The organism is Gemmobacter aquarius, assembly GCF_003060865.1.
In the GTDB taxonomy this organism is placed as follows: Bacteria; Pseudomonadota; Alphaproteobacteria; order Rhodobacterales; family Rhodobacteraceae; genus Paragemmobacter; species Paragemmobacter aquarius.
The window spans coordinates 408,130-461,987 of the sequence record NZ_CP028918.1; the positions used below are offsets into that span (position 1 = coordinate 408,130).

66 protein-coding genes, 1 tRNA gene and 1 pseudogene (2 of these 68 only partly in view) are annotated in these 53,858 nt (G+C 62.8%); 52 read left to right on the top strand and 16 right to left on the bottom strand.

The annotated features are described in order from the left end of the window. From HYN69_RS01915 to HYN69_RS02125, 43 genes are all read left to right on the top strand, one after another. Positions 1–392, top strand: the 3' portion of a protein-coding gene (locus HYN69_RS01915) for a phosphatase PAP2 family protein (protein ID WP_159082327.1). The gene continues 301 nt to the left of window position 1, outside the view; the window shows 392 of its 693 coding nt (coding positions 302–693); its start codon lies off the left edge, out of view; it ends in the stop codon at positions 390–392. A gap of 285 nt (positions 393–677) precedes the next feature. Further along, positions 678–1,049 carry a 30S ribosomal protein S12 gene (rpsL, locus tag HYN69_RS01920; protein WP_108434257.1) on the top strand — a complete coding sequence of 124 codons (372 nt, stop codon included), beginning with the start codon at positions 678–680 and terminating at the stop codon, positions 1,047–1,049. 11 nt (positions 1,050–1,060) lie between these two features. Beyond that, entirely contained in the window at positions 1,061–1,531 is a 471-nt protein-coding gene (gene rpsG / locus HYN69_RS01925) for a 30S ribosomal protein S7 (RefSeq protein ID WP_108434258.1), read from the top strand. A gap of 9 nt (positions 1,532–1,540) precedes the next feature. Next, on the top strand, positions 1,541–3,664 hold the full coding sequence (gene fusA / locus HYN69_RS01930; RefSeq protein ID WP_108434259.1) for an elongation factor G: 2,124 nt from the start codon (positions 1,541–1,543) through the stop codon (positions 3,662–3,664). Positions 3,665–3,748: 84 nt separating this feature from the next. Further along, positions 3,749–4,924 carry an elongation factor Tu gene (gene tuf / locus HYN69_RS01935; protein WP_108434260.1) on the top strand — a complete coding sequence of 392 codons (1,176 nt, stop codon included), beginning with the start codon at positions 3,749–3,751 and terminating at the stop codon, positions 4,922–4,924. Between the two features lie 184 nt (positions 4,925–5,108). Then, positions 5,109–5,417 (top strand): 30S ribosomal protein S10, encoded by a 309-nt coding sequence (gene rpsJ / locus HYN69_RS01940; protein ID WP_023666234.1) that lies wholly within the window; start codon positions 5,109–5,111, stop codon positions 5,415–5,417. A gap of 13 nt (positions 5,418–5,430) precedes the next feature. Then, positions 5,431–6,156, top strand: coding sequence for a 50S ribosomal protein L3 (gene rplC / locus HYN69_RS01945; protein WP_108436982.1), 726 nt, complete (start codon positions 5,431–5,433; stop codon positions 6,154–6,156). After that, a complete protein-coding gene (rplD, locus tag HYN69_RS01950) occupies positions 6,153–6,773 on the top strand; it encodes a 50S ribosomal protein L4 (protein ID WP_108434261.1) in 621 nt (206 codons plus the stop codon). The genes rplC and rplD overlap by 4 nt, the downstream gene beginning before the upstream one ends. Further along, the gene (locus tag HYN69_RS01955) at positions 6,770–7,066 is read left to right on the top strand and encodes a 50S ribosomal protein L23 (protein WP_108434262.1); all 297 of its coding nucleotides are present in this window, start codon (positions 6,770–6,772) and stop codon (positions 7,064–7,066) included. Before rplD ends, HYN69_RS01955 begins: the two co-directional genes overlap by 4 nt. A 170-nt stretch (positions 7,067–7,236) precedes the next feature. Then, a complete protein-coding gene (gene rplB, locus HYN69_RS01960; RefSeq protein WP_108434263.1) occupies positions 7,237–8,076 on the top strand; it encodes a 50S ribosomal protein L2 in 840 nt (279 codons plus the stop codon). Between the two features lie 3 nt (positions 8,077–8,079). Then, entirely contained in the window at positions 8,080–8,358 is a 279-nt protein-coding gene (rpsS, locus tag HYN69_RS01965; protein ID WP_108434264.1) for a 30S ribosomal protein S19, read from the top strand. Between the two features lie 3 nt (positions 8,359–8,361). Then, positions 8,362–8,742 carry a 50S ribosomal protein L22 gene (rplV, locus tag HYN69_RS01970; protein WP_108434265.1) on the top strand — a complete coding sequence of 127 codons (381 nt, stop codon included), beginning with the start codon at positions 8,362–8,364 and terminating at the stop codon, positions 8,740–8,742. Then, positions 8,742–9,458 carry a 30S ribosomal protein S3 gene (rpsC, locus tag HYN69_RS01975; RefSeq protein ID WP_108434266.1) on the top strand — a complete coding sequence of 239 codons (717 nt, stop codon included), beginning with the start codon at positions 8,742–8,744 and terminating at the stop codon, positions 9,456–9,458. Before rplV ends, rpsC begins: the two co-directional genes overlap by 1 nt. Before the next feature lie 12 nt (positions 9,459–9,470). Beyond that, positions 9,471–9,884, top strand: coding sequence for a 50S ribosomal protein L16 (gene rplP, locus HYN69_RS01980; protein WP_108434267.1), 414 nt, complete (start codon positions 9,471–9,473; stop codon positions 9,882–9,884). A gap of 274 nt (positions 9,885–10,158) precedes the next feature. Beyond that, positions 10,159–10,365, top strand: coding sequence for a 50S ribosomal protein L29 (gene rpmC, locus HYN69_RS01985; protein ID WP_108434268.1), 207 nt, complete (start codon positions 10,159–10,161; stop codon positions 10,363–10,365). 11 nt (positions 10,366–10,376) lie between these two features. Continuing rightward, positions 10,377–10,610, top strand: coding sequence for a 30S ribosomal protein S17 (gene rpsQ / locus HYN69_RS01990; protein ID WP_108434269.1), 234 nt, complete (start codon positions 10,377–10,379; stop codon positions 10,608–10,610). 81 nt (positions 10,611–10,691) lie between these two features. Then, a complete protein-coding gene (rplN, locus tag HYN69_RS01995) occupies positions 10,692–11,060 on the top strand; it encodes a 50S ribosomal protein L14 (RefSeq protein ID WP_091302592.1) in 369 nt (122 codons plus the stop codon). Next, a complete protein-coding gene (gene rplX, locus HYN69_RS02000; RefSeq protein ID WP_108434270.1) occupies positions 11,060–11,365 on the top strand; it encodes a 50S ribosomal protein L24 in 306 nt (101 codons plus the stop codon). The genes rplN and rplX overlap by 1 nt, the downstream gene beginning before the upstream one ends. Further along, positions 11,365–11,925: a 50S ribosomal protein L5 gene (rplE, locus tag HYN69_RS02005; RefSeq protein WP_108434271.1), complete on the top strand. Its 561-nt coding sequence runs from the start codon at positions 11,365–11,367 to the stop codon at positions 11,923–11,925. The genes rplX and rplE overlap by 1 nt, the downstream gene beginning before the upstream one ends. An 18-nt stretch (positions 11,926–11,943) precedes the next feature. Beyond that, positions 11,944–12,249 (top strand): 30S ribosomal protein S14, encoded by a 306-nt coding sequence (rpsN, locus tag HYN69_RS02010; RefSeq protein WP_108434272.1) that lies wholly within the window; start codon positions 11,944–11,946, stop codon positions 12,247–12,249. A 15-nt stretch (positions 12,250–12,264) separates the two neighbouring features. After that, positions 12,265–12,663 carry a 30S ribosomal protein S8 gene (gene rpsH, locus HYN69_RS02015; protein ID WP_108434273.1) on the top strand — a complete coding sequence of 133 codons (399 nt, stop codon included), beginning with the start codon at positions 12,265–12,267 and terminating at the stop codon, positions 12,661–12,663. Between the two features lie 13 nt (positions 12,664–12,676). After that, positions 12,677–13,210, top strand: coding sequence for a 50S ribosomal protein L6 (rplF, locus tag HYN69_RS02020; RefSeq protein ID WP_108436983.1), 534 nt, complete (start codon positions 12,677–12,679; stop codon positions 13,208–13,210). An 11-nt stretch (positions 13,211–13,221) separates the two neighbouring features. Continuing rightward, positions 13,222–13,581, top strand: a complete 360-nt coding sequence (rplR, locus tag HYN69_RS02025; RefSeq protein WP_108434274.1) for a 50S ribosomal protein L18 — start codon at positions 13,222–13,224, stop codon at positions 13,579–13,581. Between the two features lie 122 nt (positions 13,582–13,703). Further along, on the top strand, positions 13,704–14,279 hold the full coding sequence (gene rpsE / locus HYN69_RS02030; protein ID WP_108434275.1) for a 30S ribosomal protein S5: 576 nt from the start codon (positions 13,704–13,706) through the stop codon (positions 14,277–14,279). 2 nt (positions 14,280–14,281) lie between these two features. After that, positions 14,282–14,476, top strand: coding sequence for a 50S ribosomal protein L30 (gene rpmD / locus HYN69_RS02035; protein WP_108434276.1), 195 nt, complete (start codon positions 14,282–14,284; stop codon positions 14,474–14,476). A gap of 421 nt (positions 14,477–14,897) precedes the next feature. Then, on the top strand, positions 14,898–15,374 hold the full coding sequence (gene rplO / locus HYN69_RS02040) for a 50S ribosomal protein L15 (RefSeq protein WP_108434277.1): 477 nt from the start codon (positions 14,898–14,900) through the stop codon (positions 15,372–15,374). 105 nt (positions 15,375–15,479) lie between these two features. Next, positions 15,480–16,838, top strand: a complete 1,359-nt coding sequence (secY, locus tag HYN69_RS02045; protein ID WP_108434278.1) for a preprotein translocase subunit SecY — start codon at positions 15,480–15,482, stop codon at positions 16,836–16,838. A 9-nt stretch (positions 16,839–16,847) separates the two neighbouring features. Further along, positions 16,848–17,498, top strand: a complete 651-nt coding sequence (locus HYN69_RS02050) for an adenylate kinase (RefSeq protein ID WP_108434279.1) — start codon at positions 16,848–16,850, stop codon at positions 17,496–17,498. A 189-nt stretch (positions 17,499–17,687) separates the two neighbouring features. Continuing rightward, entirely contained in the window at positions 17,688–18,056 is a 369-nt protein-coding gene (rpsM, locus tag HYN69_RS02055) for a 30S ribosomal protein S13 (protein ID WP_108434280.1), read from the top strand. A gap of 14 nt (positions 18,057–18,070) precedes the next feature. Further along, positions 18,071–18,469 (top strand): 30S ribosomal protein S11, encoded by a 399-nt coding sequence (gene rpsK / locus HYN69_RS02060; protein WP_108434281.1) that lies wholly within the window; start codon positions 18,071–18,073, stop codon positions 18,467–18,469. Between the two features lie 115 nt (positions 18,470–18,584). Beyond that, on the top strand, positions 18,585–19,601 hold the full coding sequence (locus HYN69_RS02065) for a DNA-directed RNA polymerase subunit alpha (protein WP_108434282.1): 1,017 nt from the start codon (positions 18,585–18,587) through the stop codon (positions 19,599–19,601). A 136-nt stretch (positions 19,602–19,737) separates the two neighbouring features. After that, on the top strand, positions 19,738–20,157 hold the full coding sequence (gene rplQ, locus HYN69_RS02070) for a 50S ribosomal protein L17 (RefSeq protein WP_108434283.1): 420 nt from the start codon (positions 19,738–19,740) through the stop codon (positions 20,155–20,157). A 186-nt stretch (positions 20,158–20,343) separates the two neighbouring features. Continuing rightward, positions 20,344–20,958 (top strand): helix-turn-helix transcriptional regulator, encoded by a 615-nt coding sequence (locus HYN69_RS02075; protein ID WP_108434284.1) that lies wholly within the window; start codon positions 20,344–20,346, stop codon positions 20,956–20,958. Between the two features lie 47 nt (positions 20,959–21,005). Next, entirely contained in the window at positions 21,006–21,593 is a 588-nt protein-coding gene (locus HYN69_RS02080) for an acyl-homoserine-lactone synthase (RefSeq protein ID WP_108434285.1), read from the top strand. Positions 21,594–21,684: 91 nt separating this feature from the next. Next, a complete protein-coding gene (locus tag HYN69_RS02085; RefSeq protein ID WP_108434286.1) occupies positions 21,685–23,067 on the top strand; it encodes a Do family serine endopeptidase in 1,383 nt (460 codons plus the stop codon). A 38-nt stretch (positions 23,068–23,105) separates the two neighbouring features. Further along, on the top strand, positions 23,106–24,413 hold the full coding sequence (locus tag HYN69_RS02090; protein ID WP_108434287.1) for a replication-associated recombination protein A: 1,308 nt from the start codon (positions 23,106–23,108) through the stop codon (positions 24,411–24,413). 131 nt (positions 24,414–24,544) lie between these two features. After that, the gene (gene crcB / locus HYN69_RS02095) at positions 24,545–24,907 is read left to right on the top strand and encodes a fluoride efflux transporter CrcB (RefSeq protein ID WP_108434288.1); all 363 of its coding nucleotides are present in this window, start codon (positions 24,545–24,547) and stop codon (positions 24,905–24,907) included. Further along, entirely contained in the window at positions 24,904–25,950 is a 1,047-nt protein-coding gene (locus tag HYN69_RS02100) for an RluA family pseudouridine synthase (RefSeq protein ID WP_108434289.1), read from the top strand. Before crcB ends, HYN69_RS02100 begins: the two co-directional genes overlap by 4 nt. Further along, complete coding sequence (locus tag HYN69_RS02105; protein WP_108434290.1) at positions 25,947–26,654, top strand: ATP12 family chaperone protein; 708 nt, start codon at positions 25,947–25,949, stop codon at positions 26,652–26,654. Before HYN69_RS02100 ends, HYN69_RS02105 begins: the two co-directional genes overlap by 4 nt. 233 nt (positions 26,655–26,887) lie before the next feature. Next, the gene (locus tag HYN69_RS02110; RefSeq protein WP_108434291.1) at positions 26,888–27,904 is read left to right on the top strand and encodes an amino acid ABC transporter substrate-binding protein; all 1,017 of its coding nucleotides are present in this window, start codon (positions 26,888–26,890) and stop codon (positions 27,902–27,904) included. 134 nt (positions 27,905–28,038) lie between these two features. Then, positions 28,039–29,340, top strand: coding sequence for an amino acid ABC transporter permease (locus HYN69_RS02115; protein ID WP_108434292.1), 1,302 nt, complete (start codon positions 28,039–28,041; stop codon positions 29,338–29,340). A gap of 2 nt (positions 29,341–29,342) precedes the next feature. Then, on the top strand, positions 29,343–30,776 hold the full coding sequence (locus HYN69_RS02120) for an amino acid ABC transporter permease (RefSeq protein WP_108434293.1): 1,434 nt from the start codon (positions 29,343–29,345) through the stop codon (positions 30,774–30,776). Between the two features lie 13 nt (positions 30,777–30,789). Then, the gene (locus HYN69_RS02125) at positions 30,790–31,560 is read left to right on the top strand and encodes an amino acid ABC transporter ATP-binding protein (protein ID WP_108434294.1); all 771 of its coding nucleotides are present in this window, start codon (positions 30,790–30,792) and stop codon (positions 31,558–31,560) included. Positions 31,561–31,602: 42 nt separating this feature from the next. Here HYN69_RS02125 and HYN69_RS02130 read toward each other — a convergent pair whose 3' ends face one another. From HYN69_RS02130 to argB, 3 genes are read right to left on the bottom strand one after another with little or no spacing between them, the layout of a single operon-like run. After that, a complete protein-coding gene (locus tag HYN69_RS02130; RefSeq protein WP_108434295.1) occupies positions 31,603–32,106 on the bottom strand; it encodes a SixA phosphatase family protein in 504 nt (167 codons plus the stop codon). A 30-nt stretch (positions 32,107–32,136) separates the two neighbouring features. Further along, positions 32,137–32,784, bottom strand: a complete 648-nt coding sequence (locus tag HYN69_RS02135) for a ferredoxin (RefSeq protein ID WP_108434296.1) — start codon at positions 32,782–32,784, stop codon at positions 32,137–32,139. Next, positions 32,781–33,659 carry an acetylglutamate kinase gene (gene argB, locus HYN69_RS02140; protein WP_108436984.1) on the bottom strand — a complete coding sequence of 293 codons (879 nt, stop codon included), beginning with the start codon at positions 33,657–33,659 and terminating at the stop codon, positions 32,781–32,783. Before argB ends, HYN69_RS02135 begins: the two co-directional genes overlap by 4 nt. 150 nt (positions 33,660–33,809) lie before the next feature. Here argB and HYN69_RS02145 point away from each other — a divergent pair, with 150 nt between their 5' ends. Then, positions 33,810–34,541, top strand: a complete 732-nt coding sequence (locus HYN69_RS02145) for an SDR family oxidoreductase (RefSeq protein ID WP_108434297.1) — start codon at positions 33,810–33,812, stop codon at positions 34,539–34,541. Positions 34,542–34,821: 280 nt separating this feature from the next. Here the strand turns inward: HYN69_RS02145 and yihA are convergent, their stop codons facing one another. The 4 genes from yihA to ttcA form a co-directional block, all read right to left on the bottom strand. Further along, positions 34,822–35,496 carry a ribosome biogenesis GTP-binding protein YihA/YsxC gene (yihA, locus tag HYN69_RS02150; protein ID WP_108434298.1) on the bottom strand — a complete coding sequence of 225 codons (675 nt, stop codon included), beginning with the start codon at positions 35,494–35,496 and terminating at the stop codon, positions 34,822–34,824. After that, complete coding sequence (locus HYN69_RS02155) at positions 35,493–36,251, bottom strand: MOSC domain-containing protein (RefSeq protein WP_108434299.1); 759 nt, start codon at positions 36,249–36,251, stop codon at positions 35,493–35,495. Before HYN69_RS02155 ends, yihA begins: the two co-directional genes overlap by 4 nt. Then, on the bottom strand, positions 36,248–38,080 hold the full coding sequence (gene yidC / locus HYN69_RS02160; protein WP_108436985.1) for a membrane protein insertase YidC: 1,833 nt from the start codon (positions 38,078–38,080) through the stop codon (positions 36,248–36,250). Before yidC ends, HYN69_RS02155 begins: the two co-directional genes overlap by 4 nt. 193 nt (positions 38,081–38,273) lie before the next feature. Then, entirely contained in the window at positions 38,274–39,188 is a 915-nt protein-coding gene (gene ttcA, locus HYN69_RS02165; RefSeq protein WP_108434300.1) for a tRNA 2-thiocytidine(32) synthetase TtcA, read from the bottom strand. 104 nt (positions 39,189–39,292) lie between these two features. Here ttcA and HYN69_RS02170 point away from each other — a divergent pair, with 104 nt between their 5' ends. Next, a complete protein-coding gene (locus tag HYN69_RS02170; protein WP_407925252.1) occupies positions 39,293–39,856 on the top strand; it encodes a DUF3833 family protein in 564 nt (187 codons plus the stop codon). Positions 39,857–40,093: 237 nt separating this feature from the next. Here HYN69_RS02170 and yidD read toward each other — a convergent pair. From yidD to rpmH, 3 genes and pseudogenes are all read right to left on the bottom strand, one after another. Beyond that, positions 40,094–40,362, bottom strand: a pseudogene (yidD, locus tag HYN69_RS02175) (membrane protein insertion efficiency factor YidD). Continuing rightward, positions 40,359–40,862: a ribonuclease P protein component gene (gene rnpA, locus HYN69_RS02180; protein WP_108434302.1), complete on the bottom strand. Its 504-nt coding sequence runs from the start codon at positions 40,860–40,862 to the stop codon at positions 40,359–40,361. Before rnpA ends, yidD begins: the two are co-directional and overlap by 4 nt. 50 nt (positions 40,863–40,912) lie before the next feature. Beyond that, positions 40,913–41,047 carry a 50S ribosomal protein L34 gene (rpmH, locus tag HYN69_RS02185; protein WP_108434303.1) on the bottom strand — a complete coding sequence of 45 codons (135 nt, stop codon included), beginning with the start codon at positions 41,045–41,047 and terminating at the stop codon, positions 40,913–40,915. A 216-nt stretch (positions 41,048–41,263) separates the two neighbouring features. Between rpmH and HYN69_RS02190 the strand changes: the two genes are divergently transcribed. From HYN69_RS02190 to HYN69_RS02205, 4 genes are all read left to right on the top strand, one after another. Next, positions 41,264–42,007, top strand: a complete 744-nt coding sequence (locus HYN69_RS02190; RefSeq protein WP_108436986.1) for a TVP38/TMEM64 family protein — start codon at positions 41,264–41,266, stop codon at positions 42,005–42,007. Positions 42,008–42,010: 3 nt separating this feature from the next. Further along, complete coding sequence (locus HYN69_RS02195; RefSeq protein WP_108434304.1) at positions 42,011–43,426, top strand: dihydrolipoyl dehydrogenase family protein; 1,416 nt, start codon at positions 42,011–42,013, stop codon at positions 43,424–43,426. Positions 43,427–43,659: 233 nt separating this feature from the next. Further along, complete coding sequence (locus HYN69_RS02200) at positions 43,660–45,039, top strand: sensor histidine kinase (RefSeq protein ID WP_108436987.1); 1,380 nt, start codon at positions 43,660–43,662, stop codon at positions 45,037–45,039. Between the two features lie 51 nt (positions 45,040–45,090). Further along, positions 45,091–45,167, top strand: a tRNA-Arg gene (locus HYN69_RS02205). Positions 45,168–45,384: 217 nt separating this feature from the next. Here the strand turns inward: HYN69_RS02205 and HYN69_RS02210 are convergent. Then, the gene (locus tag HYN69_RS02210; RefSeq protein WP_159082328.1) at positions 45,385–45,822 is read right to left on the bottom strand and encodes a porin; all 438 of its coding nucleotides are present in this window, start codon (positions 45,820–45,822) and stop codon (positions 45,385–45,387) included. A gap of 226 nt (positions 45,823–46,048) precedes the next feature. Between HYN69_RS02210 and HYN69_RS02215 the strand changes: the two genes are divergently transcribed. Then, the gene (locus HYN69_RS02215; RefSeq protein ID WP_108434306.1) at positions 46,049–47,119 is read left to right on the top strand and encodes an acyltransferase family protein; all 1,071 of its coding nucleotides are present in this window, start codon (positions 46,049–46,051) and stop codon (positions 47,117–47,119) included. A gap of 49 nt (positions 47,120–47,168) precedes the next feature. On the opposite strand, the gene HYN69_RS02220 is transcribed toward HYN69_RS02215, so the two are convergent. From HYN69_RS02220 to HYN69_RS02235, 4 genes are all read right to left on the bottom strand, one after another. After that, a complete protein-coding gene (locus HYN69_RS02220; RefSeq protein WP_108434307.1) occupies positions 47,169–48,686 on the bottom strand; it encodes a tripartite tricarboxylate transporter permease in 1,518 nt (505 codons plus the stop codon). Positions 48,687–48,689: 3 nt separating this feature from the next. Beyond that, a complete protein-coding gene (locus tag HYN69_RS02225) occupies positions 48,690–49,178 on the bottom strand; it encodes a tripartite tricarboxylate transporter TctB family protein (protein ID WP_108434308.1) in 489 nt (162 codons plus the stop codon). Continuing rightward, entirely contained in the window at positions 49,175–50,119 is a 945-nt protein-coding gene (locus HYN69_RS02230) for a Bug family tripartite tricarboxylate transporter substrate binding protein (protein WP_108434309.1), read from the bottom strand. The genes HYN69_RS02225 and HYN69_RS02230 overlap by 4 nt, the downstream gene beginning before the upstream one ends. Positions 50,120–50,242: 123 nt before the next feature. After that, positions 50,243–51,295 (bottom strand): ABC transporter substrate-binding protein, encoded by a 1,053-nt coding sequence (locus HYN69_RS02235; RefSeq protein WP_108434310.1) that lies wholly within the window; start codon positions 51,293–51,295, stop codon positions 50,243–50,245. 79 nt (positions 51,296–51,374) lie between these two features. Between HYN69_RS02235 and HYN69_RS02240 the strand changes: the two genes are divergently transcribed. Continuing rightward, positions 51,375–52,043, top strand: coding sequence for a response regulator (locus tag HYN69_RS02240; protein ID WP_108434311.1), 669 nt, complete (start codon positions 51,375–51,377; stop codon positions 52,041–52,043). Continuing rightward, positions 52,040–53,407, top strand: coding sequence for a sensor histidine kinase (locus HYN69_RS02245; protein WP_108434312.1), 1,368 nt, complete (start codon positions 52,040–52,042; stop codon positions 53,405–53,407). Before HYN69_RS02240 ends, HYN69_RS02245 begins: the two co-directional genes overlap by 4 nt. Positions 53,408–53,458: 51 nt before the next feature. Here the strand turns inward: HYN69_RS02245 and HYN69_RS02250 are convergent, their stop codons facing one another. Further along, positions 53,459–53,858, bottom strand: partial view of an alginate lyase family protein gene (locus tag HYN69_RS02250; RefSeq protein ID WP_159082329.1) — the end only. The gene runs 665 nt beyond the window's last position; the window shows 400 of its 1,065 coding nt (coding positions 666–1,065); its start codon lies off the right edge, out of view; it ends in the stop codon at positions 53,459–53,461.

Genomic DNA, 53,858 nt, shown 5'->3' on the forward strand with positions numbered 1-53,858 from the left:
TTATGGCCGACACGCTGCTCAAGCGGTTCTGGGGCCGCGCCCGCCCTGCCGATGTGGCCGATTTCGGCGGTGCATCCCATTTCACCCCGCCGTGGCTGCCCACCGACCAGTGCTTGTCGAACTGCTCATTCGTATCGGGCGAGGTGTCGGGCGCGACCGCCACCGCCATTGCGTTGATCGTCATCCTCGGCCTGTGGCGTGACCGTCTGTCGCCGCTCGCCTATCGTGCGATTGCGGCTTTCGCGCTGGCTCTTCCGCTTGTGTCGGCGCTTCAACGCATGTCGTCGGGGCGGCATTTTCTGTCGGACGCGATCTTTGCCGCGCTTTTCACCCTGCTGATCGCCAGCCTCTTGCGCGTCGTCCTGTTCGGGCGCAAAAACCCTGTTACATAAGGCGCGATGGCCCGAATGGCACCAAGAGCGCCCGTTGACATCCCCCGCGACTCCCCCTATACGCCCGCTACCTCGTATTGCGACCTTAACGGTTTTGCTGACGGGGTGCCTAAAATCGAGTGGTCATGATCCGGGCCCTGCGCTCCGATCCTCTGGAATTCCACCGCGTCGTCCCTGCATAGGGGCGCATGCGGTATTGGTGTTTTGCGGTATGCGCAAGGCACCGTCGAGAAGCAGCGCACCGGGTCCGGTGCGAGTATTGACAGCGCAACACGGGGAACGTGAATGCCAACTATCCAACAGCTGATCCGCAAACCGCGGGAAGCAAAAGTACGGCGCTCCAAGTCGCAGCACTTGGAATCCTGCCCGCAGAAGCGTGGTGTTTGCACCCGCGTCTACACCACCACTCCGAAGAAGCCGAACTCGGCTATGCGTAAGGTTGCCAAAGTGCGCCTGACGAATGGCTTTGAAGTCATCAGCTACATTCCCGGCGAAAAGCACAACCTTCAGGAACACTCTGTCGTCCTGATCCGTGGCGGCCGCGTGAAAGACCTTCCCGGTGTGCGTTACCACATCCTTCGCGGTGTTCTCGATACGCAGGGCGTCAAAGAGCGTCGCCAGCGTCGTTCGAAATACGGCGCCAAGCGTCCGAAGTGAGGAATTAAAACATGTCACGTCGTCACGCCGCTGAAAAACGCGAAATCCTGCCCGACGCCAAGTATGGCGACCGGGTTCTCACCAAATTCATGAACAACCTGATGCTCGACGGCAAAAAGTCCGTCGCTGAATCGATTGTTTACGGTGCCCTCGCCCGGGTCGAGCAGCGCCTCAAGCGCCAGCCGATCGAGTGCTTCCACGAAGCACTGGAAAACGTGAAACCCTCCGTCGAAGTGCGCTCGCGCCGCGTCGGTGGTGCGACCTATCAGGTCCCCGTCGAAGTCCGTATCGAGCGCCGCGAAGCGCTCGCAATCCGTTGGCTGATCATCGCGGCGCGCAAGCGCAACGAGAACACCATGGAAGAGCGTCTTGCCGCCGAACTGTCCGATGCGGTGAACAACCGCGGCACGGCCGTGAAGAAGCGTGAAGACACCCACAAGATGGCCGACGCAAACAAAGCGTTCAGCCACTACCGCTGGTAAGGGTCAAACATGGCACGCGAATATCCGCTTGAGCGTTACCGCAACTTCGGGATCATCGCCCACATCGACGCGGGCAAGACCACGACGTCCGAGCGCATCCTTTACTACACAGGCAAGTCCCACAAGATCGGCGAAGTCCATGACGGCGCCGCCACGATGGACTGGATGGAGCAAGAGCAAGAGCGTGGCATCACGATCACCTCTGCTGCGACCACCACCTTCTGGGAACGCACCATCGACCCGAACCTCGAGCACGCACGTGCCGACAAGTACCGTTTCAACATCATCGACACCCCCGGCCACGTCGACTTCACCATTGAAGTCGAACGTTCGCTGGCCGTGCTCGATGGTGCCGTGGTGCTTCTCGACGGCAACGCCGGCGTGGAACCGCAGACCGAAACCGTGTGGCGTCAGGCTGACCGCTACAAGGTTCCGCGCATCGTCTTCGTCAACAAGATGGACAAGACCGGCGCCGATTTCTTCAACTGCGTCCGCATGATCAAAGACCGCACCGGCGCCAACGCCGTTCCGGTCGCTCTGCCGATCGGTGCCGAAGACAAGCTCGAAGGCATCATCGACCTCGTGACGATGGAAGAGTGGGTCTATCAGGGTGAAGACCTTGGTGCATCCTGGGTGCGCCAGCCGATCCGCGCCGACCTTCAGGATAGCGCCGCCGAATGGCGCATGAACCTGATCGAAACCGCCGTGGGTCAGGACGACGCCGCGATGGAAGCCTATCTCGAAGGCACCGAGCCTGACGCCGATACGCTGCGCGCGCTGATCCGCAAGGGCACGCTCGCCATCGACTTCATCCCCGTCTTCGCGGGTTCGGCCTTCAAGAACAAGGGCGTCCAGCCCCTGCTCAACGCCGTGATCGACTATCTGCCCTCGCCGCTCGACGTGCCGCCCTACGAAGGCTTCGCTCCGGGTGACGAGACCGAAACGCGCAACATCGCGCGTTCGGCAGATGACAGCCAGCCCTTCTCGGCGCTGGCGTTCAAGATCATGAACGACCCCTTCGTCGGCTCGTTGACGTTTACCCGCATCTATTCGGGCAAACTGGCCAAGGGCGACGGCATGCTGAACGCGACCAAGCAGCGCAAAGAGCGCGTTGGCCGCATGATGATGATGCACGCCATCGAGCGTGAGGAAATCTCGGAAGCCTTCGCCGGCGACATCATCGCGCTTGGCGGTCTGAAAGAAACCACCACCGGTGACACGCTGTGTGATCCGGCGGCGCCCGTCGTTCTCGAAACCATGACCTTCCCGGTGCCGGTCATCGAAATCGCCGTGGAACCCAAGACCAAGGCCGACCAGGAAAAGATGGGCATCGCACTCGCCCGTCTGGCTGCCGAAGACCCGTCCTTCCGCGTCGAGACCGATATCGAATCGGGCCAGACGATCATGAAGGGCATGGGCGAACTTCACCTCGACATCCTCGTCGACCGTATGCGTCGCGAGTTCAAGGTCGAGGCGAACATCGGCGCTCCGCAGGTGGCTTACCGCGAGACGATCTCGCGCGAGCACGAGATCGACTACACCCACAAGAAGCAGACCGGCGGCACGGGCCAATTCGCCCGCGTCAAACTGGTCATCACCCCCACGGAACCGGGCGAGGGCTACTCGTTCGAATCCAAGGTGGTCGGCGGCTCGGTGCCCAAGGAATACATTCCCGGCGTCGAAAAAGGCATCAAGTCCGTCATGGACTCGGGCCCGCTCGCAGGCTTCCCGGTGATCGACTTCAAGGTGATGCTGATCGACGGCGCGTTCCACGACGTCGACTCCTCGGTTCTCGCCTTCGAAATCGCTTCGCGCGCCGCTATGCGTGAAGGTCTGAAAAAGGCAGGCGCGAAACTGCTCGAGCCGATCATGAAAGTCGAAGTCGTCACCCCGGAAGAATACACCGGCGGCGTCATCGGCGACCTGACCTCGCGTCGGGGCATGATCAACGGGCAGGACAGCCGCGGCAACGCGAACGTCATCGCTGCCATGGTTCCGCTGGCGAACATGTTCGGCTACATCAACACGCTGCGCTCGATGACATCGGGCCGTGCGGTGTTCTCGATGGAATTCGACCATTACGACTCGGTTCCGCAGAACATCTCGGACGAGATCCAGAAGAAATACGCTTGACGGTGCGGCGGGGTTAACCCCGCCCTACCAACCCCGTAGGGCGGGGGACACCCCGCCGCAACCGAACAAAGAGGAGTCCCACCCATGGGCAAGGCAAAGTTTGAACGGAACAAACCGCACGTCAACATCGGCACGATCGGCCACGTTGACCACGGCAAGACGACGCTGACGGCGGCGATCACCAAGTATTTCGGCGAATTCCGCGCCTATGACCAGATCGACGGCGCGCCGGAAGAGCGGGCACGCGGCATCACGATCTCGACCGCGCACGTGGAATACGAGACGGAAGCGCGTCACTACGCCCACGTCGACTGCCCCGGCCACGCCGACTACGTCAAGAACATGATCACCGGCGCTGCCCAGATGGACGGCGCGATCCTGGTTTGCGCCGCGTCCGACGGCCCGATGCCGCAAACGCGCGAGCATATCCTGCTCGGCCGTCAGGTCGGCATTCCCTACATGGTCTGCTACATGAACAAGGTCGACCTTGTTGATGACGCCGAACTGATCGAACTGGTGGAAATGGAACTGCGCGAGCTGTTCTCGTCCTACGAATACCCCGGCGACGACATTCCGATCGTCAAGGGTTCGGCCCACCAGGCCATGATCGGCGAGCGCAAGGACATCGGTGAAGACAGCATCCGCGCGCTGATGGCGGCTGTCGATTCGTATATCCCGACGCCCGCACGCGCCATCGACCAGCCCTTCCTGATGCCGATCGAAGACGTGTTCTCGATCTCGGGCCGTGGCACCGTGGTGACCGGCCGTATCGAGCGCGGCGTGATCAACGTTGGCGACGAAGTCGAAATCGTCGGCATCCGCGACACCAAGAAGTCGACCTGCACGGGCGTGGAAATGTTCCGCAAGCTGCTCGACCGTGGTGAAGCCGGCGACAACGTCGGCGTGCTGCTGCGCGGCATCGACCGTGAAGGCGTGGAACGTGGCCAGGTGCTGTGCAAGCCGAAGTCGGTGAACCCGCACACCCAGTTCGAAGCCGAAGCCTACATCCTGACCAAGGAAGAAGGCGGCCGCCACACGCCGTTCTTCGCCAACTACCGTCCGCAGTTCTACTTCCGCACGACCGACGTGACGGGAACGGTCCAGCTGCCGGAAGGCACCGAAATGGTCATGCCGGGCGACAACCTGAAGTTCAACGTCGAGCTGATCGCCCCGATCGCGATGGAAGAGAAGCTGCGCTTCGCCATCCGTGAAGGCGGCCGCACGGTTGGTGCAGGCGTCGTCTCGAAGATCCTCAAGTGATCGAGGCTGCAAGGCGGGATTAATTCCCGCCTTGTGACAGAATTCCTGCTTTTCCCCTTTCCAACCGGGGTGGGCATGGCTAAGGACACGCGGCGCAGCTTTCGGGCTGCGCCGCAGACCATCAACAATTGTGAACCTATGGGTCGGGCATCCCGCGCGATCTACGTTCCGAAGGAAAACGAAGATGCAAGGTCAGACCATCCGCATCAGGCTGAAAGCCTTCGATTACCGCGTTCTGGATGCCAGCACGCAGGAAATCGTAAACACGGCCAAGCGGACCGGCGCGCAAGTGCGCGGCCCGATCCCGCTGCCGAACAAGATCGAGAAATTCACGGTTCTGCGTGGCCCCCACATCGACAAGAAGTCGCGTGATCAGTGGGAAATCCGTACGCACAAGCGTCTTCTCGACATCGTCGATCCGACCCCCCAGACCGTGGACGCGCTGATGAAGCTCGACCTCGCCGCTGGCGTGGATGTCGAGATCAAGGTTTAAGGGGGTAATGACCATGCGTTCTGGTGTTATCGCCAAGAAGCTGGGCATGACCCGGCTGTTCATGGAAAACGGCGCACAGGTTCCTGTGACCGTTCTCCAACTCGACAATCTGCAAGTGGTCGCACAGCGCACCGCCGACCGTGACGGCTACACCGCCGTCCAGCTGGGCGCGGGCACTGCCAAGGCCAAGCGGACGACGGCTGCCATGCGTGGCCACTTCGCCAAGGCGAACGTGGCCCCCAAGCGCAAGATCGCGGAATTCCGCGTGACGCCGGACTGCCTGATCGATGTGGGCGCGGAGATCACCGCCGACCATTACCTCGCAGGGCAGTTCGTCGACATCGCCGGCACCTCGATCGGTAAGGGCTTTGCCGGTGCGATGAAGCGTCACAACTTTGGCGGTCTTCGTGCATCGCACGGCGTGTCGGTCTCGCACCGTTCGCACGGGTCGACCGGCCAGTGCCAGGATCCGGGCAAGGTGTTCAAGGGCAAGAAGATGGCTGGCCATCTCGGGTCCGTCCGCACCACCACCCAGAACCTGCAAGTCGTCCGCACCGACGCCGACCGTGGCCTGATCATGGTCAAGGGCGCCGTCCCGGGCTCGCGCGGTGGCTGGGTCACCATCAAGGATGCGGTCAAGAAGGCGCCGTTCGCCGACGCGCCGCGTCCGGCGGCGATCCGCGCCGCAACCGCTGCTGCTCCGGCTGTCGAAGTGGCCGCCGAAGGGGGTGAAGCATGAAACTCGACGTAATCAAGCTCGACGGCGGCGCTGCCGGTTCCATCGATCTGGATGAAGCGCTGTTCGGCCTCGAGCCGCGCGCCGACATCCTGCACCGTGTGGTCCGCTGGCAGCGTGCCAAGTCGCAGGCAGGCACCCACTCGACGCTGACGCGCGCCGAAGTGTCCTACTCGACCAAGAAGATCTATCGCCAAAAAGGCACCGGCGGCGCACGCCACGGTTCCAAGAAGGCCCCGATCTTCCGTCACGGTGGTGTCGTCAAGGGCCCGACCCCGCGGTCGCATGCCCATGATCTGCCGAAAAAGTTCCGTGCGCTTGGCCTTCGCCACGCACTCTCGGCCAAGGCGAAAGCCGGTGAACTGGTGATCCTCGACAGCATCGCGCTGGCCGACGCCAAGACCGGAATCCTTGCCAAGACCTTGCAGGAACGTGGCTGGAAGCGCGTGCTGATCATCGATGGCGCTGATGTCGACGCGAACTTCGCGCTCGCTGCCCGCAACATCGAAGGCATCGACGTGCTGCCGACCATCGGCGCTAACGTCTATGACATCCTCAAGCGTGACACGCTCGTGATCACCAAAGCGGGTGTCGAAGCCTTGGAGGCTCGCCTGAAATGAGCGCGAAACCCGAACACTACGATCTGATCAAGAAGCCGATCATCACCGAAAAGGCCACCATGGTGTCCGAAAACGGCGCGGTCGTCTTTCAGGTGGCGATGAATGCCAGCAAGCCCATGATCAAGGAAGCCGTCGAAGCGGTTTTCGGCGTCAAGGTCAAAGCGGTGAACACCGTCGTCACCAAAGGCAAGGCCAAGAAGTTCCGCGGTCGCGCAGGCGAACGCTCGGACAAGAAAAAGGCCTATGTCACGCTCGAAGAAGGCAACACTATCGACGTTGCAACGGGCCTCTGATAAAAGCCCACGAATCTTGCGGCCCCGGTTTTCCGGGGCCGTGGATTTTTTGAAGAATCGGCTTGTTTTGCTGGGGTCCAGCACCTGCCGTTGACGGACTGACCGGGGATCTTCGGAGCCCTATAACTCGGGTCGCAAGCGACCCCTTTAGCTGACGGAAGACAGAGAGCATGGCACTCAAGTCGTATAAACCGACGACGCCTGGCCAGCGTGGGCTGGTTCTGATCGACCGTTCGGAGCTGTGGAAAGGCCGCCCCGTCAAATCCCTTACCGAGGGTTTGACCAAGACGGGTGGACGGAACAACACCGGACGTATCACGATGTGGCACAAGGGTGGGGGCGCCAAGCGTCTCTATCGCATCGTGGACTTCAAACGCCGCAAATTCGATATCGCGGCGACCGTGGAACGGATCGAATATGACCCGAACCGCACCGCGTTCATCGCGCTGGTCAAGTATAACGACGGCGAGCTGGCCTATATCCTGGCTCCGCAGCGTCTGGCCATTGGCGATCAGGTGATCGCCGGCGCCAAGACCGACGTCAAACCCGGCAACGCGATGCCCTTCTCGGGCATGCCGATCGGGACGATCGTGCACAACGTCGAACTGAAGCCCGGCAAGGGTGGCCAGCTGGCCCGCGCTGCCGGAACCTATGCCCAGTTCGTCGGCCGTGACGGTGGCTACGCGCAGATCCGCCTGTCGTCGGGCGAGCTTCGCATGGTCCGTCAGGAATGCATGGCCACCATCGGTGCCGTGTCGAACCCCGACAACTCGAACCAGAACCTCGGCAAGGCCGGGCGTCGTCGTCACATGGGCATCCGCCCGACCGTCCGCGGTGTGGCTATGAACCCGATCGACCACCCGCATGGCGGTGGTGAAGGCCGGACTTCGGGCGGCCGTCACCCGGTCACTCCGTGGGGCAAGGGCACCAAGGGGAACAAGACCCGGTCGAACAAGCAGACGGACAAGTACATTGTCCGCTCGCGTCACGCCAAGAAAAAGGGCCGGTAATCCATGGCACGTTCTATCTGGAAAGGCCCGTTCGTCGACGCTTACGTCCTGAAAAAGGCCGAGAAGTCGCGCGAGTCGGGCAAGAGCGAAGTGATCAAGATCTGGTCGCGCCGTTCGACCATTCTGCCGCAGTTCGTTGGTCTGACCTTCGGGGTCTACAACGGCAAGAAGCACATTCCCGTCGCGGTTACCGAAGAGATGATCGGTCAGAAGTTCGGTGAATATTCGCCGACCCGGACCTATTACGGTCACGCTGCCGACAAGAAAGCGAAACGGAAGTAAGCCATGGCAAACGAAAAGAATCCGCGCCGCGTGGCCGACAACGAAGCAATGGCGATTTCGCGCATGCTCCGTACCTCTCCGCAGAAGCTGAACCTCGTCGCAGCGATGATCCGCGGCAAGAAAGTGGAAAAGGCTTTGGCCGATCTCACCTTCTCGAAGCGCCGCATCGCCGGTGACGTGAAAAAGTGCCTTCAGTCGGCAATCGCCAACGCTGAAAACAACCACGGCCTCGACGTCGACACGCTTGTCGTCGCGGAAGCCTGGGTCGGCAAGAACCTCGTGATGAAGCGTGGCCGTCCGCGGGCACGTGGCCGTTTCGGCAAGATCATGAAACCGTTCAGCGAAATCACCATCAAGGTACGTCAAACCGGGGAGACTGCATAATGGGTCAGAAGGTCAACCCGATCGGGATGCGTCTTCAGGTCAACCGTACCTGGGACAGCCGCTGGTTCGCTGAATCGAAAGATTATGGCAATCTGCTGCTTGAAGACCTCAAGATGCGTGAATTCATCCACGAGGAATGCAAGCAGGCCGGCATCAGCCGTGTGATCATCGAGCGTCCGCACAAAAAGTGCCGCGTCACGATCCACACCGCGCGTCCGGGCGTCATCATCGGCAAAAAGGGCGCCGACATCGAAACGCTGCGTAAGAAACTTGCAGCCTTCACCAAGTCGGACCTCCACCTGAACATCGTCGAAATCCGCAAGCCGGAAGCCGACGCACAGTTGGTAGCCGAGTCGATCGCCCAGCAGATGGAGCGTCGCGTGTCCTTCCGTCGCGCGATGAAGCGTGGCGTTCAGGGTGCGATGCGCATGGGAGCCCTCGGCATCCGTGTGAACGTTGCAGGTCGTCTGGGTGGCGCTGAAATCGCACGTACCGAATGGTACCGCGAAGGCCGCGTTCCGCTGCACACCCTGCGCGCCGACATCGACTATGCGCTGTCCGAAGCCGCGACCCCTTACGGGATCATCGGCGTCAAAGTGTGGATCTTCAAAGGAGAAATCCTCGAGCACGATCCGCAGGCACATGATCGCCGTCACGCCGAAGCGCAAGAGGGCGCCGTTCCTCGCGCTCCGCGTCGCGACCGCGAACGCGCGTAAGGGAGAAGAAAGATGCTGCAACCGAAACGGACCAAGTTCCGCAAACAGCACAAGGGCCGTATCCACGGCGAAGCGAAGGGCGGCTTTTTGCTGAACTTCGGCTCCTTTGCGCTTAAAGCCACCGAGCCCGAGCGTGTGACCGCGCGGCAGATCGAAGCGGCACGCCGCGCGATCACCCGCCACATGAAACGTCAGGGCCGCGTCTGGATCCGGATTTTCCCGGATGTCCCGGTCTCGTCGAAGCCTACCGAAGTCCGTATGGGTAAAGGTAAGGGGTCGGTCGATTACTGGGCAGCCAAGGTCAAGCCGGGCCGCATCATGTTCGAGATCGACGGCGTGTCCGAAGTGATCGCACGTGAAGCCCTGCGTCTGGGCGCCATGAAACTTCCGGTGACGACCCGCGTCGTCGCCCGCGAAGACTGGTAAGCGTGGCGGTGGGTGCACAGCACCCACCCTACGAAGACCAAAGGCCCCTGCCGGAAACGGCCGGGGTTTTTCTTAAGTAGGGTGGGTGATTCACCCACCCGTGCCGTTTACGGCAGGCGGGCCCAAATCATTCCTTGCGCCCCCAAGTCCCACCCCGTATAGGAGCGCATCCAGCGGCTCCGGGGCGACTCGAAATCGCTGGTCTATCATTGATCCACCGGGTTCAGGGTCACCCTTCCATAAAAGGGGCTCTCTGGTGATTGAGAAAAAGGAAATGGCCGTGAAAGCCGAAGAACTGCGGGGCAAGTCCCCGGACCAGCTGCGCGACAATCTTGTCGCGCTGAAGAAGGAAGCCTTCAACCTGCGCTTCCAGCAGGCCACCGGCCAGCTCGAGAACACGTCCCGCATGAACGCCATCCGCAAGGACGTGGCGCGCATCAAGACGGTGTTGACCCAAAAAGCCGCTGAAGCCGCGAAGTAAGAGGACACATTATGCCCAAGCGTATCCTGCAAGGTGTCGTGACCTCGGACAAGAACGAGCAGACGATCACCGTCCTCGTCGAGCGCCGCTTCAAGCACCCGTTGCTGCAAAAGACCGTCCGTAAGTCCAAGAAATATCGGGCTCACGACGCGGAGAACAAGTTCAAGGTCGGCGACTCGGTTCGCATCGAAGAATGTGCGCCGATTTCGAAAACGAAACGCTGGACGGTGGTGCTCGAGGCGTAAGCTTCGACCCTCCGTTCGGCTCGAACGAAACCCTGGGACCGTTACGATCATGACGGGTTCCAAAGGTCGGGAGTAATCTAAATGATCCAGATGCAGACCAATCTGGATGTGGCTGACAACTCTGGCGCTCGCCGGGTTCAGTGCATCAAGGTTCTGGGCGGTTCGCACCGCCGCTACGCATCCGTGGGCGACATCATCGTGGTGTCGGTCAAGGAAGCGATTCCGAAGGGCCGCGTGAAGAAGGGTGACGTGCGTAAAGCCGTCGTCGTTCGCACCGCCAAGGAAGTCCGCCGTGAAGACGGCACGACGATCCGCTTCGACCGTAACGCCGCCGTCATCCTGAACAACCAGGGCGAACCGGTCGGCACCCGTATCTTCGGGCCGGTCGTTCGCGAACTGCGTGCGAAGAACTTCATGAAGATCATCTCGCTGGCTCCGGAGGTGCTCTGATGGCTGCGAAACTCAAAAAAGGTGACACCGTCATCGTGCTGACCGGCCGCGACAAGGGTAAAAAGGGCGAAATCGCCTCGGTAAACCCCGCCGCGAACAAGGCAGTGGTCGAAGGCGTCAACGTCGCGATCCGTCACACCAAGCAGACCCCTTCGTCGCAAGGTGGCCGTATCCCCAAGGCGATGCCGATCGACCTGTCGAACCTGGCAATCGTCGACAAGGACGGCAAACCGACCCGCGTCGGCTTCCGCATGGAAGGCGACAAGAAGGTCCGTTACGCCAAATCGAACGGGGAGGCGATCTGATGCTCGATACCGCAACCTACACCCCCCGCGCCAAGGCTGACTATGTCGCCCGCATCCGTGCGGCGATGAAGGAAGAGTTCGGCTACAAGAACGACATGCAGATCCCGCGTCTGGACAAGATCGTCCTGAACATGGGCGTCGGCGAAGCCGTCAAAGACACCAAGAAGGTCAAGCAAGCCGCCGAGGAGCTTTCGCTCATCGCCGGTCAGAAGGCTGTCATCACCCACGCCAAGAAGTCGATCGCCGGCTTCCGCGTCCGTGAAGAGATGCCGCTCGGCTGCAAGGTGACCCTGCGCGGCGACCGGATGTACGAATTCTTCGACCGTCTCGTCACCATCGCACTGCCCCGCGTCCGCGACTTCCGCGGCGTCAAGGGCTCGTCCTTCGACGGGCGTGGCAACTACGCAATGGGCTTGAAAGAGCACATCGTGTTCCCCGAAATCAACTTCGACAAGGTCGATGAAGTGCTGGGGATGGATATCATCATCTGCACCAACGCAAAGACCGATGCCGAAGCCAAGGCGCTGTTGAAGCATTTCAACATGCCCTTCACGTCCTGATCGCGAGGAACCAAAGATATGGCTAAAAAATCCATGGTGAACCGCGAAGTGAAGCGCGCCAAGCTCGTGAAGCAGCATGCTTCCAAGCGCGCTGCTCTCAAGGCGGTGATCAACGACCAGACCAAGCCGGTGGAAGATCGCTTCAAGGCGACAATGAAACTTGCTGAACTGCCCCGCAACTCGTCGGCGACCCGGCTGCACAACCGGTGCCAGCTTACGGGCCGTCCCCATGCTTACTACCGTAAGCTCAAACTCTCGCGGATCATGTTGCGTGAATTGGCCTCGTTTGGCCAGATTCCCGGCATGGTGAAGTCGAGCTGGTAAGGAGAGGAGGGGAAAATGACTATGAACGATCCTCTCGGCGATATGCTGACCCGTATCCGCAACGCGCAATTGCGCGGCAAGTCGACCGTGTCCACCCCGGCTTCCAAGCTGCGGGCATGGGTGCTCGACGTGCTGGCGGGCGAAGGCTACATCCGTGGCTACGAGAAGAGCACGACCGAAAATGGCCAGGGTGAACTGGTGATCTCGCTCAAGTACTTCGAAGGCACCCCTGTCATCCGTGAAATCAAGCGCGTGTCCAAGCCGGGCCGTCGCGTGTACATGGGTGTCAAGGATATCCCGACCGTGCGTAACGGTCTTGGCGTCTCCATCGTCTCCACGCCCAAGGGCGTGATGTCGGATGCAGCGGCTCGCTCTGCCAATGTTGGCGGCGAAGTCCTCTGCACCGTATTCTAAGGGGGGGATGGAAATGTCTCGTATTGGCAAAAAACCGGTCGAACTGCCTTCGGGCGTGACGGCTACGACCAGCGGCCAGACCATCGAAGTCAAGGGGCCGAAAGGTACCCGCAGCTTCACCGCCGGTGACGACGTGACCCTGGTGATCGAAGGGACGACCGTTTCGGTCAAGCCCCGCGGCACCTCGAAGCGCGCCCGTCAGCAGTGGGGTATGGTCCGTTCGATGGTTGCGAACCTCGTTGCGGGTGTCACGACCGGCTTCAAGAAAGAGCTTGAAATCCAAGGCGTTGGTTACCGCGCTGCGATGTCAGGCAACGTCTTGAAACTGTCGCTCGGCTATTCGCACGAAGTGAACTTCGACGTTCCGGCAGGCGTGACCGTCACGTCGCCGAAGCAGACCGAAATCGTTGTGGAAGGCATCGACCAGCAGCAAGTTGGTCAGGTTGCAGCGAACATCCGCGAGTGGAAGCGTCCCGAGCCCTACAAGGGCAAAGGCATCCGCTACAAGGGTGAGTTCGTCTTCCGCAAGGAAGGCAAGAAGAAGTAAGGGGCGCAATCATGGCGAACACCAAAAGAGAGCTGTTCCTCAAGCGCCGCCTGCGCGTCCGGAACAAAATCAAGGCGATGTCCAACGGGCGCTTGCGTCTGTCGGTTCACCGTTCTTCCAAGAACATCAGCGCCCAGCTGATCGACGATGTCAAAGGGGTCACCGTTGCGGCCGCTTCGACGCTCGAAAAGGATCTGGGTCTGATCGGCAAGAACAACGTCGAGGCTGCGGCCAAGATCGGCGCTGCGATTGCGGAACGGGCAAAAAAGGCTGGCGTGGAAGAATGCTATTTCGACCGCGGCGGCTACATCTTTCACGGCAAGATCAAGGCTTTGGCCGATGCTGCCCGTGAAGGTGGCCTGAAGTTCTAATCAAAGCGGGCGGCGGTTCCCACAAGGAACGCGCCGCCCCGATGATCCGGGGATTGCCGCAAGGCTCCACCAGGATCGGCAGATAACGGCGCTTTGCCGCGCCACGATGTAAGGAATGCCTCATGGCAGAACGTGATAACCGCCGGGAAGGCCGTGGCAACGACCGCCGCGACAACCGCCCGGAAGAAACCCCGGAATTCGCAGACCGTCTGGTCGCGATCAACCGCGTCTCGAAAACCGTCAAGGGCGGCAAGCGCTTCGGCTTTGCGGCACTCGTCGTGGTCGGCGACCAGCGTGGTCGCGTCGGCTTCGGCAAGGGCAAGGCCAAGGAAGTGCCGGAAGCGATCCGCAAGGCCACCGAACAGGCCAAGCGCAGCCTCGTCCGTGTGCCTCTGAAAGACAGCCGCACCCTGCACCACGATATCGAAGGCCGTCACGGCGCCGGTAAAGTGGTGATGCGGACGGCCGTTGCAGGTACCGGCATCATCGCCGGCGGCCCGATGCGCGCCGTCTTCGAAATGCTCGGCATCCAGGACGTTGTGGCCAAATCGATCGGTTCGGCCAACCCCTACAACATGATCCGCGCAACCATCGACGGTCTCAAGCAGGAAGCCTCGCCCCGCCATGTCGCGAACCGTCGCGGCAAGAAAGTGGCCGAGATCCTGAAGAAGCCCGAAGCCGAAGTTGTGGAGGCTTGATCATGGCTGACAAGAAAACCATCGTCGTCAAGCAGGTGGCTTCGGCTGCCCGCCGCCCTGCCGTCCAGACCGCGACCCTGAAAGGGTTGGGCCTGAACAAGATGAACCGCACCCGCGAACTCGAAGACACGCCTTCGGTCCGTGGCATGGTCCGCAAGATCCAGCACCTCGTGCAGATCATCGAAGAGCGCGGCTGATCTTACAGTCAGGGTGGGTGAATCACCCACCCTACCAATTGCAAGACGCCCCTCCGCAAGGTGGGGCGTTTTGCTTTGGTTCAAAATGGCAAGGGCGCGCGCGCCTTTGCCATGCGCTGCGGGTTCCGTCATCCGCCGGTGGCCCAAGGGCCGCGGTCAGCGCCCGTTTCGCCCATGGCGGGCGCTGGCCTCGGTCTGCGATCGGCCGGGCAGGGCAGGGCTTGCCGTTGCCGCACGGGCGGGGAAATGCGGGTCGCGTTTCCGTTGCCGCCCGCTGCAACCGTCTGGAAAATCCCGCCTTGCCCCACGCCCCCCATCCCGCTATACGCCCGCAGTGGCCCCGCGCCACAGAATCAAAAAGAAACGCCGCGTTGCCCTTCATCCGTCGCAGGGTGGGCATTCCGGCTTAGGAGTATGCGACATGAAATTGAATGAACTGCACGACAATCCCGGCGCAGCCAAGAAGCAAAAGCGCGTTGCACGTGGTCCGGGTTCGGGCAAGGGCAAGACCGCTGGCCGTGGTATCAAGGGTCAGAAATCGCGTTCGGGCGTCGCCATCGGCGGCTACGAAGGCGGCCAGATGCCGCTGTACCGTCGTCTTCCCAAGCGCGGCTTCAACAAGCCGAACCGTCTGGAATTCGCGGTCGTCAACCTCGGCCTGATCGAGAAATTCATCGCCCTCGGCAAGCTGGATGCGAAATCGGAAATCACCGAGGACATGATCGTCGCAGCCGGCCTGACCAAGTCGAAGCATGACGGCATCCGCATTCTTGCAAAAGGCGAGATCAAGACCGCGATCAAGCTGAACGTGACCGGCGCTTCTGCATCGGCCATCGAAGCCGTCGCCGCCGCTGGTGGTACGCTGACTGTGAAACCGGCACGCGTCGCCGCTGAATAAGGTGTTGTGAGCGGCCCTTAGACCGCTTACATCACAAGGCGAAGTTTTCCCGCGCCGCCGACCGGAAAACGGTTGGCGGCGTTATCTTATGAAAGAGATCTGGGCATGGCATCTGCTGCAGAGCAAATGGCGGCGAACCTGAGTTGGGCCGCCCTGGGCAAGGCGACCGACCTTCGCCAACGCATCTTCTTCACCCTCGGGCTGTTGATGGTCTACCGGCTGGGAACCTATATCCCCGTTCCGGGCATCGACGGCGCGCAGCTGCGCGAGTTCATGAACGACGCGGGCGCGGGAATCGGGGGCATGCTAAACATGTTCACCGGCGGTGCGATCAGCCGGATGGGCATCTTTGCCCTCGGCATCATGCCCTATATCTCGGCTTCGATCATCGTCCAGCTTCTGACCTCGATGGTCCCCCAACTCGAACAGCTCAAGAAAGAGGGCGAGCAGGGGCGCAAGAAGATCAACCAGTACACCCGCTACGCGACCGTGTTCCTTGCCACCTTCCAGGCCTGGGGCATCGCGGCCTCGATCGAGGCGGGCAATCTGGCGCATGATCCGGGGCTGTTCTTCAAGCTCTCCTGCGTGATCACGCTCGTCGGCGGCACCATGTTCCTGATGTGGCTGGGCGAGCAGATCACCGCGCGCGGCATCGGCAACGGCACTTCGCTGATCATCTTCGTCGGCATCGTCGCGGAAATACCGCGCGCCATGGCGCAGTTTCTGGAAAGCGGCCGTTCGGGTGCGGTGTCGCCGATCGTCATCCTCGGCGTGATGGTGATGATCGTCGTCGTGATCACCTTTGTCGTCTTTCTGGAGCGGGCGCTTCGCAAGATCCACATCCAGTATCCCCGCCGTCAGGTCGGCATGAAGATCTATGACGGCGGCTCGTCGCATCTGCCGATCAAGGTGAACCCCGCCGGCGTGATCCCCGCCATCTTTGCCTCGTCGCTTCTGTTGCTGCCGACCACGATCTCGACCTTTTCGGGCCAATCGACCGGCCCCGTGATGTCGACGATCCTGGCCTACTTTGGCCCTGGCCAGCCGCTGCACCTTTTGTTCTTCGTCGCGATGATCGTGTTCTTCAGCTACTTCTACACCCAGAACGTGGCTTTCAAGGTCGACGAGGTGGCCGAGAACCTGAAGAACCAGAACGGTTTCATCGCAGGCATCCGCCCCGGCAAGAAGACCGAAGAATATCTTGAATATGTGGTCAACCGCGTGCTCGTCCTCGGTTCGGGTTACCTTGCGCTCATCTGTCTCTTGCCGGAAATCCTGCGCAACGAGCTGTCGATCCCCTTTTACTTCGGCGGCACCTCGGTGCTGATCGTGGTGTCGGTCACGATGGACACGATCAACCAGATCCAGTCGCACCTTCTGGCGCATCAATACGAAGGTCTGATCGAGAAATCGCAGCTGCGCGGCAAGAAGCGCACGGCTCCGCGCGCTCCGGCACGGCGCTAAGGGGGCGGGATGGTCAACATCATCCTCCTCGGCCCTCCCGGCGCAGGGAAGGGCACTCAGGCCAAGCGTCTGGTCGACGGGCGCGGCATGGTCCAGCTCTCGACCGGCGACATGTTGCGCGAGGCCAAGACCAGCGGCACCGAAATGGGCAACCGCGTGGCCGAAGTCATGGCCAAGGGTCAGCTTGTGACGGACGAGATCGTGATCGGCCTGATCGAGGAAAAGATCACCGGTCACGCGGGCGGCGGCTTCATTTTCGACGGCTTCCCCCGCACCCTGCCGCAGGCTGATGCACTGGCCGCGCTGATGACCCGCACGGGCCAGACGCTCGACGCGGTGATCGAGATGCAGGTGGATGATGCGGCTTTGGTGGCGCGGATCTCTGGCCGCTACACCTGCGGCAATTGCGGCGCGGTCTATCATGACCAGACCAAACCCACGGCCAAGCCGGGCTGCTGCGATGTCTGTGGGTCCGACAAGATGGTTCGCCGCGCCGACGACAACGAAGACGCGCTGCGCCAGCGGCTGATGGAATATTACAAGAAAACCTCGCCCCTGATCGGCTATTACTACGCCAAGCACCAGCTGCATGCGGTGGATGGTCTGGCCGGGATGGACGCCGTGGCCGATGCCATCGCAAAGGTGCTTGACAGGCAGTGACGAAAGCGGCGGCTCTGCCCTTGACGGGCAGGGGAAAAGCCCCTAAGCCACGGCGTCCCGCAAGGGAATCGTTCGGCCTATCTGATGCTTGGCAGAACAGATTGAATCGGTGGCCGCGCTGATCGCGGCCATCAAGTTGTGAAAAAAGGTTCTGGCATCACGGAACCGCAACGAAAAGGAAGACACGCTTTGGCACGTATTGCTGGCGTCAACATCCCTACCGCGAAACGGGTTCCGATCGCGCTGACCTACATCACCGGCATTGGCCCGCATAATGCGGACACCATCTGCACTGCGCTGAACATCGACCAGTCGCGCCGCGTCAACCAGCTGACCGACGCCGAAGTGCTCGCAATCCGCGAATACATCGACGCGAACTTCACGGTTGAAGGCGACCTTCGCCGCGAAGTCTCGATGAACATCAAGCGCCTGATGGACCTTGGTTGCTACCGTGGCCTGCGTCACCGCAAGAACCTTCCGGTTCGCGGCCAGCGCACGCACACGAACGCGCGGACCCGCAAGGGACCGGCCAAAGCCATCGCCGGCAAGAAGAAATAAGAGGGGCATAGATCATGGCACGCGATACCAAGAAAGACGCCCGTCTGAAGAAAAAAGAACGCAAGAACATCGCCGCTGGCGTTGCTCACGTGAACTCTTCCTTCAACAACACCAAGATCCTGATCTCCGACGTGCAGGGCAACGCCATTTCGTGGTCGTCCTCGGGCACGATGGGCTTCAAGGGTTCGCGCAAGTCGACCCCCTATGCCGCGCAGATGGCCGCAGAAGATGCGGGCCGCAAGGCACAGGAACATGGCGTGAAAACGCTGGAAGTCGAAGTGCAGGGCCCCGGTTCGGGCCGCGAATCGGCGCTCCGCGCACTGGCTGCGGTGGGTTTCAACATCACCTCGATCCGTGATGTCACTCCGCTCGCGCACAACGGCTGCCGTCCGCCGAAGCGCCGCCGCGTCTAAGCTATTTCTAACCGGTCGGGCCGTGCGTTTTCGCGCGGCCCGATTTACGTATTTCTGATCCTCGGGCGTCCGCTGCTTATGGACATGGGCAGCAGACTGGTATGGAGGCGACAGCATGATCCACAAGAACTGGCAAGAACTCATCAAGCCCACGCAATTGGTGGTGCGCCCCGGCGCCGATCCGGTGCGCGTGGCGACCGTGATCGCCGAACCGCTCGAGCGGGGCTTCGGCCTCACGCTGGGCAACGCGCTGCGGCGCGTGCTGATGTCGTCGCTGCAAGGCGGCGCGATCACGAGCGTGCAGATCGACAACGTCCTGCACGAGTTCTCGTCGGTCGCCGGTGTGCGTGAAGACGTCACCGACATCGTGCTGAACCTCAAGGGCGTCAGCTTGAAGATGGAAGTCGAAGGGCCCAAGCGCCTGTCGATCTCGGCCAAGGGTCCGGGCGTCGTCACCGCTGGCGACATTTCCGAATCGAACGGCATCGAGGTTCTGAACAAAGACCACGTGATCTGCCATCTCGACGACGGCGCCGATGTGTTCATGGAACTGACCGTGAACACCGGCAAAGGTTATGTCGCCGCCGACAAGAACAAGCCCGAAGATGCACCGATCGGCCTTATCGCCATCGACGCCATCTTCTCGCCGGTCAAGAAAGTCAGCTACGAAGTCACCCCGACCCGCGAAGGTCAGGTTCTCGACTATGACAAACTGACCATGAAGATCGAAACCAACGGCGCGCTGACCCCCGAAGACGCCGTGGCCTATGCCGCGCGCATCCTGCAGGACCAGCTGTCGATCTTCGTCAACTTCGACGAACCCGAATCGGCCAAGCTGGGCGAAGTCGACGCAGGGCTGGAATTCAATCCGCTCCTGCTCAAGAAAGTCGACGAGCTGGAGCTTTCGGTCCGTTCGGCGAACTGCCTGAAGAATGACAATATCGTCTACATCGGCGACCTGATCCAGAAAACCGAAGCCGAGATGCTCCGCACCCCGAACTTCGGCCGCAAGTCGCTGAACGAGATCAAGGAAGTGCTTTCGGGCATGGGCCTGCATCTCGGGATGGAAGTCGAAGACTGGCCGCCGGAAAACATCGAAGATCTGGCCAAGCGATTCGAAGACCAGTTCTAAGTTACGTGGGGCGGGTCAAACCGCCCCACCTCCAAAATGCCCGGGCTGCCGGGGAAAACATGGGCAATTCCGCCCCAACGAAGCCCGGCCCTACGCAGGCTGTGCAACACAAAGCATAAACGTCCAGGAGACTATCATGCGTCACTCGAACGGCTACCGTAAGCTGAACCGCACCCACGAACACCGCAAGGCGATGTTCGCGAACATGTCCGGCTCGCTCATCGAACACGAACAGATCAAGACCACCTTGCCGAAGGCCAAGGAATTGCGTCCGATCGTCGAAAAGCTGATCACGCTCGCCAAGCGCGGCGACCTGCACGCCCGCCGTCAGGCCCAGGCTGCGCTGAAAGAAGACAAGCATGTCGAGCGGCTGTTTGCCATCCTCGGCCCGCGCTACCAGTCGCGTCAGGGCGGCTATATCCGCATCATGAAGGCCGGTTTCCGCTACGGCGACATGGCCCCGATGGCGATCATCGAGTTCGTGGATCGCGACACCTCGGCCAAGGGCGCCGCTGACCGGGCCCGCACCGAAGCGGCAGACGCCGCCGACGAATAAGCCGCACGGCACCGCCAGCCAGATTATTCGAAAGGCCCGCTTCGGCGGGCTTTTCTTTTGCGCGTTTTTCGCCATGGTCGACGCTGTATCGCCTTGTCAGCCGATACGGAACGTGTGCAATCTATGGATGCAGGAAATTACTTTCTTGCAATCATTAGTAATAAGGGAGCCCGGTTCGGGCACATCATGGCAGAACGCAAGGCACTTTCTTTGCTGCTCGACAAGCTGAACGACCTTGCGCCGATGGGCTATACCGTCGGGTTGCACATCCGCTTTGCCACCCCGCTCGTCTATAAAAGCTCTTACCCCGCCGCGTGGGTCGACCAGTATAACTCGCAGTCCTATTACCTTCGCGACCCGCTGGTTTTCTGGGGCGTCGGGGTGGAAGGCACGACCCGTTGGAGCGCCATTCCCCTGCCTGATCCCTTCAGCGTCATGAAGAAGGCGGCGGCGCACGGGCTCCATTTCGGAGCAGTGTCTTCCTATGGGCCGATCACCTCGCGCTCGATCGTGGGCATCGCCCGCAAGGACCGGGAGTTCACGGACGAGGAGTTGGAGAGTTTGCGCGAGGCCACGATCCAGCTCCATATCGAGGCAAAGCCGTCAAGCGATCTGACACGGGCCCAGATCGAAGCGCTGCGTTGCCTTGCCAACGGGGACAGGCACGCGGCGGCGGCTGACAAACTGGGGATCACCGAAAGTGCGTTCAAGGCGCGGCTGAAGTCCGCCCGCATCCGGCTTGAGGCCAGAACCACGTCCGAGGCCATCAGGAAGGTGCGTGAATACCGCCTTCTCGAATGACCGAGCCGTCCCCTTCACACGGTTAACCCCGAAGAAGGAGACTGACGATGGAAGTGACGACCCTTTCCTTTGACAACCTGCACAACCATGGCACCCTCTTTGCCAATCTGCTGCGCGCCCGCCACCGGACCTTTATCGACGGTGCCGGATGGGACTTGCCGCAGGCCGATGGCATGGAGTTCGACCAATATGACACCCCCGCCAGCCGCTGGGTTGCGGTGCATGAACGCGGGCAGGTGCTGGCTGGCGTGCGGCTGACGCCGACGACGCATCGCTGCGGCATCTACACCTACATGATCCGTGACGCGCAGCTTGGGCTTCTGCCATCCATTCCGCGCGATCTGCTGCACTTTCCGGCACCCGTGGCCGCCAACGTCTGGGAATCGAGCCGCGTCTTCGTGTCCGACACGGTGCCCGCAGCGAACCGGATGCGGGTGCAGATGCAGCTTATCAGCGAAATGGTCATATCTGCCCGCATCTTGGGTGCCACGACGCTGCTCGGGATCATTCCCGAAAACTCGTGGCGTCTGGCACGGCGGGTCGGGCTTGATTGCGTCTCTGCCGGTCCAGTGATGGATACGGGCGGGGCAAGTTCGGTATGCGTGACCATCTCGATGCAGACGAAGCTGCATTAGCTATCGCACCGGCTTGTGAACGGCCACGGCTTGCGGCGGTCGCCTCTGGTGCCCATACCAGAGGCGACAGCCGCCGCGCCAAAGGCCCGCCATGTTTCGCATTCTTCCCCTAGCCGCCCTGATCGCCCTGACCCCGCTTGCGGGAACCGCCCAGACCGTGCCGACAAGCAGCGCCGAAATCGCGCAAAGCTTCTCGCCGGTGGTCAAAGCTACAGCGCCTGCGGTGGTGAACATCTACGCCACGCGCGTTGTCGAACAGCGGGCCAGCCCGTTTGCAGGCGATCCGTTCTTTGACCAGTTCTTTCAGGCTTTCGGCGACAGCCAGCCCCGCGTGCAGAATTCGCTCGGGTCGGGCGTGGTTCTGACGGCCGATGGTATCGTGGTGTCGAATTATCATGTGGTGGGTCAGGCAACCGAGATCCGCGTCGTGATGAACGACCGGCGCGAATATGCGGCCAAGGTCGTGCTGGGCGACGAAGCCTCGGATCTTGCGGTGCTCAGGCTGCAGGGTGCGAAAGATCTGCCTTTCGTTCCCCTGCGCGATTCGGACGAGATCGAGGTGGGCGATCTGGTGCTTGCCATCGGCAATCCCTTTGGCGTTGGCCAAACCGTGTCGCAGGGCATCGTTTCCGGGCTGGCGCGGTCGACCATGCAGCTTGGCAACGGGTCGGGCTATTTCATCCAGACCGATGCCGCCATCAACCCGGGCAATTCTGGCGGTGCCCTTGTCGATACCAAAGGCCGCCTTGTCGGCATCAACACCGCGATCCTGACCCGCAGCGGCGGGTCGCAGGGAATCGGCTTTGCCATTCCGGCCAATCTGGTCGCCAGCATCGTGAAGCAGGCCGAGACGGGGGCCACCCTGTTCCAGCGGCCCTGGGCCGGCCTGTCCGGGCAGGCAATGGACGCCAGCCTTGCCGATTCGCTTGGCTTGCCAAGCCCTGACGGGGTTCTGGTGTCCGATCTGCACCCCGACAGCCCCTTTGCCGCCGCCGGCATCCGCAAGGGCGATGTCATCCTCGCTTTGGGAGGAGAGCCGACGAACACCCCGCAAGAGATCATGTTCCGCCTTGCCTCGCTCGGCCTTGGCGCGCAAACGCGGATCGACTGGCTGCGCGACGGTACGGCGATGTCGGCCATCGTGACGTTGGCCGTTGCCCCCGACACGCCCGACCGTGACAGCACCACCATCACCGCCGACGTGGCGCTGAACGGTCTGACCGTGGCCCGCATCAACCCCGCGGTTACCGCAGAACTCGACCTGCCGTTGAACGCGACAGGCGTCGTGGTGACCGATGCCCAAGCCATCGCCGCCCGCGCCGGTTTCCAGCGGGGTGACATCGTCGTGGCGGTCAACGGGGTGGCGATCAACCTGCCCGCCGATGTGGCCGAGGCCGCTAACGAACCTACGCGCATCTGGTCTGTCGATCTTATACGGGGCGGGCAAAGCTTGCGGTTGCGCTTCCGCTTCTGATCTTTCAACCAGCCCGCCCAGCCGCTAGTCTGGCACTCATGGCAGATCTTTTCGACAGCCCGACCGGCACCACCCCCGAAGGCCCGCGCCCGCTGGCCGACCGCCTGCGCCCGCGCGCCTTGGCGCAAGTGATCGGTCAGGGCCATGTGCTGTCGCCCGAAGGTCCGCTTGGCGCGATGCTGGCCGCCAAAAGCCTGTCGTCGCTTATTCTCTGGGGGCCGCCCGGTGTGGGCAAGACCACGATAGCGCGCCTGCTGGCCGATGAAACCGACCTTGTCTTCGTGCAGATCTCGGCCATCTTCACCGGCGTGCCGGACCTGAAAAAGGTGTTCGAACAGGCCCGCATCCGCCGCCAGAACGGGCGGGGCACGCTTTTGTTCGTCGATGAAATCCACCGTTTCAACAAGGCACAGCAAGACGGTTTCCTGCCGCATATGGAGGATGGCACGATCCTTCTGGTGGGTGCGACCACCGAAAACCCCAGTTTCGAGCTGAACGCCGCGCTTCTGAGCCGCGCGCAGGTCATCGTGCTGGAACGGCTGAACCTGACCGATCTGGAACACATGGCGCAGCGGGCAGAGAAAGAGCTGAACCGCAACCTGCCCTTGACCGGCGAGGCGCGCGAGGCCCTGCTGGAAATGGCCGATGGAGACGGTCGCGGCCTGCTTAACCTGATCGAACAGGTTACGGCCTGGAAGCTCGACAAGCCACTGGACCGGTCGCAGCTGTCCACCCGCCTGATGCGGCGGGCCACGCGGTACGACAAATCGGGCGATGAACATTACAATCTGATTTCCGCCCTGCACAAATCGATCCGTGGGTCCGATCCGGACGCGGCGCTTTACTGGTTCGCCCGCATGCTGGAGGGCGGCGAAGACCCGCGTTTCCTTGCCCGCCGCCTGACGCGCATGGCGGTCGAGGATATCGGCCTTGCCGACCCGCAGGCGCAAGAGGTCTGCCTGCAAGGCTGGCAAACCTATGAACGGCTTGGCAGCCCCGAGGGCGAGTTGGCGCTGGCGCAGGCGGTGGTCTATCTGGCGCTCGCGCCGAAATCGAACGCTGTCTACACCGCCTACAAGGCGGCGCGGGTCGCGGCGCGGGAAACCGGCAGCCATGCGCCGCCCAAGCACATTCTGAACGCACCGACCAAGCTGATGAAGGACATCGGCTATGGCACGGGCTATGCTTATGACCATGATCAGGAAGACGGCTTTTCCGGTCAAGACTATTTCCCCGAAGGCATGAAGCGCCCGGTCTGGTATGCGCCGCCTGAGCGCGGGTTCGAGCGCGAATTGAAAAAGCGGGCCGAGTATTTTGCGAAACTCCGTGTCAAGCGACAGGGGTAAGCCTAGCGGTAAAGCCCTAAGGCTTCGTTAGCGCCGCGTTTTGCCTGTCTGCATCGGTTGTGCACAGGCTGTGCATCGCCCGTTCGCCTGTAACGGTTGACAAATCGCGCCCATGGGCCGAAGGACGGGGCATGATCTCGACCCTGTCCCAAGTCGCCCTTGGCGGTGCCATCGGTGCCGTGCTGCGTTTCCTCGTCGTCGCTGGCGCGGGGCGTATCTTGCCCGGCTGGCCGCTTGGAACGCTGGTTGTCAACGTGCTGGGCTGCTTTGTGATGGGGGTACTTTTCGTCACCCTCGGCCCCCGGAACCACCCGCTTCTGATGACCGGAGTTTTGGGCGGTTTCACTACATTCAGCGCCTTTTCCCTCGACGCCTTCAAGCTGTGGGAGGGCGGTGAACCCGTTCAGGCCGCGCTTTACACAGGGCTGTCGGTGGTGCTTTCCCTTCTCGCCTGCGCCATGGGCGCGGCCCTTGCCCGCGGAGCCCTGACATGAGCGGCGTGAAACTTTTGACCGTATCCGAAGACGAAGGCGAACAGCGGCTAGACCGCTGGTTCAAAAGGCGTTTTCCGCAAATCACCCAAGGCGCCGTCGAAAAGATGTGCCGCACCGGGCAGGTCAGGGTCGATGGCGCCCGCGCCAAAGCCGCCGACCGCATCATCCCCGGCCAGACGGTTCGTGTGCCCCCGCTGCCCGATGCCGAAGCGCCTTCGCGTCCCAAGGAAGGGGGCGTAAGTGCTGCTGACACAAAGATGATTCAGGACTGCGTCATCTTCAAAGACGAGCATATGATCGTCATAAACAAGCCTCCGGGGCTGCCCAGCCAGGGTGGTTCGGGGCAGGGGGACCGCCATGTCGACGGGCTGACCGAGGCGCTGAAGTTCGGCTACAAGGACCGCCCGAAACTGGTGCACCGGCTTGATAAGGATACCTCGGGCCTTCTGATGCTCGCTCGCACCGACCGCGTGGCGCGGGGCCTGTCCGAGGCCCTGCGGCATCGCAACACCCGCAAGATATATTGGGCCGTGGTGGCCGGTGTTCCCAACCCGCGCAAGGGGTCTATCAAATACGGTCTGATGAAGGCGCCGGGCCATGGCAAGCGCGGCGAGGGTGAAAAGATGCTCTGCGTCCATCCGGGCAAGATGGACGAATTTCCCGATGCAAAACGGGCACATACGGATTTCTTCACGCTCTGGTTCCTTGGCACGCGCCTGTCGTGGATGGCGCTTGAACCCGTGACCGGACGTACGCACCAGTTGCGCGCCCATATGGCCGAAATCGGGCATCCGATCGTTGGCGACGGCAAGTATGGTGGCGGCGAGTCCGAGAATATGGGCGATGGTTGGGGCGCCTCGATCGGGGGCGATCTGAGCCGCAAACTGCATCTGCATGCGCGGATGCTTTCGGTGGAACACCCGATCACGAAAAAGATGATGACCTTTACCGCCCCCTTGCCCGACCACATGGCGCGGACGTGGAAGACGTTGGACTGGAAGGAAAATGACGTGCCGGCCGACCCGTTCGAGGTCTTCAAGTGAGCGCATGGAAGGCCAAGCGTTTCTGGAAGGAAGTCACGATCGAGGCGGTCGCGGGCGGCTTCACCGTCCGGCTTGACGGGCGACCGGTCAAGACGCCGGCCAAGACATCGCTCGTGGTGCCAACGGTTGCCTTGGCCGATGCGATTGCGGCCGAGTGGAATGCCCAAAGCGGTTTGGTCAAGCCCGAGACGATGCCATTCACGCGGTCTGCCAATTCGGCGCTGGACAAGATCGTTCCGCAATTCGACGCGGTGGTCGAAATGCTGGCGGCTTATGGCGGGACCGATCTTCTTTGCTATCGCGCCATCGGTCCCGAGTCGCTGGTTGCGCGGCAAGCGGCTGGCTGGGACCCGCTGCTTGGCTGGGCGTCCGAAGCCTTGCGAGTGCCCTTGGTCGCTACCGCCGGGGTGATGCATATCGCACAAGAACCGGCCTCTCTGGCGCGGTTGCACGCTATCGTCGCTTCGTTCAACCCTTTTGAACTGGCCGCTTTTCATGACCTCGTCGCGATTTCAGGGTCGTTGATCCTTGCGTTGGCGGTGACGCGCGGCAGGCTTTCGGCAGAAGCGGCCTGGGCGCTGTCGCGTATCGACGAGACCTGGCAGATCGAGCAATGGGGCGAGGACGAGGAAGCCGCCGCGTCCGAGGCCGTGCGTGAGGCGGACTTTCTGCAAGCGGGGCGATTCTACGCATTGTGCGGGTGACAATCCTGCTTATTTCTTGTGCGCCCCTTGCGCTTGCTGCCTTATGACATAGCTAACGCGTTGCCAGCATTGCATATTGTGGTGCAGCAAGGCTTGGGCTTGACCTTTCAAACCGCTTTCGGGGAAACTCGCGATTACGGGAGAGGTTTTCGCCTAGGCACCTCCCTCCGCTTCGGCGGGGAAAAACAAAACGTCGCCCGGAATCGGGCGGTATAACTCAGGAAGAGGTAAGAATGAAAAAATCCGTATTCCTCGGTGTCGTCGCAGCAACTGCGATGACCGCGGGCTTCGCTTCGGCTGCAACGCTTGACGACGTCAAGGCGCGTGGCGAGTTGCTTTGCGGGTCGAACACCGGTCTGACCGGTTTCGGTGCACCCGATGCAAACGGCAACTGGGTCGGCTTTGACGTGTCGCTGTGCCGTGCGGTTGCTGCCGCCGTGCTGGGCGACCCCTCCAAGGTGAAATTCGTCCCGACCACCGGTGAGACCCGTTTCACCGCACTGGCTTCGGGCGAAGTCGACCTGCTGGTCCGCAACTCGACTTGGACCTTTTCGCGCGACAACGACCTGAAGCTCGATTTCGTTGCGGTCAACTACTATGACGGTCAAGGTTTCATGGTCAAAAAAGACCTTGGCGTTTCTTCGGCCAAGGAACTCGATGGCGCCACCGTCTGCATTCAGACCGGCACCACGACCGAATTGAACCTTGCTGACTTCTTCAAGTTCAACAACATCACCTATACCCCCGTCACCGTGCAGGACGACTCGGAAGCGCAGCGCCAGTATCTGGCCGGTGCTTGCGACGCCTACACGACCGACGCGTCGGGTCTGGCTGCATCGCGCGCCACCATGGCCGATCCGGAAAACCACATCATCCTTCCGGAAATCATCTCGAAAGAGCCGCTCGGCCCGGTCGTGCGCCATGGTGACAACCAATGGGGCGATATCGTCCGTTGGACCTATTTCGCGCTGCTGATCGCAGAAGAAAAAGGCATCACCAAAGCGAACATCGAAGAAGTTGCAGCCTCCTCGACCGACCCCGAAGTGCGCCGTCTGCTTGGCCTCGAAGGGGATTCGGGCGTCATGATGGGTCTGGACAACAGCTGGGCGAAGAACGCCATTGCCGCCAACGGCAACTACGGCGAAATCTTCGAAGCCAACATCGGCACGTCGACCCCGATCGGTCTGGCGCGCGGCCTGAACGCGCTGTGGACCCAGGGCGGCCTGCAGTACGCGCCCCCGCTGCGCTAATCGCTACAGGGGCGCGCGGGAAACTGCGCGCCCTTTTTCTGCCTGATGACCACAACCCGATCCGCGCGCTTCAAACAGCGACATAACCGGCGCAAAGCCGGACCCACGGATCGGAAACAGGGGAAGTTTTGACGATGGCTATGGCCTCCGAGGCGCCGAAAGATGGCTTTCGGCTTTCCATGCTCATTTACGACACGCGGTTCCGTTCGTTCACCATCCAGGTGATCGTGCTGATACTCGTGTTGCTTGGCATTGCGTGGCTTGTGGACAATACGATCCAGAACCTTGCCGCCAAGGATAAGGACATCAGCTTCGGCTTCCTGTGGAACCGCGCCGGTTACGACATCGAGCAACAGCTTATTCCCTATACGAACGACAGCACGCATGGCCGCGCGGCGATCATCGGACTGCTGAACACACTGGTCGTTGCCTTTTGGGGCTGCATTTTCGCAACCGTGATCGGGGTTTTCGTGGGCGTTCTGCGCCTGTCGAAGAACTGGCTCGTCGGTCGGCTGATGACGGTCTATGTCGAGGCATTCCGCAACGTGCCGCTATTGCTCTGGATCATCGTCGTCTTCGTCGTGACCTCGGAAACCGCGCCGCAGCCCAAGGATTTCAAGGTTACGGCCGAGATGATCCAGACCGGCGCAGAACCTGCGGCGCAAAAGGTGCTGTTCGACAGCATCGCCATAACCAATCGTGGCTGGTTCATCCCCGGCCCACTGTTCGAGCGCCCGCTTCCGACGATTAATCTGGGGTCCATGTCGATCAACCTGACCTGGCTTGCCGTGGTTATCGTGCTGGTGGGGTCTTTCTGGGCAAACCGCCGTGTTTTGCGCCATGCGCGGCTGGTGCAGGAAGATACGGGTATCCGTCCTGTCACCTGGTGGAAGAGTCTGCTGATCCTGATCGCGCCGATCGTGATCTTGCTCGTCGCAATGGGCTTCCATCTGGACATCCCGGTGTTCCCGACCGACGATGCCGGTGTTTCCAAGGGGTTCAATTTTCAGGGCGGTATTCTGGTTCAGCACAGCTTCAGCGCCCTGCTGATCGCGCTATCGCTGTATACCGGTGCCTTCATTGCCGAGGCGGTGCGGGCCGGTGTGCTGGCAATCAGCCGTGGCCAGACCGAGGCCGCCTATGCGCTTGGCCTGCGCCCGGGGCGGACGATGAACCTGATCGTTCTTCCGCAAGCGTTGAGGGTGATCATCCCTCCGCTGATCTCGCAATATCTGAACCTGACCAAGAACACCTCGCTTGGCATCGCCGTCAGCTACCTTGACCTGCGCGGCACGCTGGGCGGGATCACGCTGAACCAGACGGGACGCGAGCTTGAGTGTATGTTGCTGATGATGGCGATCTATCTGACCATCAGCCTGATCATCTCGTCGCTGATGAACGTCTTCAACTCTGCCGTCAAACTGAAGGAGCGTTGAGCATGTCAGACACCCATGCCGAAACCGCCTTCATCCGGACCGAGATGCTGGCACCTGCGCTTCCGCCCGTCACCGAGCGTGGCGCAATCAAGTGGCTGCGCGAGAACCTGTTTGCGGGCTGGCTGAATACGGCGCTCACGCTTGTCAGCCTGCTGCTGGTGCTGATGCTGCTGGCCAAGATCATGCCTTGGTGGCTGAACGGTGTATGGAACGCCAATTCGCTGGGCGAGTGCCGCACGATAGCGGGGCCGGAAGGCGGGGCGTGCTGGGCCGTCATCAAGGCGCGCTGGCACCAGTATATCTTTGGCTTTTACCCGCAGGATGCCTATTGGCGCCCGATCCTCGCCTTTGGCCTGATGTTCGTGGCCCTGGCGCCGGTGCTGTATTACGGGCTGCGCAGCGGGGCAAAGCTGATCGGCGTGGTCGCGGTGCTGACCGTGATTTCGCTGGCCTTGCTGGATCACAACATCGTCCATGTCCTCGTGATTGCGGCTCTGATGGCGGGTCTGTTCGCCCTGTCATGGGTGGCGCCGAAGCGTCTTGTCTATGTCACTTTGCTTTACCCCTTCATCGCCTTCTGGCTGCTATGGGGCGGGTCGATCTGGAAGCCGGTGGCGACGCTGCTCGGGTTCGGTGTGCTGGTTCTGGGCTACCGCCTAGTTCAGCCGCGTCTGGGCGTGGTGATGGGAACGGCCATCGGGTTCGTTGCTGCCTGTGTCTATTGGCTGTTCCTGCAAGGGTTCGTGACTGGCGCGCTTGCGGGGTTGCCGCCAAGCCTGCCGGCGGTGGGTTCCGACCAGTTCGGTGGGTTCCTTCTGGCCTTCGTTATCGGGGTGACAGCGATTATTTGTTCGCTGCCCATCGGGGTGCTGCTGGCGCTGGGGCGCCGGTCGGATATGGTGCTTATCAAGACGCTGTCGGTGGGGTTCATCGAATTCATTCGTGGCGTGCCGCTGATCACCATGCTGTTCACGGCGTCGCTGCTGTTGCAGTATTTCCTGCCGCCGCAGACCAATTTCGACCTGATCCTGCGCGTCGTCATCCTAGTCACCCTGTTCGCTGCAGCCTATATCGCCGAGGTCATCCGCGGTGGTCTGGCGGCACTGCCGCGCGGGCAATATGAGGCGGCCGATGCCTTGGGGCTGGATTACTGGCAGGCGCAGCGGCTGATCATCATGCCGCAGGCGTTGAAGATTTCCATTCCGGGGATCGTTTCGACGTTTATCGGGCTGTTCAAGGACACGACGCTGGTCAGCTTTGTCGGCCTGCTCGACCCGCTGCGCGGGGTGACGCAGATCGTCCGCGCCGACATCAACTGGAAGGGCATCTACTGGGAGCCCTACATTTTTGTCGGTTTCATCTTCTTTCTCATCTGCTTCGGCATGTCCCGATACTCGATGTATCTGGAACAGAAGCTGAAGACCGACCATCGCTGAGGGATCACGCAAAATGGCTGAAGCACAGACGAAAATGCAGGTTTCGGACGAAGTCGCGATCCGTATCAGCAATATGAACAAGTGGTACGGCACGTTCCACGTGCTGCGCGACATCGACATGACGGTGAACCGGGGCGAGCGGATCGTGATCTGTGGGCCTTCGGGGTCCGGCAAGTCGACCCTGATCCGCTGCATCAACCGGCTGGAAGAGCACCAGCAGGGCGAGATCGTGGTGGACGGCACCGAACTGACCAGCGACCTTAAGAACATCGACAAGGTCCGGTCCGAGGTCGGGATGGTGTTCCAGCACTTCAACCTGTTCCCGCATCTGACCATTCTGGAGAACTGCACCCTCGCGCCGATCTGGGTTCGCAAGACTCCGAAGCGCGAGGCGGAAGAAATCGCGATGCACTTCCTGACCAAGGTCAAGATCCCCGAACAGGCGCATAAATATCCCGGGCAGCTTTCAGGCGGGCAGCAGCAACGGGTTGCGATTGCGCGGTCCTTGTGCATGAAGCCGCGGATCATGCTGTTCGACGAGCCGACAAGCGCGCTGGACCCCGAGATGATCAAAGAGGTCTTGGACACCATGATCGCCTTGGCCGAAGAAGGCATGACGATGATTTGCGTGACGCATGAGATGGGTTTTGCCCAAGCCGTCGCCAACCGAGTGATCTTTATGGATCAGGGCCAGATCGTCGAACAGAACGAGCCGAAAGAGTTCTTCAACAACCCGAAAAGCGACCGGACCAAGCTGTTCCTTTCGCAGATTCTTGGTCACTGACAAGGGCTTACGGGTGCGCGGCGAACGCGCACCCTGCGACTGTCAGCTGTCTATTTCGCGGGGGACGATGAAATCGTCGACCACGCCCTGAGCCCAAGCAACATCATCCCATGTGTCGATCGAGAAATCGCACACCAGCGTGGCGCCCGTCGGATAGCGCGCAAATTCGGGGTTTGACAACTCTCGGGCCACAAGTTTCCGCGCGAATTCACCGATGCCGGGATTGTGGCCGATCATCATCACCGTGTCGGCCTTGGCATGGCGCAGCACGGCCAGCATGACATCGGCACCTGCGTGGTAGAGTGCGGGTTTCAGTTCGAGAACCGGTGTGCCGGGCAGGGCGGGGGCGATGCCGCTCCATGTCTTGCGGGTGCGTAGCGCGTCGGAGCAGAGCACCTCGCCCGGGATATAGCCGCGTGAGGCGAGCCAGACGCCGAGATCGGCTGCAGCGGCCTTGCCGCGTTCGTTCAGCGGGCGGTCATGGTCTGGGGTCAGCGGATCGTCCCAGCTCGATTTGGCGTGGCGCGTCAGGATCAACCGCTTCATTTAGTCTGCCCCCCGTTTATGGCGGGGTGTTCAACTCACCCCGTGGAATCGGCGCATGTGGTAGGCCGACTGTTCCGCAACTCTTGCATAGGCTTGCGACAGCGGGCAAGCGCGACGGGTTTGACAGCCAGCGGTCAGGCAGGGTGCGCCTTGGGTCGTGTCGAGGAAGGCGTGGCAGGCAGGGACGTCGTAACCCGATGCGGTCAGCGCGGCCGGAGGGCAGGCGGTGAGGCAGGGTTTGGTCTCGCACGTGTCGCAGGGTTTTGGCTGTGGAGCGGGGATGTCGATCCTGTCGCGCAAGGCGAGGGCGCCACGGAAGCTGACGAGCAGCCCTTGGCTGGCGTGGACGAGTAGGCGGACCGGGCTGTCGTAGCAGCGCCCCGATTGCAGTGCCCAGCGGTAGAAGGGATGGTAGGGTGGGCCGCCGAAGGGAAAGAGCGCCTTGGCGCCAAGGTCGCAGGCGATGGTGCCGATGATACGGCGCGACCAGCGGTCGACGGGGTCGGGCTTGCCGTCGGACCATTCCGGTTGCGCTGTCAGATGCGGCCAAAAGCCAGGTTCGGCGGGACCAAGAAGCAGAAGGGTACGCGTTCCGGCGGGCAGGGTGTCGTCTGCCTGCGGATGGAATCCGCCCAATATTTCAAGCCGATGGGCAGCGAGGGTTTCAGGCAGGCTCACCTTTTGACGCGGGGTTTGACGCGGGGTTCGGTCGAGCGGATCTGGCTGCCTGCGCCGTGGTCGGTGAACAACTCCATCAGGCAGGCGTTTGGAACGCGACCGTCGAGGATGGTGACGGCGCGGACGCCTTCGTCGAGGGCGGCGAGGGCGGTTTCGGTTTTTGGGATCATGCCGCCGCCGATGGTGCCATCGTCTATCATGGCGCGGACTTCCTCGGGGGTGATTGCCGTCATGATCTCGCCCGCCGCGTTTTTGACGCCGGAGATATCGGTGAGCAGGAGCAGGCGATCGGCTTTGAGGGCGCCTGCGATGGCGCCCGCGGCGGTATCGCCATTGACGTTGAAGGTTTCGTTGTCGGCCATGCCGGTGGCGACGGGGGCGACGACGGGGACGATGCCGGCGTTGTAGAGATCGCGCAGGACCTGGACGTTCATTTCGATTGGGCGGCCCACGAAACCGAGTTCGGGGTCGTCGGCTTCGCAGACCATCAGATCGTCGTCCTTGCCGGAAATGCCGACGGCGCGACCGCCTGCGTCCATGATCGCCTGAACGATGCGCTTGTTCACGAGGCCCGAAAGAATCATCTCGACCACTTGCACGGTGGCCTTGTCGGTGACGCGTTTGCCGCGCACGAAGGTGGACTTTATACCAAGCTTTTCAAGCATTTCATTGATCATCGGCCCCCCGCCGTGGACCACGACGGGGTTCACGCCGACCTGCCGCATCAGGACGATGTCGCGGGCGAATTCGGCCATGGCGGCGTCGTCGCCCATGGCGTTGCCGCCGAATTTGACCACCACCACCGCGCCGGAATAGCGCTGCAGGTAGGGGAGCGCTTCGGAGAGCATCTTGGCGGTGAAGGCGGCATCGGACATGGAGCTGGTCTGCGGTTTCATGGGGCCTCACAGAGGGCGATTGCCTTGCTTGCTTAGTCTTATGGCGGCGGTCTGCCAAGCCGCTTTGCGTGGGGTGCTTTCCTTTCGGCGGGGCGCCCCTTAGGATCGGAGCGAAATGGGGATTGCATCATGACCGGACAGAAAACACTCGTATTAACAGGGGCTTCGCGGGGGATCGGGCATGCGACGGTGAAGCGGTTTTCGGCAGAAGGGTGGCGGGTGCTGACCTGTTCGCGCCAGCCCTTCGATCCGCGTTGCCCCTGGCCGGGGGGCGAGGAGAACCATATCCAGATCGACCTTGCCAGCCCGGACAAGACCATTGCGGCGATCGAGACGATCAAGGCAAAGGTCAATGGAAGGGTGGATGCACTGGTCAACAATGCCGGTATCTCGCCCAAGGGGGAGGGGGGTAAGCGGTTGAATACATTGGAAACCGACCTGCGGACCTGGGGTCAGGTGTTCCATGTGAACTTTTTTTCGTCGGTGATTCTGGCGCGCGGGCTGAAGGATGAGTTGATGGCGGCCAAGGGGGCGATCGTCAATGTCACCTCGATTGCGGGGGTTCGGGTTCACCCCTTTGCGGGGGCGGCTTATGCCACGTCGAAGGCGGCTCTGGCGGCGCTGACGCGGGAAATGGCCCATGATTTCGGGCCTTTAGGGGTTCGGGTCAATGCCATTGCACCGGGCGAGGTGGAGACCGCGATCCTGTCGCCGGGGACGGACAAGATCGTGGAAAAACTGCCGATGCAGAGGTTGGGGCAGCCGAAGGAAGTGGCGGATGTGATCTGGTTTCTATGCTCGGACCAGTCGTCCTATATCTCGGGCGCCGAGATCGAGGTGAACGGGGCGCAGCATGTCTGAGCGAGGATCGCGCGATGCACAGTCTGTGCACAGGCGATGCATACGAATCTGCGAAAAGCGTTAAGATCGGTTCATGAATTGGCAGGCGTTGCAGGGGGCTGTCTGCCCCCGTCGGGGCATGCGCCCCGACTCCCCCGAGGATATTTGAGCCAGCGTGAATGGGGAGGGGGTCCGACGCCAGATGTGTCGGTTCGGGGCGTGGCAGTCGGGGGGGGGTGCGGGGGGCTGTGGCCCCCCGTGGATACAAGCGCGGCGTTAACCTTAACGTGGGGCTAGTGGGTCATTCGAGGGTGGCGATGATCGAACGCAGGGTTTCGATGCCGTCGCCTTTTTCAGAGCTGGTCACCACCAGTTCGGGATAGGCGGCGGGGTGGCGGTTCAGCGCGGCCTTGACCTGTTCGATGGTGGCATCGCGTTCGGTGGTGCTGACCTTGTCGGCTTTCGTCAGGACGGCCTGATAGGGCACGGCCGAGCGGTCGAGCAGGGTCAGGATATCTTCATCGACCGATTTGACGCCGTGGCGGGTGTCGATCAGCACGAAGGCGCGGCGCAGCGTCTGGCGGCCTTGCAGGTATTGTTTCAACAGCGCCTGCCATTTGGCGACGATGGCGACAGGGGCTTCGGCATAGCCGTAACCCGGAAGGTCGACGAGGTATTTGTGCTCGGACGGGGCGTGGTGGTCGCCGCCCAAGGCGAAGAAGTTGATTTCCTGCGTGCGTCCGGGCGTGTTCGAGGCGCGGGCGAGGGTCTTTCGACCCGTCAGCGCGTTGATGAGCGAGGATTTGCCCACATTCGAGCGGCCCGCGAAGCAGACTTCGAGCCGGTCGGCGGGCGGCAGGCCGGACATGGCGACGACACCTTTGACGAAGGTGACGGGACCGGCGAATAGGAGGCGGCCCTTTTCGCGCGCGGCCGCTTCGGGTTCTGGGGCGAGGGTAAAGGTAAGTTGGCTCATGTCAGGCTCCAATGGTCGCCGGTAGCGACGGTGCCGCCTGTGGTGACGGTCGCGTATAGGCCGAAGTCCTGATGGCCGAAATTGCTTTCCAGCGCTTTCAGGGTTTCGGCGTTGCTGATGCCGCTGTCGGGTTCGACGGTGGTGGCAGAGCAGCGGGTGATGCGTTCGCGGATGGTCAGGGTGGCGCTGCCGATGCGGATCGTGCGGCCGATCCAGTCCCATTCGCTCCACGCCGCTGCGCCGTCGAGCCAGAGGTTGCCGCGCCAGCGGTGGATCGACAACTCGTGGCCCATGCGGGCCGAGAGATCGGCAAGCGAGGCGCGGTTGAGGATGGCGACAGACGGAAAATCGCTGTCGGTCATGCCGCGCGTTGCGCTGACGATTCGGGCAGGCTGGGCGCGGTTGGCGGGATTGAGCGGGGCGACCCATGCGAGGAAGCGCGGCAGGTCGGCGGCATCGTCGGGGCGGAAGGTCAGGGTGCCGCGCTCGGGGTGGTGCAGGGTGACGGTTGCGGTTGCCTCGTCCAGCGTGGAGGTGATCGCCATGAGGGCAGGCGCCTTGGCGGCGCGGGCGAAGTTGACGCAAGGCGACCAGCCATCGGCGCTGTCTGCGAGTTTCGCCGCGTCATGGGCGACGGCCCAGTGCCTGTCGAACGGCAGGCAGGCGCCCGCAGAAAGGAGAACGGACGCGAGGGCTTCGCGTCCGTGTCCCTTGATCGGGTGGCGGCAGATGTCTGTCAGCCGCCCGCCCGTCATTTCCTGGTCTTGCCCTTGGGCGCGGTCGGCTTGTTTGCCGCGACGGCCTCGGCGGGCTTTTTCTTGAAGCTCGACCGGATGTTGCCGAAGATATCGGGTTTGTGCCCGTGGCTTCGCATGATGATGTATTGCTGGCCGAAGGTGATCAGGTTGTTGGTGATCCAGTAGACCACGAGGCCCGATGCGAAGCTGCCCAGCATGAACATGAAGATCCAGGGCATGTAGCTGAAGATCTGCTGCTGGATCGGGTCGGCAGGTGCCGGGTTCAGTTTCTGTTGCAGCCACATGGTGATGCCCAGAAGGATGGGCAGGACGCCGATGAAGACCGTGGCCATCAGCGACGGGTGCGGTGGCGGGGCCCAGGGGAACAGACCGAAGAGGTTGTACAGCGACGACGGATCGGGGGCCGAAAGGTCCTTGAGCCAGCCGAAGAACGGCGCGTGCCGCAGTTCGATGGTGACGAAGATCACCTTGTAGAGCGCAAAGAAGATCGGGATCTGGATCAGGATCGGCAGGCAGCCCGCAGCGGGGTTGACCTTTTTCTCTTTGTAGAGCTGCATCATCTCCTTCTGCATCTTCTGCTTGTCGTCGCCGACGCGCTCTTTCAGCGCCTCGAGTTCGGGTTGCAGTTCCTTCATCTTGGCCATCGAGACGTAGGATTTATAGGCCAAGGGCAGGACGAGCAGCTTGAGAACGAAGGTCAGGGCGATGATGGCAAGGCCCATGTTGCCGATAATGGCATTGAGCCAGTGCAGCACGTGGAAGATCGGCTTGGTGAAGAAGAAGAACCAACCCCAGTCGATGGAGTCGATGAAGCCCGGCACGTTGAGGTCGGCCTCGTAGGCGCGGATGGTTTCCCATTCCTTGGCGCCCGCAAAAAGGTGGGTGGTCGAGGTGATGGTCGCGCCGGGGGCGACGGTCTGAACGGGGTGGCGCGTCTCGGTCTGGTAGATGCTGGCCGATGGGACGAACTTGCTGACGGCGGTGAAGGGCTGGCCCTGTTCGGGGATCAGCGTGGTCATCCAGTATTTGTCGGTAAAGCCGATCCAGCCGTCCTTGGTCGCCTCGGTCACCTGGGCTTGTGCGCCTTCGCGTTCGATGACGGGGAGTTTTTCGAGGTCTTTGTATTTCTCTTCGGTCAGTTTGCCGTCGGTGCGGCCGACGATGCCTTCGTGCAGGACGTAAAAGCCTTGCAGGCCGGCTGGTTTGCCGTGGCGGGCTACGATGCCGTAGGGGAAGAGCGAGGCGGGGGCGGCGCCGGTGTTGGCGACGGAGTCGGTCACAGTGAACATGAAGCGGTCGTCGACCGAGATGTCGCGTGTGAAAGTCAGGCCCTTGGTGTTCGACCATGTCAGGGTGACGGGCTGGCCGGGCGACAGGGTGCCGCCTTTGGCGATCTGCCATTCGGTCTTGGCGCCGGGCAGGTCATCGGCTGCCATCCCGGCACCGGGGCCCCAGCCGAAGACGGCGTAATAGGGGTGGTCCTGACCCACCGGCGACAAAAGGCGCACCATGGGCGAGGCCGGGTCGAGCGTTTCGCGATAGGTTTTCAGCGACAGATCGTCGATGCGGGCACCCAGAAGCGAGATCGAGCCGGCAAGGCGCGGGGTGTCCACGGTCAGGCGCGGCGCTTCGGGCAGCGGTTCGGCGACTTCGGGCGTGACGGCAGGCGTGCCGGTCGCGGCCGGCGCCTCGGTCTGGGTCACGGCGGTCAGGGGGGCGTTGGGGTCAACCTTTGCCTCGGGCGGCGGGAAGAGCACGAACCAGCCGAGGATCACCAGGAAGCTCAGCACGGTTGCAAGGATTAGGTTCTTGTTCTGATCGTCCATAGGGACCACCGCCATCCGTAAAATTGGGTCTGCGGTGCTTCAACAGAAGGGGGGGCAAAGGTCAAGGGCTTTGGCCCGTCGGGCGGCTTTGGCAGGGGTCACGCTTGGGTTATTCGCGGGCTTGTTGCTTTCATGCTGGTCCGTAATATCCTCGGGGGGGGGCAAGGGGGGCGGATGGTCCCCCTTGCTTTTGTCAGCGCAATTGCGGCGGCAGGCCGTCATCGGACCCGTCGGGGGCAGCGTCGGGCGCGGCGTCGGGGGCGGCATCGGGGGCCAGGCCCATGAAGTCGAAGAGCGCAGGGTCGGCGAGGTGCGAGGGGCGCACGTTCATCAAAGCACGGAACATCACCTGACGGCGACCGGGGGTGCGGGTCTCCCACTCGTCGAGCAGTTTCTTGACTTGCACGCGTTGCAGGCCTTCCTGGCTGCCGCAGAGGTCGCAGGGGATGATGGGGTAGTTCATCGCGCGGGCGAATTTGTCGCAATCTTCCTCGGCCACAAAGGCGAGGGGGCGGTAGAGCATCAGGTCGCCATCCTCGTTCAGCAGTTTGGGCGGCATCGAGGCGAGGCGGCCGCCGTGAAAGAGGTTCATGAAGAAGGTCTCGAGGATGTCGTCGCGGTGGTGGCCGAGGACGACGGCGGTGCAGCCTTCTTCGCGCGCGATGCGGTAAAGGTTGCCGCGGCGCAGGCGCGAGCAGAGCGCACAATAGGTGCGGCCCTGCGGCACCTTGTCGACGACAATGGAATAGGTGTCCTGATATTCGATCCGGTGAGGCACACCCATGCGGGTCAGGAATTCGGGCAGGACGGTGGCCGGAAAGTTCGGCTGGCCCTGATCGAGGTTGCACGCCAGCAGTTCGACGGGCAAGAGGCCGCGCCATTTCAGTTCGTGCAATACGGCCAGCAGCGTATAGCTGTCTTTGCCGCCCGACAGGCAGACCAGCCATTTGGCGTCGCGTTGTATCATGCCGTAGGTGTCGATCGCTTCGCGCACCTGCCGGACGATGCGTTTTCTCAGCTTCTTGAATTCGGTCGAGGAGGGCGCGCCTTGGAACAGGGGATGGATGTCGTCGGGAAGGTCGGTTGGCAGATCGGACTCATCCAGCATGGCGCGCTCGCTTGATCGGGGGTCGGCTGGATATGGCAGGGAATGGGGCTTTCGGCAATCCATGCGGCCGAGGGCTGCGTATAAGGGGAAAGGGAGTGCAGATGATGCGGATATGGGCCTTGGGGTTGGTGGCGGGGTTGGTGGCGGCGCTGGCGGGCTGCACGGGGAAACCTTCGTTGCAGGACAAGCCGATGTCGGGGCAGGATTTCGCGCTGGAGCGGTTCTTCGACGGTCGGCTGGTGGCGCGCGGGCAGTTTCAGGACGTCTTCGGCACGGTGCGGCGGTCGTTCGTCGTGCAACTGGTCGGTGACTGGGACGGCGAGAGGCTGCGGCTGGTCGAGGATTTCACTTATGAGGATGGATCGACCGAACAGCGGATCTGGACCTTGCAGAAGGTCGGGCCGGTCACGGCGGATCAGGCCTGGGAGGGCACAGCGCCGGGGGTGATCGGCATCGCCAAGGGGCAGGAAAAGGGGGATCGCTTCAACTGGGCCTATACGATCGACCTGCCGGTGCCGCAGGCCAACGGTCCGGCCGGGGTGAGCCGCGTCAGCTTTGACGACTGGATGTGGGCGCAGAGTGAGGACCGGCTGTTCAACCGCGCCTATATGAAGAAATACGGGCTGGATGTGGGGGATGTCTCGATCAGCTTCGAAAAGCTGGACTGAGCGGTTCGGGCTTCATCCTTGCGGAAATACTCCGGGGTCCGGGGCTGGCCCCGGGGGTGGACGGCGCACAGCCTGACAGGATGGAGCCAGAATTTTCGCAGAAAATTCGTGTTCTTGTCGCAAGGGTGACGGGGACGAATTTTCTGCGAAAATTCCTGCCGGTCCTGAGGCGTGGTACGTGGGGATGCCCCGGGGCTTTGCCCCGGACCCCAGGATATTTTCAGACAGAAAATGCGGTCAGTCGGGGTGGCTTGTGTCTCGACGTCCCTCGTCGTGCTGCGGGTCGCTGCCGGGGACCGGGTCGTAGCCGTGGCCCCCCAGGGATGGCAGCGGCAGATGCGGTGGAGCGTGAGCCAGCCGCCCCTTAACCCGCCGTGGCGGTCGAGTGCCTCGAGCGCATAGGCAGAGCAGGTGGGTTGGTAGCGGCAGCCGTGGCCGACCCAAGGCGACAGGATAAGGCGATAGCCCCGTACCGGCAACGCCATCAGGCGGGCGAGGGGGGTCATTTCGACCCTTCCTTTGGTCTGTCGGCCTGACCTTCGCGGTGGACCGAGCGCAGGGCGGTTTCGAGATCGGCCAGAAGGTCGGTGAAATCGCGCGAAACGGTGGCTTGCGGGCGGGCGACGAGGACGTAATCCCAGCCCGGTTTTGCAAGCGAGGGCAGGATCGCGCGGGCGACTTCGCGAAGGCGGCGCTTGGCGCGGTTGCGGAAGACGGCATTGCCGATCTTTTTCGAGGCGGTGAAGCCGACCCGGATCGCGTCGGATGCATCTGCGCGGTTGCGGGCTTGCAACAAAAAACTGCCGGTGCCCTGTCTGCGGGCCGAGGCTGCGCGCAGGAAGTCTGGGCGGTTGCGGAGGGTTTCGAGTGTACGGGTTTCGAGTGTACGGGTTTCGGGCAGGCGGATTTCGGACGTGCCGATTACAGGCACACAAAGCGAAACCGCCGGGGAACCCTCGGGCGCTGTGGCTGTGGAGCCTTGGCCCGTTTCCTCCGGCGGTGTCATGGCATCATCCGCGTCTTGGCCCTGCTGCGATGGCGGGGCCGGTTGCGAAATCAGGCGGACAGCTTCTTGCGGCCCTTGGCGCGGCGGGCTGCCAGCACGAGGCGGCCGCCTTTGGTCGCCATGCGGGCGCGGAACCCGTGGCGGCGGCTGCGGACCAGGTTCGACGGCTGAAAAGTGCGCTTCATAGCGGGTCTCCGGTTTTGTCAGGCAACGCAAATCCGGACGGATTCGAGCGCCGCTTCAATTCAGATGGTTCCTTTACGGTCGGTCGCGGGCCAAGTCAACGCAGGGAAGGTGGAAAAACCGGACAAAATGGCGGGGCGTGGCGTGCTGTGTTGCGCCGCTATCAAGCTGGCGTGACATGGCTGGCGCACGGGGGCGGAAAGCCGCATGATTTGGCGATGCATTCCGATGATCTGCCGCCTGACCCGAAGACGCCGTCCCGCCGCTGGCGGGTGATTCCCGCGCTTGTGCTGTTGGCGGTGGCGCTGGTCGGGGCGGTGTGGTTCCGCGATGCGCTGAGCTTCGAGATGCTGGCGCGGCATCGGGCCGGGTTGCTGGCGCTGCGGGATGCGAATTACGCGTTGAGCGTGGTGCTGTTCGTGCTGGCTTATGCGCTGCTTGTGGCTTTCAGCCTGCCGGGGGCCACGGTGGCCACGCTGACGGGCGGGTTCCTGTTCGGGCTGTTTCCCGGGGTGTTCTTCAACCTTATGGCGGCGAGCCTTGGGGCGATGGCGCTGTTCATTGCGGTGAGGGCGGGGTTTGGCGAGGGGTTGGCGCAGCGGATCGAGGCGCAGGGCGGGCGCGTCGTGCGGCTGCGCGAGGCTTTGGCGCGCAACGAGTGGGAGGTGCTGTTCCTGATGCGGGTCACGCCGGTCGTGCCGTTCTTCGTCGCCAATCTGCTGCCTGCGCTTCTGAACATCTCGTTTCTCAAGTTCGCGGTGACGACGGTGCTGGGGATCGTGCCGGGGGCGCTGGTGCTGACGTCGGTCGGGTCGGGCTTGGGCGAGGTGTTCGAGGCGGGGGGGGTGCCGGATCTGGCGGTGTTCCTGCGGCCCGAGGTGGCGGGGCCGGTCTTGGGGTTGGTGGCGCTGGGCGTGATGCCGATGGTGGTGCGCGCGTGGCGGGACAGGGGTAAGGGGTAGGCGATGGAACGGATCGATACGGATATCTGCGTGATCGGGGCCGGATCTGGTGGCCTTTCGGTGGCTGCGGGTGCGGTGCAGATGGGTGCGCGGGTGGTGCTGGTCGAGGGCGACCACATGGGCGGCGATTGCCTGAACACCGGTTGCGTGCCGTCGAAGGCGCTGATCGCCTGTGCCGGCGTGGCCGAAACGGTGCGGGGAGCCGCGGAATACGGGGTGCGTGCGGGGGCGGCCGAGGTGGACTTTGCCGCCGTGATGGCGCGGGTGCGGGCGGTGATCGGAACGATTGCCCCCGTCGACAGCCAAGAGCGATTCGAGGGGCTGGGATGCCGCGTGTTGCGCGGCTGGGCGCGGTTTTCGGGGCCGCGCGAGGTGGTTGTGGGCGAGGTGACGGTGCGGGCGCGGCGTTTCGTGATCGCCACGGGGTCGCGGGCGGTGGTGCCGGACATTCCGGGGCTGGGCAGCGTGCCCTACATGACGAACGAGACGGTGTTTTCGCAAGGTGCACGTCCGGCGCATCTGCTGGTGCTGGGCGGCGGACCGATCGGGATCGAGATGGCGCAAGCGCATCGGCGGCTGGGGTCGGAGGTCACGGTGATCGAGGCGGGGCGCTGTCTGGGGCGTGAAGACCCTGCGGCGGCCGAGATAGTGCTGGAGCGGTTGCGGGCCGAGGGCGTGGCCTTTGCCACGGGCGCGGGGGCGGTGCGGGTGCGCGACGCAGGCCCCGGCGTCGAGGTGGTGCTGGCCGACGGGCGCATTGTGACGGGGTCGCATCTGTTGGTGGCGGTGGGGCGCAAACCGGCGCTGGAGCGGCTTGATCTGGTGGCGGGCGGTGTGGAATTCGGCGCGGCGGGGGTGACGGTCGGGGCGGGGTTGCGGTCAGTGAGCAACCGGCGTGTCTATGTCGTGGGCGATGCGGCGGGGCAGGGGCAGTTCACCCATCTGGCGGCTTACCATGCGGGCATCGTGGTGCGGCAGGCGGTGCTTGGCCTGCCCGCGCGGCTGCGCAGCGACCATATCCCGCGGGTGACATTCAGCGAGCCGGAGTTGGCGCAGGTGGGGCCGATCGAGGAGGAGGCGCGCAAGGCTCATGGCGATGGTTTGCAGGTGTTGCGGGCGGATTTCGCGCATAACGACCGGGCGGTCACGGCGGGGCAGACCGAGGGCTTTGTCAAGCTGCTGGTCGTGAAGGGGCGGGTGGTCGGGGCCACCATCGTCGGCGCGGGCGCGGGAGAGGTGCTGGCCGCGCTGGCGCTGGCGGTTTCGGCGCGGATCAAGGTGTCGGCGCTGGCCGGGGTGGTCTTGCCCTATCCGACATTTGCCGAGGCGGTGAAGCGGGCGGCGGGGTCTTATTACACGCCCACGCTGTTCGGACCGCGCATCCGGGCTTGGGTGCGGTTCGTGCAGCGTCTGCCCTGAGGCGGGCGCGCCTGCCGCAGGCCGCCGGGGGTTTTGCACCCCCGGACCCCCGCAGGATATTTGAAGACAGAAAATGCTGCCGGATGCGGCGGGGCGGGACAGGCTTTTGCCTGTTTTTCTATTGTCTCTTTTGCTAAGGCTGCATCCTGTGACCGGAGCGGAGTGAGGGACGCGTGAAACTGCGCAACCGCGGCTTTCTGAATACGCTGTCGGGGCGGTTTTTGCTGCTGACGATGGCCTTTGTCATGCTGGCCGAGGTCTTGATCTTCGTGCCGTCGATTGCGCGGTTCCGGGCGGATTATCTGCTGCTGCGGCTTGAGAAGGCGCAGATCGCGTCGCTTGCCCTGCTGGCGGCGGATGATGCGACGGTGAGCGCCGATCTGGAAAAGGAGCTGCTCAAGAACGCCGAGGTGTTCAACGTGGTGCTCAGGCGCGACGACGTGCGGCAGTTGGTGCTTTCGTCGACCATTCCGCAACCGATCAGCGAGACCTTCGATCTGCGGCAGGCAGGGCCGTGGGAATTGATCAAGGGTGCGATGCTGGTTCTGGCCGACCCGCAGAACCGGGTGATCCGGGTCATCGGCAATCCGGTGCAGGATGCGGGGTTGCTGATCGAGATCACGATGGAGACGGGGCCGCTGCGCCATGCGATGGTGGAATACGGGGTGCGTATCCTGTTCCTGTCGGCGCTGATTTCGGCGGTGACGGCGTTTTTGCTGTTTCTGGCGGTGCAACGTCTGCTGGTCGCCCCGATCCGCCGCGTGGTGCGCCACATGAGCGCCTATGCCGAAGCGCCCGAGGATGCGCGGCGGGTGATTACGCCTTCGGCGGGGGTGGTCGAGTTGAGGGTTGCCGAAGAGGCGCTTGCGTCGATGCAGACGCAGCTGACGGGCGCGCTGCGGCAGAAGGAGCGGTTGGCGCAGCTGGGCGGGGCGGTGGCCAAGATCAGCCACGATCTGCGCAATATCCTGACCACGGCGCAGCTTTTTGCCGACCGGCTGGAGATAAGCGCCGATCCGGCGGTGGCGCGGGCGGCGCCGAAACTGGTGGGGTCGATCTCGCGCGCCGTCTCCTTGTGCGAATCAACGCTGGCCTTTGGCAAGGCCGAAGAGCTGCCGCCGCAATTGAAACGGCTGCCGTTGCGGGTGCTGGCCGACGAGGTGCTGGAGGGCGAGGGGCTTGCCGGTGAGCGGCAAGAGGTGGGCGGGCTGGTAACGGCGCTGGTCGATGTGCCCGCCGGTCTGGTGATCAGGGCCGATGGCGAGCAGCTTTACCGCGTGCTGTCCAATCTGGTGCGCAATGCGCGGCAGGCGATCGAGGCGACGGGTCAGGCCGGAACGATCGAGATTTCGGGCGGCGAGGACGAGGCCGATTGGTGGATCAAGGTGGGGGATACCGGACCGGGATTGCCGCCCAAGGCGAAAGAGCATCTGTTTTCGGCTTTTCAGGGCGGGGCGCGTAAGGGTGGCACGGGGCTTGGCCTTGCCATCGCTGCCGAACTGGTGCGGGGACATGGCGGGCGGCTTGACCTTGCACGCAGCGATGCGGAGGGGTCGGAATTTGTTTTGCGCCTGCCGAAGCGGGTCGGAAACGCGGATGGTGATCAGGCGTGATTTTTGCCCTTGCGTCCCCTGCGACCTGAGTCTAAACGCTGCCCTCAAGATGGACCCGTAGCTCAGCTGGATAGAGCATCAGACTACGAATCTGAGGGTCGGGCGTTCGAATCGCTCCGGGTCCACCATTTTACCTTGAAAACATTTAAGAAAATGTGCGTTGCGGCGTGTTTTGCGGCGGGCCGTATGCTGTGGATCGCTTGCGGGTATCGCTTGCGGGTCCGGGCGCGAGACGGTTCGCTGCACGGGATTTGTCGGTCGTCGGGTGATGCGAGGGCGGTCTGGATAGACCCCCCTCGCCTATGTGCTCCTTCGGTGGTCGGTGGTCCGGTCGGGCCTTGGCGCCTACCAGGAGAAATTCGCGCCGACCCGTCCGCCGCTGGTGCCGTGATGGATGCCGGTGCCATAGGCCGCATCGAGGGTGATGCCGTTGTCGAGACGAATCGCGCCGCTGAGACCTATGGCGGTTTCGCCCTCGAAGGTGCCTACGTTGGCCTTGACGCCGTAGCTTTTGCCGGCGTCGACGGTCGCTCCGGCCAAGGCTAGGCCGAGTGCGGTTCCTTCGTTTCCTTTGGAAATGAAATCGGCCTCGCCTGTCACCACGCCGTTGTCGGTCGCTTCGCGCGTTTCTCCGGTGCGCTGGTTCATGCAGACGGAGGTGCCGGGGATGACGGAATATCCCGCGCCGAAGGCCGAGCACACGCGCACGTATTCGACCGGCGCGGCTGCGGCACCGTGGGCGAAGGCGAGTGGGATGAGCAAAAATGCGGTTCTTGCGAACATGAGGAGAGGTCCTTTTCCTATGTTGGATGACTGAATCGAAGCATCGACACGAGGGCCTTGCCGACGGCAACTGGCGACGTCAATAGGTGTTAACGGGTCTGGTCCAGAATTGTCACACGCGCAGCGACGGCCGTGTGTTTGCCGGTCTTTCGAAAAAAACTTGCGGTAGCAGAAACTCTCTGGGAACCATTGGAGGGTGCATAATGCTGCCGCATCAAGGAAGATCATGTTTCCTTACATAAACCTTGTCCGATTTGCAGCGGCATTCTGGGTTTTGATATTTCACGCACAGCTGCACTTCGGCGATATTGCTGCGCTTGGCGTGGTCGGCCCGATCATAGGTCAGGGCGTTCTGGCAATGTCGCTCTTCTTCATGCTTTCCGGATTTATCTTGAGTTACAGATATCTGGAATTCACCGAGGTTGGCAGTTGGCGTGCCTTTTACAAGGCACGATTACGGAAGTTATACCCCGTCTATTTTTTCATGGGCGTGGTCACGATTGCAACGCTGGCTTCGCCGCCAGAGGGTTTGGCACTGGTCGGTGGCTGGGGATACTATGTCTGGCTGCTGTTCGTGATTTTCCTTTTCGTCTTCTGTCTTCAGGCATGGTTTCCGGTCTATTTCGACGTGTGGAACTTTGGCGGTTCATGGTCTTTGTCGGCCGAAGCATTCTTTTATTTGTTGTTCCCCTCGCTTCGTAATGCGTTGGGGGCGGCAGAGGATAGAATTCTCGTCCGGGTCATCTACGGGGCGCCCGTCGTGGTTCTGGCTTTGTATGCGGTGTTGATCGCATGTCTTGGGAGTGCGGTTTCGCCGCTTGTATTCTACATGCTTCCCATTTTCCGAATGCCGGAATTCATCCTCGGGATCGCGGGGTATTGTTATTTTGTGGAAAGAAAAGCCGGGCTTGGCAATTTCAGGATCGTTTGCGTTCTGTGTCTGATTGCAGGGGTATACTTTGTCTATCGGATCGGTGATCTACCTGGCGGCACGGAGTATGGCGCTTTGTTTGTCGTGCCGTTCCTGTTCTTGATGGTGAAACTGGCGCGTCCGCATGAGATGCCGAGGACTGCGTCGCTGATCTTCGATTATCTGGGAAGCGTTTCCTATTGTCTCTACATCGTCCAGTTCGGGACGGTTCCGTTGATGGTATTGCTGTTTGACGGGTTCAGTGTCGGGACGAAATGGGTTTGCTTCATTGCCGCGAATTCGGTGCTGGCGGTTCTTTTGCATCATCTAGTGGAGCGTCCGGCAAACCTTGCACTGCATCGAGCGTCTCGCGTGGCCAACGCGTGACGCCGTCTGTCGAAGGTGTGCCGGGGTCTCTGCGTTGGCCTTGGGCGGCTTAATCTTCGTCTGCGGCGAGTTGCGAGAGGATCTGGCCCCGGCCGCGCAGGCGCAGGATCAGGGGGACGATCAGGGCGAGGGTGGCGACGCCGAGGATGGTGGCCGAGATCGGGGTCGAGACGAGGGTTGTCCAGTCGCCTTGCGAGATCGCGAGGGCGCGGCGGAGTTGTTGTTCGGCCATCGGGCCGAGGATGAGGCCCACGACCACGGGCGCGATGGGGTAGCCGTAGAGGCGCATCAGGAAGCCGAGGATGCCGAAGAGCATGAGCATGCCGAGTTCTACCGGCGAGGGGTTCATGCCGATGGTGCCGAGCGTGGCAAAGAGCAGGATGCCTGCGTAGAGCCAGTGGCGCGGGATGGTCAGGAGTTTCACCCAGAGGCCGATCAGGGGCAGGTTCAGGACGAGCAGCATCAGGTTGGCGATGAGCAGGCTCGCGATCAGCCCCCAGACAAGCTGCGGCGCTGTGACGAACAAAAGCGGGCCGGGTTGCAGGCCGAATTGCTGGAAGCCCGCCAGCATGATCGCCGCCGTGGCCGAGGTGGGCAGACCAAGCGTGAGAAGCGGTACCAGCGTGCCTGCCGCCGAGGCGTTGTTGGCGGCTTCGGGTCCGGCGACGCCTTCGATGGCGCCGTGGCCGAATTCCTCGGGGTGTTTGGACAGGCGCTTTTCGGTGGCGTAGGACAGGAGCGTGCCGATTTCGGCCCCGCCTGCGGGCATGGCGCCGATGGGAAAGCCGATGGCGGTGCCGCGCAGCCACGGTTTCCACGAGCGCGCCCAGTCGGCGCGGGTCATCCAGACCGAGCCTTTGATCGCCTGAATCGTATCGGCGGCGGCGGGGCCTTGGGAGGCGACGAAGAGCGCCTCGCCTATTGCGAAAAGGGCGACGGCGAGGGTGGTGACCTCGACCCCGTCGAGAAGTTCGGGGACGCCGAAGGACAGGCGGGCTTGGCCGGTCAACTGGTCGATGCCGACGAGGGCGAGGGCGAGGCCGATGAAGAGTGACGTCAGGCCCTTCATGGTGCTGTCGCCGAAGGCTGCGGAAACGGTGACGAAAGCGAGCATCATCAGGGCGAAGTATTCGCGCGGTCCGAAGATGAGGGCGAGTTTGACCACGTAAGGCGCGAGGAAGGCCAAGGCGAGCGTGGCGATGAGGCCCGCGACGAACGACCCGATGGCGGCGGTGGCGAGGGCCGGGCCGCCGCGTCCGGCGCGGGCCATCTTGTTGCCTTCGAGCGCCGTGACGATCGAGGCACTTTCGCCCGGCGTGTTCAGCAGGATCGAGGTGGTCGAGCCGCCATACATGCCGCCGTAATATATGCCCGCGAACATGACGAGCGATCCGGCGGGATCAAGCCCGTAGGTGACGGGCAGAAGCAGCGCCACGGTCAGGGCGGGGCCTATGCCGGGAAGGACGCCGACCGCGGTGCCGAGGGTCACGCCGATCAGGGCGTAAAGCAGGATCATCGGGTCCATCGCGACCGCAAGACCCTGCAAGAGAAAATCGAAGGTGGTCATGGGTCAGGCCCCGAAGATGAGGGTTTCGAGGAAGCCGGCCGGCAGGCGCAGGCGCAAAAGCTGGTCGAAGACGCCGTAGATCGCGAGCGAGAGGCCGATGCCCATGGGGATGGTGAGCGCGAGGTTGCGTTTGCCGAAGCCCGCGGCGGTGAAGGCGAAGAGAAGGCCCGAAGCGATGGAGAACCCGAGGGGGCGCAGCAGGAGGACTTGCAGCGTCAGGCCCGCGACGACCCAGAGGACGGGGGCGATCTGCGGGCGCATGACTGCGCCGCCCGCGTAGCGGAAGGCGCTGAAGACATGGGCGGCCGCGAGGGCCATCATGCCGTAGCCGAGAAAGCGCGGCAGGTCGCCCGAGCCGACACCTGCGTAGCCGCCTTTCTCCTCGATTCCCGCGCCTTGCACGACGAGCAGGAGGCCGAGGGCGGCGAGAAGGACGGCGATGACGAGCGCCGCCCCGTCGGGGCGGCGTGCAGGTGCGGCGAGGTGCTTCATTTCACCAGACCGATGTCTTTCAGGATTGCGGTCGTGGTTTCGATTTCCTTGGCCAGTTGCGCGTCGAATTCGGCGCCCGAAAGGTAGGTGTTGGCCCAGCCCTTGGTTTCGAGCATCGATTTCCAGCCTGCCGAATTGGCCAGCTTGTCGATATCGGCGGTGACGGCGGCTTTTTGTTCGTCGGTCAGGCCGGGGGCGGCGGCGACCATGCGCCAGTTCTGCACGTTCACGTCATAGCCCGATTCCATCAGCGTCGGCGCATCGGTGCCAGCCCATTTCTCGGCGGTCGAGACGGCGAGCATACGCATGGTGCCCGCTTCGACCTGCGGCAGGAATTCGCCCACGCCGGAAATGCCGACGGTGACCTGATTGCCGAGGATGGCGGCCAGAGCCTCGCCCCCGCCCGAGAAGGCGACGTAGTTGATCTTGGTCGGGTCGACGCCAGCGGCCTTGGCCAGAAGGCCCACGGTGATGTGGTCGACGCCGCCCGCCGAGCCGCCCGCCCACGAGACCGAGCCGGGGTCGGCCTTCATCTGCTCGACGAGGTCGCCGATGGTCTGGATCGGGCTGGAGGCGGAGACCGCGATGCCGACGGCTTCGCCGGTCAGGCGGGCGATGGGGGTGACATCGGCGAGCGAGACGGGGGATGCGTTGGTCAGGATCGCGCCGACCATCACGTAGCCGCCGACGATAAGCTGGTTCGGGTCACCCGCAGCTGCCTGCGCGAATTGGGCAAGGCCGACGGTGCCGCCCGCGCCGGGGACGTTTTGCACCTGAACGGACGACGAGATGCCTTCAGCCTGCATCACTTCCTGCATCGAGCGGGCGGTGCTGTCCCAGCCGCCGCCGGGGGCAGCGGGGGCCATGATGGTGTAATCGGCGGCAAAGGACGGGACGGCGAGGGCTGCGGCAAAAGCCGCGCCGAGAAGCGCGTGTTTCATGGTGATTCTCCTCCCAGAGATATGATTTCGTTCCGGTAACGCGGAACGGCACCCTCCTGTGCCGTTCCTTGGGGGAATTTCAGCACAGGAACCTGTCATCTGGCTGACATGCGGTTTTGCCGGTCAGTCGCGACCCAATGCCTGGCGCCAGAGCCGGATCAGGCGTTTGCGTTTGGACTGGTCGAGGTAGACCAGAACGCCGGGGCTGACCCCGACGGGGCGCAACTGGTCGCCCAAGGCGGCTTGCATGGCTTGGCCGGTGTTGGCGCCCGACACCTTTAGGCTGACGGCGGGGAGGCGGAGTTTTTCCGACAGCAGGGTCTGGCCGTCGCGCGACATCAAAAAGTCGAGGAACGCGGTGCCGAGGTCGGGCGAGGCGGCAGCGCGGGGCACGAGGGCGACGCGGCTGACGACGACGGTGAAATCGCGGAGCAGCACGAAGCCGAGGTCGGGGTGAAGGCGCGCCTGATCGGCGGCGTAGGAGCCGAGGATGTTGTAGCCGAGCGCGAGGCGCCCATCGGCCACGCGGTCGATGATGTCTTGCGAGGTGGGAAAGGTCTGCAAGCCCTGCATCTGGCGCAAAAGCGACCAGATGTCGGGGAAATGTTCGGCATCGCGGGCGAGGAAGAGGTAGCCCACGGCGGAACGCTCGATGTCATAGGTGCCGATGCGTGCGGGGGGTGCGGCGCGCAGCCATTCCAGCAGGGCGAGGCGCGATTGCGGGGGGCCGTCGGGAAAGTCGGGCTTGTGGTAGACGAGGACGGCGGGTTCGAAGGTCAGCGCAAAGGCGGTGTCCTGCCAGCTTGCCCAAGCGGGCCATGCGCGGGCATTGGCGGCGCGGACGGGTTGGGCGTAGCCATCGTTGGCGAGTTTGATTTGCAGGTCCATCGCCGAGGAAAAGGCGAAATCGGCGGTGGGCTGGCCTGCGTCGGTTTCGGCCTTGATGCGGGCTGCGATTTCGCCGGTCAGCAGGTCTTCGTAGCGGACGGCGGTGTCGGGGTTGGCGGTCTGGAAGGCAGCGATCAGGGGGGCTGCAAGGCGGGTGTCGAGGGTGGAATAGATCACCAGCTCGCGCCCGTTGTCGCCTGTTGGCGCGGGGTAAAGTGCGACCTCGGCGCTGCCCGTGCGGGGCAGTGCGGCGAGGGTCAGGCACAGGGCAACGGCGCGGCGGAACATGGGGGTAAGCCTGCCCGATGCGAGGGGCGTTCACAACTGCGGGAATTGTGCCTAGCGTGGCGGGCGGGGAGGCGGTTTCATGCGCGTGTTGGTGGTCGAGGACGATCTGCATCTGGCCGGATCACTGACGGCGCTGCTGGCGTCATCGGGCTATGCGGTCGATTGCGTGCATGACGGGCCATCGGCCGAGGCGCTGGTGCGGGCCGAGGCCTTTGATCTGGTGGTGCTGGACCTGAACCTGCCGCAGATGGACGGGCTGGCCGTGCTGCGGGCGATGCGGGCGCGGGGCAATGCCGCGGCGGTGATGATATTGACCGCGCGGGGCGCAGCCGAGGAACGGGTGCGCGGGCTGGACCTTGGCGCTGATGACTACATGGCCAAGCCCTTTGACGTGCGAGAGTTCGAGGCGCGGGTGCGGTCTTTGCTGCGGCGGCAGGCAGGGCTGCGGTCGGCGGTGGTGACGCTGGGGGCGCTGACGCTGGATCTGACGAACCGGCAGTTTTCATTGGAGGGGCAGGTGGTCGATCTGCCGCCGAGGGAGCGCGCTTTGCTGGAAGTGCTGGTGATGCGGGCGGGCAAGGTGGTGGCGAAAGAGGCGATCGTGCAATCGCTGACCTCGCTTGACGACATGCTGTCGGACAATGCGATCGAGCAATATGTGTCGCGCTTGCGGCGGCGGTTGCAGCCCCATGGGATCGGGCTGCGGACGGTGCGCGGGATCGGCTACCTTTTGGAAAAGGCGACATGAGGCCCTATTCGCTGCGGCGGCGTTTGATCGGCTGGCTGCTGGTTGCAACGGCGCTGATCGGGCTTTTGGCGCTGGCCGATACGTGGCGCGAGGCGCTACGGACGGCGCAGGGGGTTTCGGATCGCGTGCTGGTGGGGTCGGCTTTGGCGATTGCGGAGCGTGTGACGGTCGATGAGACGGGGGGGCTGGAGGTCGATCTGCCCTATTCCTCGCTGGAAATGCTGGCTTCGACCGCGCAGGACAAGGTGTTTTACCGTGTGGACGGACCCGAGGGGTTTTTGACCGGCTATGCCGATCTGGCGGTGGTGCCTGCGCCTGCGGGGGGTGTGGGCTTTGCGGACGGGGTGTTCGGGAACGTGGGGATACGCAGCGCCACGCTGACGCGTGAGGTGTCGACGGGCGAGCGGTCGATCGCGTTCAGCGTGACGGTGGCGGAATCGACGCGGGCGCGGGGGGCGCTGGCGCGGGCGATATTGCTGCGGTCGGCCTTGCGCTTGGCGGTGCTGATCGCGGGGGTGGCAGGGATCGTCTGGGTGGCGGTGACGCTGGCCCTGCGCCCGCTGGACCGGCTGGGGGCGATGATTGCGGAACGGTCGCCCGACGATCTGCGGGAGGTGACGGCCGATACTCCGCAAGAGGTAGAGGCGCTGGTGGCGGCGATCAACTCGTTCATGGCGCGGCTTGACGGGGCGCTGGGCGCGCTGCGGAACTTTACCGGCAATGCGAGCCACCAGTTGCGGACGCCCCTCGCCGTGGTGCGGACGGAACTGGCGCTGGTGGGGCGCAGTGCTTCGCCCGAGGGGTCGGAGGCGGCGGCGGCCAAGGCGCGGGCGGCGCTGGAGCGGGCCGAGCGGGTGCTGGCGCAACTGCTGGTCTTGGCGCGGGTCGATGCGGCTGCGGCCCTGCGGTCGGTGGATGTGGTGGCGGTGGCCAAGGGCCTGACCGCCGAAATGGTGCCGCAGGCTTTGGCGCGGGGGATCGATCTGGGATACGAGGGCGCGGCGGGGGCGGTGGCCGAGGCCGAGCCTGTGCTGCTGGCCGAATTGCTGAAGAACCTGCTGGACAATGCGGTGGCCTATGCCGGTGCGGGCGCAGTGGTCACGGTGCGGGTGCGGGGTGAGGCCGGGGCCGTGGTGCTGGAGGTCGAGGATGACGGACCCGGCCTGCCCGAGGCGGTGATGGCGCGGCTGAACGAAGGGCGGCGCGACCGGATGCTGCGGGCGGGCGGCGGGCCGGACGCGGGTTACGGGCTGGGGCTGGGCATCACCGCCGAGATCGCCGCGTTGTTCGGCGCTGCCTTGCGGCTTGAACGTGCAGCGGGCGGGCGGGGCCTGCGGGCCAGCGTGGCATTGCGGCGGGGATAGGGGTGGCGGCCTTGAGCGCAGCTTCCCGCAACTACGGGGCCGAAATTGGCGTCAACCGTTGACGAAGCAGCGGGTATTGCCGCCAGATTGCTGATGAACGCCGCCTTTGCCGCTTTTTAGAAAAGGGGATGCTGCCAACAGGGCCTGACCGGTTTCGGTCTTTCCGAACCGTTTGATGTATGAATATCCCCAAAGCACATCAGGACCTTGCGCCCATCTTCTGTCTTGCTTTTCGGCTGAAAAGCCGTCGAAAGACCCGGTCCCTTGGTCGGTGCGTCGGGCATACCCGGCAATCAAATTGGGATCGTTCTGCGCTGCTGCCAAAAATTGGATGGCAAGGTGGATCGACTTGCCCCCTGACTGGTATGCGTAAAGATCAAGTCCCGCATCTGAAGCGTATTCGGCAATCGCAACCAGATTTGCAATTGCGAGATTGGAATAGTGGAGCGAG

Bases quoted from the DNA above. Each gene is read 5' to 3' on its own strand.
- rpsL (WP_108434257.1), top strand. From the start codon at position 678: ATGCCAACTATCCAACAGCTGATCCGCAAACCGCGGGAAGCAAAAGTA.
- rpsG (WP_108434258.1), top strand. From the start codon at position 1,061: ATGTCACGTCGTCACGCCGCTGAAAAACGCGAAATCCTGCCCGACGCC.
- fusA (WP_108434259.1), top strand. From the start codon at position 1,541: ATGGCACGCGAATATCCGCTTGAGCGTTACCGCAACTTCGGGATCATC.
- tuf (WP_108434260.1), top strand. From the start codon at position 3,749: ATGGGCAAGGCAAAGTTTGAACGGAACAAACCGCACGTCAACATCGGC.
- rpsJ (WP_023666234.1), top strand. From the start codon at position 5,109: ATGCAAGGTCAGACCATCCGCATCAGGCTGAAAGCCTTCGATTACCGC.
- rplC (WP_108436982.1), top strand. From the start codon at position 5,431: ATGCGTTCTGGTGTTATCGCCAAGAAGCTGGGCATGACCCGGCTGTTC.
- rplD (WP_108434261.1), top strand. From the start codon at position 6,153: ATGAAACTCGACGTAATCAAGCTCGACGGCGGCGCTGCCGGTTCCATC.
- HYN69_RS01955 (WP_108434262.1), top strand. From the start codon at position 6,770: ATGAGCGCGAAACCCGAACACTACGATCTGATCAAGAAGCCGATCATC.
- rplB (WP_108434263.1), top strand. From the start codon at position 7,237: ATGGCACTCAAGTCGTATAAACCGACGACGCCTGGCCAGCGTGGGCTG.
- rpsS (WP_108434264.1), top strand. From the start codon at position 8,080: ATGGCACGTTCTATCTGGAAAGGCCCGTTCGTCGACGCTTACGTCCTG.
- rplV (WP_108434265.1), top strand. From the start codon at position 8,362: ATGGCAAACGAAAAGAATCCGCGCCGCGTGGCCGACAACGAAGCAATG.
- rpsC (WP_108434266.1), top strand. From the start codon at position 8,742: ATGGGTCAGAAGGTCAACCCGATCGGGATGCGTCTTCAGGTCAACCGT.
- rplP (WP_108434267.1), top strand. From the start codon at position 9,471: ATGCTGCAACCGAAACGGACCAAGTTCCGCAAACAGCACAAGGGCCGT.
- rpmC (WP_108434268.1), top strand. From the start codon at position 10,159: ATGGCCGTGAAAGCCGAAGAACTGCGGGGCAAGTCCCCGGACCAGCTG.
- rpsQ (WP_108434269.1), top strand. From the start codon at position 10,377: ATGCCCAAGCGTATCCTGCAAGGTGTCGTGACCTCGGACAAGAACGAG.
- rplN (WP_091302592.1), top strand. From the start codon at position 10,692: ATGATCCAGATGCAGACCAATCTGGATGTGGCTGACAACTCTGGCGCT.
- rplX (WP_108434270.1), top strand. From the start codon at position 11,060: ATGGCTGCGAAACTCAAAAAAGGTGACACCGTCATCGTGCTGACCGGC.
- rplE (WP_108434271.1), top strand. From the start codon at position 11,365: ATGCTCGATACCGCAACCTACACCCCCCGCGCCAAGGCTGACTATGTC.
- rpsN (WP_108434272.1), top strand. From the start codon at position 11,944: ATGGCTAAAAAATCCATGGTGAACCGCGAAGTGAAGCGCGCCAAGCTC.
- rpsH (WP_108434273.1), top strand. From the start codon at position 12,265: ATGACTATGAACGATCCTCTCGGCGATATGCTGACCCGTATCCGCAAC.
- rplF (WP_108436983.1), top strand. From the start codon at position 12,677: ATGTCTCGTATTGGCAAAAAACCGGTCGAACTGCCTTCGGGCGTGACG.
- rplR (WP_108434274.1), top strand. From the start codon at position 13,222: ATGGCGAACACCAAAAGAGAGCTGTTCCTCAAGCGCCGCCTGCGCGTC.
- rpsE (WP_108434275.1), top strand. From the start codon at position 13,704: ATGGCAGAACGTGATAACCGCCGGGAAGGCCGTGGCAACGACCGCCGC.
- rpmD (WP_108434276.1), top strand. From the start codon at position 14,282: ATGGCTGACAAGAAAACCATCGTCGTCAAGCAGGTGGCTTCGGCTGCC.
- rplO (WP_108434277.1), top strand. From the start codon at position 14,898: ATGAAATTGAATGAACTGCACGACAATCCCGGCGCAGCCAAGAAGCAA.
- secY (WP_108434278.1), top strand. From the start codon at position 15,480: ATGGCATCTGCTGCAGAGCAAATGGCGGCGAACCTGAGTTGGGCCGCC.
- HYN69_RS02050 (WP_108434279.1), top strand. From the start codon at position 16,848: ATGGTCAACATCATCCTCCTCGGCCCTCCCGGCGCAGGGAAGGGCACT.
- rpsK (WP_108434281.1), top strand. From the start codon at position 18,071: ATGGCACGCGATACCAAGAAAGACGCCCGTCTGAAGAAAAAAGAACGC.
- HYN69_RS02065 (WP_108434282.1), top strand. From the start codon at position 18,585: ATGATCCACAAGAACTGGCAAGAACTCATCAAGCCCACGCAATTGGTG.
- rplQ (WP_108434283.1), top strand. From the start codon at position 19,738: ATGCGTCACTCGAACGGCTACCGTAAGCTGAACCGCACCCACGAACAC.
- HYN69_RS02075 (WP_108434284.1), top strand. From the start codon at position 20,344: ATGGCAGAACGCAAGGCACTTTCTTTGCTGCTCGACAAGCTGAACGAC.
- HYN69_RS02080 (WP_108434285.1), top strand. From the start codon at position 21,006: ATGGAAGTGACGACCCTTTCCTTTGACAACCTGCACAACCATGGCACC.
- HYN69_RS02085 (WP_108434286.1), top strand. From the start codon at position 21,685: ATGTTTCGCATTCTTCCCCTAGCCGCCCTGATCGCCCTGACCCCGCTT.
- HYN69_RS02090 (WP_108434287.1), top strand. From the start codon at position 23,106: ATGGCAGATCTTTTCGACAGCCCGACCGGCACCACCCCCGAAGGCCCG.
- crcB (WP_108434288.1), top strand. From the start codon at position 24,545: ATGATCTCGACCCTGTCCCAAGTCGCCCTTGGCGGTGCCATCGGTGCC.
- HYN69_RS02100 (WP_108434289.1), top strand. From the start codon at position 24,904: ATGAGCGGCGTGAAACTTTTGACCGTATCCGAAGACGAAGGCGAACAG.
- HYN69_RS02110 (WP_108434291.1), top strand. From the start codon at position 26,888: ATGAAAAAATCCGTATTCCTCGGTGTCGTCGCAGCAACTGCGATGACC.
- HYN69_RS02115 (WP_108434292.1), top strand. From the start codon at position 28,039: ATGGCTATGGCCTCCGAGGCGCCGAAAGATGGCTTTCGGCTTTCCATG.
- HYN69_RS02120 (WP_108434293.1), top strand. From the start codon at position 29,343: ATGTCAGACACCCATGCCGAAACCGCCTTCATCCGGACCGAGATGCTG.
- HYN69_RS02125 (WP_108434294.1), top strand. From the start codon at position 30,790: ATGGCTGAAGCACAGACGAAAATGCAGGTTTCGGACGAAGTCGCGATC.
- HYN69_RS02130 (WP_108434295.1), bottom strand. From the start codon at position 32,106: ATGAAGCGGTTGATCCTGACGCGCCACGCCAAATCGAGCTGGGACGAT.
- argB (WP_108436984.1), bottom strand. From the start codon at position 33,659: ATGTCCGATGCCGCCTTCACCGCCAAGATGCTCTCCGAAGCGCTCCCC.
- HYN69_RS02145 (WP_108434297.1), top strand. From the start codon at position 33,810: ATGACCGGACAGAAAACACTCGTATTAACAGGGGCTTCGCGGGGGATC.
- yihA (WP_108434298.1), bottom strand. From the start codon at position 35,496: ATGAGCCAACTTACCTTTACCCTCGCCCCAGAACCCGAAGCGGCCGCG.
- HYN69_RS02155 (WP_108434299.1), bottom strand. From the start codon at position 36,251: ATGACGGGCGGGCGGCTGACAGACATCTGCCGCCACCCGATCAAGGGA.
- yidC (WP_108436985.1), bottom strand. From the start codon at position 38,080: ATGGACGATCAGAACAAGAACCTAATCCTTGCAACCGTGCTGAGCTTC.
- ttcA (WP_108434300.1), bottom strand. From the start codon at position 39,188: ATGCTGGATGAGTCCGATCTGCCAACCGACCTTCCCGACGACATCCAT.
- HYN69_RS02170 (WP_407925252.1), top strand. From the start codon at position 39,293: ATGCGGATATGGGCCTTGGGGTTGGTGGCGGGGTTGGTGGCGGCGCTG.
- rnpA (WP_108434302.1), bottom strand. From the start codon at position 40,862: ATGACACCGCCGGAGGAAACGGGCCAAGGCTCCACAGCCACAGCGCCC.
- rpmH (WP_108434303.1), bottom strand. From the start codon at position 41,047: ATGAAGCGCACTTTTCAGCCGTCGAACCTGGTCCGCAGCCGCCGCCAC.
- HYN69_RS02190 (WP_108436986.1), top strand. From the start codon at position 41,264: ATGCATTCCGATGATCTGCCGCCTGACCCGAAGACGCCGTCCCGCCGC.
- HYN69_RS02195 (WP_108434304.1), top strand. From the start codon at position 42,011: ATGGAACGGATCGATACGGATATCTGCGTGATCGGGGCCGGATCTGGT.
- HYN69_RS02200 (WP_108436987.1), top strand. From the start codon at position 43,660: ATGGCCTTTGTCATGCTGGCCGAGGTCTTGATCTTCGTGCCGTCGATT.
- HYN69_RS02210 (WP_159082328.1), bottom strand. From the start codon at position 45,822: ATGTTCGCAAGAACCGCATTTTTGCTCATCCCACTCGCCTTCGCCCAC.
- HYN69_RS02215 (WP_108434306.1), top strand. From the start codon at position 46,049: ATGTTTCCTTACATAAACCTTGTCCGATTTGCAGCGGCATTCTGGGTT.
- HYN69_RS02220 (WP_108434307.1), bottom strand. From the start codon at position 48,686: ATGACCACCTTCGATTTTCTCTTGCAGGGTCTTGCGGTCGCGATGGAC.
- HYN69_RS02225 (WP_108434308.1), bottom strand. From the start codon at position 49,178: ATGAAGCACCTCGCCGCACCTGCACGCCGCCCCGACGGGGCGGCGCTC.
- HYN69_RS02230 (WP_108434309.1), bottom strand. From the start codon at position 50,119: ATGAAACACGCGCTTCTCGGCGCGGCTTTTGCCGCAGCCCTCGCCGTC.
- HYN69_RS02235 (WP_108434310.1), bottom strand. From the start codon at position 51,295: ATGTTCCGCCGCGCCGTTGCCCTGTGCCTGACCCTCGCCGCACTGCCC.
- HYN69_RS02240 (WP_108434311.1), top strand. From the start codon at position 51,375: ATGCGCGTGTTGGTGGTCGAGGACGATCTGCATCTGGCCGGATCACTG.
- HYN69_RS02245 (WP_108434312.1), top strand. From the start codon at position 52,040: ATGAGGCCCTATTCGCTGCGGCGGCGTTTGATCGGCTGGCTGCTGGTT.